This is a genomic window from Acidovorax sp. Root219 (assembly GCF_001428665.1).
In the GTDB taxonomy this organism is placed as follows: domain Bacteria; phylum Pseudomonadota; class Gammaproteobacteria; order Burkholderiales; family Burkholderiaceae_C; genus Acidovorax.
This window is the reverse complement of sequence record NZ_LMIJ01000011.1, coordinates 721,490-779,160: the sequence shown is the minus strand read 5'-3', so window position 1 is coordinate 779,160 and position 57,671 is coordinate 721,490. Positions and strand designations below refer to the sequence as shown.

Here is a 57,671-nt window from a genome sequence, read left to right as displayed (position 1 = left end):
AGGTATTCGACGAAGACCTTGCCCAGCAGGTGGTCCATCTCGTGCTGGATGCAGACCGCCAGCAGGCCCTCGGCCTCGATGGTGCGCGACTGGCCCTCGGCGTCCAGCGCCTTCACATGCACCGCATCGTGGCGCTCGACCCCGTCGTAGATGCCGGGCACCGAGAGGCAGCCCTCGTCATTGACGTGCTTTTCGGCACTGGCCCAGACGATTTCGGGGTTGATCAGCACCAGGGGCTCGTTGCGCCCTTCGGAGACGTCGATGACCACGAGGCGCTCGTGCACGTCCACCTGGGTGGCCGCCAGGCCGATGCCATTGGCGTCATACATGGTGGCCAGCATGTCGGCCACCAGGGTCTTCAGGCGCGCATCCACGGCCTCGATCGGCCGGGCGACCTTGTGAAGCCGGGGGTCTGGATAACAGAGAATGGGGAGAATTGCCATGGAATCGGGTAATAGATGTCGCTATTTTCGCCACTTTTGCCCCATGCTGCAGATACTCAACTCAATAATCGTTGCCGAATCAAGGGCTTGAGCAGAGAATCTCAGATGGTTTGTAACGTATTTGTCCGACTGCCTGCATGTGCTGTGCAGCGCGGACGCCAGTGAGGGGGCGTTTCACAATGCATCAGAAAAGGAACAACATGACGGCATTCACCAGCGCGCGGCTTACCGCCCTGGGCGCCCTGACCGTGGCCGCAGGCGCTTTGCTCGTCGCACCGGTCCAGGCGCAAAATCACCCCGTTTCCGGCCAGCAGCGTGCCAAGGCGCAGGAGGTGTCGCAGCGCGGCATTCCCGTGGCCGATCTGGCGCCCAATGCGCCCGACGTGTACGTGGTCAAGCGCGGTGACACCCTGTGGGGCATTTCCGGCCTGTACCTCAAGAGCGCCTGGCGCTGGCCCGAACTGTGGGGCATGAACATGCAGGCCCTGCCCAACCCGCACCTGATCTTCCCCGGCCAGACGCTGTACCTGGACAAGGACGGTGGCTTTGCCCGCCTGCGCACCACGGCACCGGGCGGCAGCGGATCCTCGGACACCGTGCGCGTATCCCCTAGCACCCGCAGCGACAGCCTGTCCAGCACGGCATTGCCGACGCTCAAGCCGCACCTGATCGAGCCTTTCCTCGTGGAGCCGATGGTGGTGGACGCGAGCGTACTGCAACGCGCCCCGCGCGTGATTGCGACCGTGGAAGAGCGCGTGCTGATGGCCAGCGGCGACCGCGCCTATGTGCGCGGAGACGCGGCCACGCCGCTGACGATGGAGCCGGGCGAGCCGCGCCAGTTCCGCGTGTTCCGTGATGCAGTCGCCCTCAAGGACCCCCAGACCGGCGAGGTCCTGGGGTATGAAGCGCAGTACCTGGGCAAGGCCGAACTGGTGCGCGGCGAGAGCTTCGAGAAGTCCTCCAACGGCAAGGGCGGCATCCAGACCGACTACGTCCCCGCCACCGTGGACCTGACGGGTGCCAAGGAAGAAATCCGTGCCGGTGACCGGCTGCTGCCCGCGCCCGCACGCGAATTCATCAGCTATGTGCCCCGTGCACCCCAGGACGGTGTCGAGGCCCGCGTGGTGTCCATCTACGGCAGCTCCGCCTCCGGGGCCTCGGCTGGCTCGGCGGGCCAGAACCAGGTGGTGGCCATCAACCTGGGCACGCGCAACGGCATGGAAGTCGGCCATGTGATGCGCCTGATGACCAAGGGCGACACCATCAAGGACAAGACCGATCCCAAGCTCCCCATGGTCAAGCTGCCCAGCGAGATCAATGGCCTGGCCATGGTGTTCCGCACCTTCGACCGGGTCTCGTACGCGCTGATCCTGGAGATCCGCACCGGCGTGCGCGTGGGCGACCGGCTGGTCAGCCCGCAGGAGTGAACTGCCATCCCTCCCCCACCTGGGTGCTATCGCCCAGGTGCACGGGAGGATGGCGCCAACCCCCTCCCTGAAGCCATCCAGGCAACGCCATGCCCATGGACCACGATGAGTTGCAGGCCTGGCTCAGGCTGACGCTGTCGCGCGGCGTAGGCAATGCCGCCGCGCGCCTTCTGCTGGCCCGGTTCGGTCTGCCGCAGGCCATCTTCGAGCAATCGGAAGCGGCCTTGCTGGAGTGCGTGACCCCCGCCCAGGCCAAGGCCTTGCGCGCCATTCCGCCCACCCTGGCCGACCTGGTGGAAACCACCTGGGAATGGCTGCAGGATGCGCCCGAGCCCGGGGCTGCCGCCCGGACCCTGCTCACGCTGGGTGATGTCGGCTATCCCCGCATCCTTCTGAACACCGATGATCCCCCGTTGCTGCTGTACCTGATGGGTCCTGCGGCACGCCTGTCATCCGAGCAGCCGCTGGGCGAACGCCCTTGCCTGGCCGTGGTGGGCAGCCGCAATCCGACGGCCCAGGGCGCGGAACATGCCCGGCAGTTCGCCAGGGCCTTGCGCGGTGCCGGCCTCACCATCGTCTCCGGCCTGGCGCTGGGGGTGGACGCTGCCGCCCATGAGGGCGCACTGGAGAGCGCAGGCCCGGAGGAAGACCACCCCGCGACCATCGCCGTGGTGGGAACGGGCCTGGACCGGGTCTACCCGGCAGCCAACCGGGCGCTGGCACACCGCATCGCCCGGCAGGGACTGCTGGTGAGCGAGTACCCACTGGGCACACCACCGCTGGCACCCAACTTCCCCAAGCGCAACCGCATCATTTCCGGGCTTTCGCAGGGCACGCTGGTGGTCGAGGCAGCCCTCGCCTCGGGCTCGCTGATCACGGCCCGGCTGGCGGCGGAGCAGGGCCGCGAGGTGTTCGCCATCCCGGGCTCCATCCACTCGCCCCAGTCCCGGGGATGCCACGCGCTCATCCGCCAGGGCGCCAAGCTGGTGGAGTCCGCCCAGGACGTGCTGGAGGAATTGAGCCTGCCCGCTGCGGCCACCTCCTCTGGCCCGCAAGGCCTTGGCCGCGAGCACCCGCGGCAGGACAGCCCCCTGCTGCAGGCCCTGGGCTATGACCCCATGGGCCTGGATGCCCTGCTGGCCCGCACCGGCATGGATGCGGCGGGTCTGCAGGTGCAACTGCTGGAATTGGAACTGTCGGGCGATGTGGCTCGCTTGCCGGGCGGCCTGTTTCAGCGCATGGGCACCGCCTGACCCCAGCGCCGAAGCGGCGGGGCAGACAGATCAGCCCAGCAGGCGTTCCGGATTGGCGTCGAGCTTGGCCAGCGCATCGCGCGTGGCACGGGTGGTGATGCCTTCCTCGTCCTGTGCCACGAGCAGGCCCGCCTGCAGGTAGGCGGCCAGGCGCCGCAACTGGATCAGGTAGCTGCTGCCATCGACCGCAGCGAACAGGTGCAGTTGCTTGCGCTGGCTCTGCCAGGCGTACTGCACCTGGGCCGAAGAGCCGTTGTGGTCGAGCGTGTACCAGGTGCCGGGCTTGAGTTCCTGGGCCCAGACGACCATGCCCTCGTCCACGGGGGCCCCGTTGTCGGCCACCACGTGGATGGACGAGGCATCGATGCCCAGCATCATCTCGATGTTGTCGGCATTGAGCGGCATGTCGCCCAGCGTGGCGTCGTTGATGAAATCCTCGAGATTGGCCAGGCGCTTGGCCATGGCGTCGATGTGCGCCTGCGGGATCGATGCGGTCTTGGACAGGAAGGCATCGGCCAGCGTGTCGGTCAGCGTCTTGATCAGCGCGTCCTGCGGCGCATCGTGGATGCCCATCAGCGCCAGACCCTGCCGCAGGCGCTGCAGCAAGCCGGGCAGGTTCTGGATGACCTGCGCCCGGTCGCTGCGGTTGGGCTTGGCACTGGCGGCCCAGACCAGGTCGGCGGCGGTGCGCTTCAGGGTGATGGTGTCGGCATGCTGGGCACCATCGCGCACGGCCGACAGGGCCAGCACCTCGGCCCAGGTCTTGAACAGGAATTCGCGGATCTCGTCGCGCACCGGCATGTCCTTGAGCATGGTGCGCAGCTCGATGGTGTACTGAATGGCCAGGGTTTCCTTCTGCTCGACCTGCTGGGCCACCGAGACCAGGCGCGAAGTGGCCTGCTTTTCGGTAAGGAACTTGGAGAGGAATTTCTCGAACTCGTCGTAGACCAGCTGGAACACGCGGCGGCCGGTTTCCGGGTACTGCTCGATCACCTGCACCACCCGGCGGATCTCGGCCTCCAGGGCGCTTCCGTTGATGCTGGTGGAGTCAAAGCCCATCACGCAGGCGCCCATGCGGTCGATCAGCTGGCGCGCGGGATGGTCCAGGTTGCTGAAGAACTCGGGCTCGGCCAGCGCCACGCGCAGCACCGGTACCTGCAGCCGCGCGAACCATACGCGCACAGCGGGCGGGATGCGGTCTTCTGCCAGGATGCTCTGGAACATCAGGGCCACCACCTCGATGATGGCTTTTTCACCGGCGGTGGAGGCCTTGTTCTTGAACTCGGTGGAGCGCTCGCGCACGGCCCCGGCCAGCTGCACCACGGCCGCCGGGCTGTAGTCCTCCATCAGCGTGGCGATGCCGCTGTAGTAGGTGTCTGCCTGCACGCGCTGCGCCGACAGGGCATGCGCCAGGGCGGCCGAAGCCGGCGGCGCCTTGATCATGTCGAAGCCCGTGGCCGGCTGCGTGAGCAGCCGGCGCAGCTGGCCCATGACGCCCTGTGCGCGCTGGCGCGCCCGGATCAGCGGCGTCATGCCGGTCGCAAAGCCCATGCCCATGCCACCAGGGGGCATGGGGTAACCCTGGCCTTGGTGCATGCGCGCCTGCATGTGCTGGGGGTGCATCTGTTGCGGGTACATGCCTGCCGCAGCCTGGCGGCCTGCAGCCATCGCCTCGCGCGACTGGGCCAGCGCCTGCGACGCCAGGCCACCGGCACCGGAATCGCCGCCCATGCCACCACCTCCGCCCGTAGCGCCACCTACCGTGCGCTTGACACGCGAGCGCAGGTCGGACGGCACGGCCACGCCCTGCTCCACATAGAAGGCATTCACGGCCTGGTACTGCTTTTGCAGCACATTCGCCAGTTCGCGCTGCAGGGGGTCGACCACGATGAGCAGGTCGGTGCGCGGCAGCCCCGCATCCACCCACTGCTGCACCAGCAGCAGGCAGATGGTTTCGGGGCGCAGAATGTCATTGCTGTCGATCTCCTGGCCTTCCAGCGACTGGGTGCGCTGGCGCAGCGCATCGAACTGCGCTCCCGCCTGTTCGGCCACGGTCAGCGCCATGCGCGAGGCGACGATCTTGTTTTCCACCACGTCGTCGCTGAGCAGCTCGAACGACAGGTTGTTGTTGCTGCCAGCCGAAGACGTCAGGCCAGGCCGCGCGCTGGCATGGGGCGCGAGCGCCTCCTGCCAGGCGTGGGTGGTGGCAGACACCCATTTGGCATGCAACTGCTGGTACAGCATCCAGGTGTCGCGCCGGGACTGCATCTCGCGCGCGGTACCGGTCTGCGCGATCAGGGTGCCCAGGAAATCAGCGACGGTCTTGTCCAGCTCCGCCATCCCTGCACCCATCCCCTCGACGAACCGCTGGCGTGCCAGGCGTGCCAGGCGGCGCTGCGGTGAGGGAGCAGGGGAGTTTTGCATGCGCCAATATTAGCGGTTCAGACGGTGGCCCCGGCGTTGGGATCGTTGGGATCGCCGTCCTTTTTGGTGGTGGTGGTCTTGATCAGGTCTTCGCGCTTGACGCCCAGCCACATGGCGATTGCCGCAGCCACGAACACCGACGAGTAGATGCCGAACAGGATACCAATGGTCAGCGCGAGTGCAAAGTAATGAAGGCTCGGGCCACCGAAGAAGAACATCGACAGCACCATCGCCTCGGTGGAGGCGTGGGTGATGATGGTCCGGCTCATGGTGCTGGTGATGGCGTGGTCGATCACCTCGTGCGTCGTCATCTTGCGGTATTTGCGGAAGGCCTCGCGGATCCGGTCGAAAATCACGACCGATTCGTTGACCGAATACCCCAGCACGGCCAGCACGGCGGCCAGCACCGACAGCGAGAACTCCCATTGGAAGAACGCGAAGAACCCGAGGATGATCACCACGTCGTGCAGGTTGGCGATGATGGCCGCCACCCCGAACTTCCACTCGAAGCGGAAGGCCAGGTAGATCATGATGCCCACCACCACCATCCCGAGCGCCATCAGGCCGCCGTGCACGAGCTCCTCGCCGACCTGCGGGCCGACGAATTCGGTGCGGCGCAGCGTCACCTCGGCATCGGCTGCCTTGAGGGCCGTCAGAACGCCCTCGCTCTGTTGCGCGGACGTCACGCCCTTTTGTACGGGCAGGCGGATCATCACGTCGCGTGCGGAGCCGAAGGTCTGCACCTGCACGTCCGGGTAGCCCAGCGCCGAGACCGTCTCGCGCACCTTGGACAGCTCGGCCGGCTGGCTGTAGGCCACTTCCATGACCGTGCCGCCGGTGAACTCCACCGACAGGTGCAGCCCGCGCGTGAGCAGGAAAAACACGGCCAGCGCGAAGGTGATGAAGGAGATCGCGTTGAAGATCAACGCGTGCTTCATGAAGGGGATGTCTTTTTTGATGCGGAAGAATTCCATGGCCGTTGCCCCTTAGTTCGTTTTGGCCACAGCGGTATCGGCGTCCGGCGTCCAGATCTGGCCGATCGATACGCTCTTGAGCTTCTTCTGGCGCCCGTACCACAGGTTCACCAGGCCGCGCGAGAAGAACACGGCCGAGAACATGCTGGTCAGGATGCCGATGCAGTGCACCACGGCAAAGCCGCGCACCGGGCCGGAGCCGAAGGCGAGCAGGGCCAGGCCGGCGATCAGTGTGGTCACGTTGGAGTCCAGGATGGTCGCCCAGGCGCGCTCGTAACCCGTGTTGATCGCCGCCTGCGGCGACATGCCCGCGCGCAGTTCCTCGCGGATGCGTTCGTTGATCAGCACGTTGGAGTCGATGGCCACGCCGATGGCGAGCGCCATGGCCGCAATGCCCGGCAGCGTGAGCGTGGCCTGCAACATGGACAGCACGGCCATCAGCAGCAGCACGTTGACCCCCAGCGCGATGCTGGAAAACACGCCGAACAGCATGTAGTAGAAGCACATGAAGGCCGCGATGGCCGCCAGGCCCCAGACCACGCTGTGGATGCCACGCTCGATGTTGTCGGCACCCAGGCTCGGGCCGATGGTGTATTCCTCGATGATCTCCATGGGCGCGGCCAGCGAACCGGCGCGCAGCAGCAGCGCCGTGTCGTTGGCTTCGGCCGTGGTCATGCGGCCCGAGATCTGCACCCGGCCACCACCGATTTCGCTGCGGATCACAGGGGCCGTGACCACTTCGCCCTTGCCCTTTTCGAAGAGCACGATGGCCATGCGCTTGCCGATGTTCTCGCGCGTGATGTCGCGGAAGATGCGCGAGCCCTTGGCGTCCAGCGTGAGGTTCACGGTGGGCTCCTGGGTCTGGCCATCAAAGCCGGGCTGGGCGTCGGTCAGGTTTTCGCCGGTCAGGATGACCTGCTTCTTGACCACCACGGGCTGGCCGTTGCGCTCGGGGTAGCGCTCGGAGCCGAACGGCACCGGGCCGCGGCCCGATTCGGCGGCGCGGGCTTCAGTGCCCTCATCGACCATGCGCACTTCGAGCGTGGCGGTGCGGCCCAGAATGTCTTTGGCCTTGGCCGTGTCCTGCACGCCGGGCAGTTGCACCACGATGCGGTCCAGCCCCTGCTGCTGGATCACGGGTTCGGCCACGCCCAGTTCGTTGATCCGGTTGTGCAGCGTGACCATGTTCTGCTTGAGCGCCTGCTCCTGCACGCGGCGCGTGGCCTCGGGCTTGATGCTGGCGCGCAGCTTGAATTCGCTGCCGTCCGGCACGCTGGTGCTCACCAGGTCGGGGAACTGGTCGCTGATGAGGTTGCGCGCCGCCGTGAGCGTGGCTTCGTCGCGCAGGCGCACTTCGACGGTCTGGCCATCGCGGCTGATGCCGCCATGGCGGATGCTCTTGTCGCGCAGCAGGGTGCGCAGATCGCCGGCATACGACTCGGCCTTCTTGGTCAGTGCGGCCTGCATGTCCACCTGGAGCATGAAGTGCACGCCACCGCGCAGGTCCAGGCCCAGGTACATGGGCATGGCGTGGATGGAGGTCAGCCACTTGGGGGACAGCGAGAACATGTTCAGCGCCACCACGTAGGAGACGTCGGACTCGTTGGGAACCAGGACCTTCTGGATTGCGTCCTTGGCCTTGCCCTGGGTCTCCACCGAATCGAGCTGCGCCCGCACGGAATTGCCTTCCAGGCTCACCGACACCGGCGTGATGTTGGCCGCCTTGAGCGCCTCTTCCACGCGCTGCAGTACGGAGGTGTCCACCTTCACGGCAGAGGGTTTGGCGGACGACACCTGCACGGCAGGCGCCTCGCCGAAGAAATTGGGCAGGGTGTACAGGGTCCCCACCAGCAGCACGATCACCAGGATCGCGTACTTCCACACCGGATATCGGTTCATGATCGCGCTCTTGCCTCTTGGAAAGCTTCAGGGGGCGCCGCCCTTGCAGGCCGGAACGCCCCGGATACAGGGGGCTGGAAGGCCTTACTTGACCGAGCCCTTGGGCAGGACCTGCACCACGGCGCTGCGCTGCAGCTGAACTTCAACGCCGCTGGCGATCTCGATGTGCAGGAAACCTTCGGACAGGCGCGTGACCTTGCCCACGATGCCGCCAGCCGTCGCCACTTCATCGCCCTTGGCAATGGCGTCGATCATGGCGCGGTGCTCCTTCTGTTTCTTCATCTGGGGGCGGATCATGACGAAGTACAGCACCACGAACATGAGCACCAGGGGCAGCATGCCGGTGAGCGAGGACATCATGTCACCACCGCCCGCAGCGGCGGCGGGAGCAGTCTGGGCAAAAGCAGAAGAAATAAACACGGACGAAACTCCACAACGGATGGTCAAAACACACTGAAAACCGCCTGCAGCGAGCGCCAAGGCGCGCGCTGGGCGCAACAGGACATTGTATGCGGGCCCTTGCCACGCCCCCAAGGGGTATGACCCAAGCCGGCGGCGGGTGTTTGTTGCCTGCCACCGGCCTGCCGGGCGCCACCGCCACGCCCCGCTACACAATGCCGCCCAGGGCAAACCAGCAAAGGAGGTGACGCTACACTCCTGATAGCAAAAAGCCCGCGCAAGCGCGGGCTCTGCGAGAAAGGTGCGGCCACGCCGCCCAACTTCAAGCGGCCTTGCGCTCGGCCCGCACGGCACCGCCCTGGCGCCATTGGGCCATCAGGCCGTCCCACTTGGGGCGGGCCGTGGCCAGGTGGCGCTCCTTCACATGGCCGTAGCCGCGAATGTCTTCGGGAATGCGCGCGATGTCGACGGCCAGCCCCAGGTTGTCGGCCGTCAGGCCCTGCAGCAACTCGTCGATCGAGGCGCGGTACTCCACGATCAGCGCGCGCTCCATGCGGCGCTCCTCGGTGCGGCCAAACACGTCGAACGCGGTGCCGCGCAGGCCCTTGAGCTTGGCCAGCACGCCGAAGGCGCTGCGCATCCACGGGCCGAATGGCTGCTTGACCAACTCGCCACGGTCGTTCTTCTTGGCCGTCATGGGCGGTGCCAGGTGGTGCACCAGCTTGTAATCGCCTTCGAACATGTTCGCGATTTTGTCCGTGAAGGCCTTGTCGGTGTGCAGGCGCGCCACCTCGTACTCGTCCTTGTAGGCCATGAGCTTGAACAGATAGCGGGCCACCGCCTCCGACAGGCGGGTGCCGGCGCCCAGCTTGCCCTCGGCGGCCCGCACCTTTTCCACGAAGGCCGTGTACTCGGAGGCGTAGGCGGCGTTCTGGTAACCCGTGAGGAAGTCCACACGCTTGGACAGCATCTCGGTCAGCGAAGGCTTCTTGACGAACTCGATCACTTGCGCGGCCTGGAACAGCGACTGCACGGCCTTGAGGTCATGGGCGCAGCGGCGGCCCCATTCGAACGCTGCCTTGTTGTTGTCCACCTGCACGCCATTGAGTTCCATGGCGCGCATCAGCGAAGCGAACGTCAGCGGCACGCGGCCTTTCTGCCATGCGTAGCCCAGCATCAGCGGGTTGGTGTAGATGCTGTCGCCCAGCAGTTGGGTGGCAACCTGCTCGGCATCGAAGCTGCCCACGCCACCGGCCCCCACGGCCGCCTCGATGGCGCTGTCGCAGTTGGCACCGGGGAACTGCCAGTTCGGGTTGGTCACGAAGGCCGCCGTGGGCGTGCCATGCGTGTTGAGGGCCACGAAGGTGCGGCCCGGCTGCATCACGGCCAGGGTGTACTTGTGCGCGGCGACGATGGAATCGCAGCCGATCACCAGGTCGGCCTTGGCGGTATCGACCTTGGTGGTGTAGATGGCCTCGGGGCGGTTGGCGATCTGGATGTGGCTCCAGGTGGCGCCGCCCTTCTGGGCCAGGCCACCGGCGTCCTGGGTGATGACGCCCTTGCCATCCAGGTGCGCGGCCATGCCCAGCAAAGAGCCGATGGTGATCACGCCCGTGCCGCCCACGCCGCCGACCACGATGCCCCAGGCCGTCTCGGCCACCGGCAGTACCGGGTCCGGGATGGCCGGCAGGCTGGCCAGGTCGCCCTTCTTTTCCTTCTTGGGCTTCTTGAGCTTGCCGCCTTCCACCGTGACGAAGCTCGGGCAGAAGCCGTTCACGCAGGAGTAGTCCTTGTTGCAGGTGCTCTGGTTGATGCGGCGCTTGCGGCCGAATTCCGTCTCCACCGGCTCCACGCTCAGGCAGTTCGACTTGGTGGAGCAATCGCCGCAGCCCTCGCACACCAGGTCGTTGATGACCACGGTCTTGTCCGGCGTCGCCAGGGTGCCGCGCTTCCTGCGGCGGCGCTTTTCGGTGGCGCAGGTCTGGTCGTAGATGATGACCGTGCAGCCCTTGATCTCGCGGAACTGGCGCTGCAGCGTGTCGAGTTCGTCGCGGTGGTGCACCGTCACGCCTTCGGCCAGCGCCACGCCGTCGTACTTCTGCGGTTCATCGGTCACGATGATGAGCTTGACCACGCCCTCGGACTTCAGGCTGTTCATGATCTGCAGCACCGAATGGCCCTCGGGCCGCTCGCCCACCTTCTGGCCGCCGGTCATGGCCACGGCGTCGTTGTAGAGCACCTTGTAGGTGATGGTGGTGCCTGCGGCGATGCTCTGGCGGATGGCCAGCAGCCCGCTGTGGAAGTAGGTGCCGTCGCCCAGGTTGGCAAACACATGCTGGTCGGTGGTGAACGGTGCCTGGCCCACCCAGGTGACGCCCTCGCCACCCATCTGCGTGAAGGTGGAGGTGTTGCGGTCGGGCATCCAGTTGGCCATGTAGTGGCAGCCAATGCCGGCCACGGCGCGCGAGCCCTCGGGGACGCGGGTGCTGGTGTTGTGCGGGCAGCCGCTGCAGAACCAGGGGGCGCGCTCGCCCGTGTCCACCTTGAGCTCGGCCATCGCGCGCTCGCTGGCCTCGATGACGGCGATGCGCGAATCCATGCGCGCGATGATGTCGCTCGACACACCGAGCTTCTTGAGGCGCTTGGCGATCGCCTTGGCGATGATGGCGGGCGTCAGGTCGGCCTTGGCGCGCAGCAGCCAGTTCTGGCTGGGGTTGGGCATGGACCATTCGCCGCCGGTGGCATCGCCCTCGGGCTCGTCGAACTTGCCCAGCACATGGGGGCGCACGTCCGAGCGCCAGTTGTACAGCTCTTCCTTGAGCTGGTATTCGATGACCTGGCGCTTTTCCTCGACCACCAGGATCTCCTGCAGGCCCTGGGCAAAATCGCGCGTGATGGTGGCCTCGAGCGGCCAGACCACGTTGACCTTGTGCACGCGGATGCCGAGCTGGCGGCAGGTGTCGTCATCGAGGCCCAGGTCCACCAGGGCCTGGCGCGTGTCGTTGTAGGCCTTGCCGCTGGCGATGATGCCGAAGCGGTCGTTGGGCCCCTGGATCACGTTGTAGTTGAGCTTGTTGGCGCGCACATAGGCCAGGGCTGCGTACCACTTGTAGTCCATGAGGCGCGCCTCCTGCTCCAGCGGCGCGTCGGGCCAGCGGATGTGCAGGCCGCCGGGCGGCATCACGAAGTCCTCGGGCATCACGATCTTCACGCGATCCGGGTCCACCGAGATGCTGCTCGACGATTCGACCACTTCCTGGATGGTCTTCATGCCCGACCACACGCCCGAAAAACGGCTCATGGCAAAGGCGTGCAGACCCATGTCCAGGATTTCCTGAACGCTGCTCGGAAAGAACACCGGCGTGCCGCAGGCCTTGAAGATGTGATCGCTCTGGTGCGCGGCCGTGCTGCTCTTGCTGATGTGGTCGTCGCCGGCAATGGCGATCACCCCGCCATGCTTGGCCGTGCCGGCCATGTTGGCGTGCTTGAACACGTCCGAGCATCGGTCCACGCCCGGGCCCTTGCCGTACCAGATGCCAAAGACGCCGTCGAACTTCTTGCTCTGCGGGTACAGGTCCAGCTGCTGCGTGCCCCACACGGCCGTCGCGCCGAGCTCCTCGTTTACCCCGGGCTGGAAGACGATGTTGTTCGCCGCCAGGTGCTTCTTGGCGGCCCACAGGGACTGGTCGTAGGTACCGAGCGGCGAGCCGCGGTAGCCGCTGATGAAGCCGGCCGTGTTGAGCCCCTGCATCGCATCGCGCTGGCGCTGCAGCATGGGCAGGCGAACCAGCGCCTGCACCCCGCTCATGAAAGCACGCCCGCTATCTAAGGCGTATTTGTCGTCGAGCGTGACGGTCTCGAGGGCCTTGCGAATGTGTTCAGGCAATGGAGCGTTCACAGTGCACCTCCTTCGCAGGCGCGCTCGACGCCAAATCCGCGGCGCTCGGCGTTGCCGATCGCGGCCTCTTTGTGCCTGCGGCTCAACCCGCCATGCGGGTTGTCGTCCAGCGTGACGGTCTCGAGGGACTTGCGGATGTGCTCGGGCAGTGGGGCGTTCATGGCTATGTCTCCAATGGCTTTTTTGTGGGGTACGCCTCTTGTGAAGGCGGTGTTCACGGCCGCGCCGCACGTTTAGTGCAGCGCCTCCAATGTGAGATAAGTGTATGCCTGCTCCGCTGATAAGTCTTTGCGTTGTGTGCCGCATTTTGGCTATTCTGAGAAAGGATCTTTCTTAAATTGGTCATTTTGTGAACACTCTCGACAAATTCGACATCGCCATCCTCAACGAGCTGCAGACCGATGCCCGGCTGACCAATGCCGAGCTGGCCCAGCGCGTGGGCCTGTCGGCCGCGCCATGCTGGCGCCGCGTGCGTGCGCTGGAGGAAGAAGGCTTCATCAAGGGCTACCGCGCCGAGATCGACCGCAACAAGATCGGCCTCGGGGTGCTGGCCTTCGTGCGCCTGGACGCCGACCGCAGCACGGGCAACCTCACGCGCGAGATGGAAGACGCGATCGCCAAGATCCCCGAGGTCGTGGCCTGCCACTACATCAGCGGCACCGGCACCTTCGAGCTGCAGGTCGTGGCGCGCGACCTGGAGAGTTTTTCGCAGTTCGCGCGCAACGTGCTGCTCAACCTGCCGAATGTGAAAGACATGCACACCAGCTTTTCGCTGGGCGAAGTCAAGGCCAGCGGGGCGCTGCCGCTCACGCACCTGGCTCGCCCTCGCAGCTGATCGCGCTATACATTCAATAGCAAAAGCTGCCCATGCCCGAGCACGGGCCTGGGTTGTCGGACGACCCGCTGGCACTTGGCAGCCGTCCCGCGCACAATAGGGGTGCATGCCACCATTGCCGTCCCACGAAAGCACGCGCAGCGTCGCACCCGAGTCCTCCCCCACCAGTGAGAGGGCCAGCGCCGCGCAGGGACCGGAGGAAAGCACAGCCGCCCAGCCCGGTCCGACCGCCGAGCAGCGGGCCTCGCTGTCCACCCTGGCGCCACTCTCGGTGCCGGTGTTCCGCATGCTCTGGCTGACCTGGGTGGCGGCCAATACCTGCATGTGGATGAACGACGTGGCGGCCGCCTGGCTCATGACCTCGCTCACCACCTCACCGATCCTGGTGGCGCTGGTGCAGTCGGCCTCCACCCTGCCGGTGTTCCTGCTGGGCCTGCCCAGCGGCGCGCTGGCCGACATCCTGGACCGGCGGCGCTACTTCATGGCCACGCAGTTCTGGGTGGCCGCCGTGGCGCTGGTGCTGTGCGCGGCCGTGCTGGTCGGCGGCATGACGGCGCCACTGCTGCTGGGGCTGACCTTTGCCAACGGCATCGGGCTGGCCATGCGCTGGCCGGTGTTCTCCGCCATCGTGCCCGAGCTGGTCAGCCGCGCCCACCTGCCTGCGGCCCTGGCCCTCAATGGCATCGCCATGAACGCCTCGCGCATCATCGGCCCGCTGGTGGCCGGCGCCATCATCGCCAGCGCCGGCAGCGCCTGGGTCTTCGTGCTCAACGCGGTGCTGTCGGTGGGCTCGGGCCTGGTGATCATGCGCTGGAAGCGCGACCACGTGCCAAGCCCCCTGGGACGCGAGCGGCTGCCCAGTGCCATGCGCGTGGGCCTGCAGTTTGTGCGCCAGTCGCCGCGCATGCGCGCCGTGCTCTGGCGCATCTCCATCTTCTTCCTGCACGCCACCGCCCTGCTGGCCATGCTGCCCCTGCTGGCCAAGGGACTGGAGGGCGGCGGCGCGGGCACCTTCACGCTGCTTCTGGCATCCATGGGGGCGGGGGCCATCGTGGCCGCCATGTTCCTGCCGCGCCTACGCCAGGCCATGCCGCGTGACGTGCTGGTGCTGCGCGGCACCCTGCTGCAGGCGGCGGCCACCGCCGTGATGGCCGTGGCCCCCAATGTCTACGTGGCAGTGCCCGCGATGCTCGTGGGCGGCATGGCCTGGATCACCACGGCCAACTCGCTCAGCGTGTCGGCCCAGCTGGCGCTGCCCAACTGGGTGCGGGCACGCGGCATGTCCATCTACCAGATGGCCATCATGGGATCGACCGCCCTGGGGGCTGCCGTGTGGGGCCAGGTGGCCACGGTCACCAGCGTACACGCCAGCCTCGGGCTGGCCGCCGTCACGGGCACCATTGCCATGGTGGTCGTGCAGCGCCTGGTGGCCGACCGCAGCATCGAGGAGGACCTGAGCCCCTCGCAGGCCTTCAAGGCCCCTGTGGCGCCCACCCCGCCCGAGCGCGGGCATGTGGTGGTGACCATCGAATACTTCATCGACCCGGCGCGCGCCACCGACTTCCGCGCGCTGATGCAGGAGAGCCGCCGCAGCCGCCTGCGCCAGGGCGCGCTCTCGTGGCAGCTGCAGCACGACATCGCCGACCCGGCGCGCTACGTGGAGCAGATCGAGGACGAATCATGGACCGAGCACCTGCGCCGCTTCGACCGCGTCACCGCCTCCGACGTGGCGCTGCGTGAACGCAAGCTGGCCTTCCACCTGGGCGACGCCCCACCTGTGGTCTCGCGCTTTGTGGTGGAGCGCTGATCTCTCGGTCTGCTTGCGGCGCTATGCCCCGCTCTGCGCAAAGCTGCGCCGCAGAACCCCCAGCAGCATGGAGCGCAGCAGCGGCAGCAAGGGGTCGGCCGGGGCAGGCCCGGCTTTGAGCGCCCCATCCAGGGCGGTGCCGTGCACGGCCACGGTCGCCGTCACCTCGGCACACCAGCGTTCTGCGAGCCGAGCAGACTCCTGCACCGGCACGCGGGCCTGGTGCGCGATGACCAGGTAGCGGGTGCAGGCCGCTTCGGCAATATGCCGCAACACCTCCTCGGCCGCGCCCTTCTTCTGGAAACTGCGCAACACCCAGGCGGTGGTGCCGCCGAGCAGCGCCCCCAGGGCCGTGCCGGCCCCCAGCGTCATGCCGCCAGAGCCTATGTCGATCAGCGCTCCAACCTTGGCACCCGCCGCAGCGCCTGCGGCGGCGCCGGCGGATGTGCCAAGGACCATCGCCGTTCCATCCGCCTTGCGCGCTGGCACCCCATGGGGGCCAGAAGGCGCCGGCCCTTGTGGCACGGCACCATGCCCATGGAGCGACCACAGCACGGCATCAAGCGCCTGCACCTGCTGCGCATAGCGCGCGGCATGGTCATTCGCGCCCCCACCCGCGCTGAGGCTGGCAACAGCGCGCAGGTGCTGCGCCAGGGCCTGCAGCGATGTTTCAAAGCGCTCTTCATTGCGCGCCACCCAGGCCTGGCGCAGCCTCCCCAGCGCCGGCTGGTGCCGGGGCAGCAAGGCGCCCAGGCGGTCGAACAGCGCCGGCTCCAGCACCCAGCTCTCGGCGAACTCCTGCCAGCGCAGTTCCAGCAAGGGCGCTGCCTGCCAGGCAGGGGGAACAGGTGCGCCACCCGGCACGCTGCCCCAGGCCAGTACCGCATCGACCGGCTGGCTGTCGGCGGTTCCGGCGGCGTCAACGAAGCGAAGGCGATCACCCTGCGCACTGTGCACCACCCCCTGCTGCGCGTGCCAGGCCACAATGCCGTGCAGGGCGGTGGCTTGCGCGGCGTCCGAGGACTGCAGCCCGACAAGGATGTCGCTCGGCATCCCCTGGCGCACCGTGTCGAAGGCACTGTCCTGCGGGTCGATGCGCAATGACCGGGTCAGCCGGGCCTGTTGCCAGCGCGCCCAGGCCACCAGGGCCAGCCGAGGCAGCACCACGACGAGGGCCAGCAAGCCCACGTACATCCACACCCAGCGGCTGCCTGCGACGCCTTCGCCCGCAAAGTCCTGGGTGGCGGCGATGTCCTGCAGCGAGAACGGGGCTAGGCCGACCAAGGCGGTGAGCGGCCAGAAAAGCACCGTGACGATGGCGTGCACATGCCCGGCATCGAGGAAGGTGCTTTCCCAGCCGAACTGGTAGCGAACGACCAGACCCCGCAGCAGCAGCGAGGACGCGATCCCCGCTGCCCAGGCCGCCGCACACAGGTGCAACACGCCTGAAGTGCGCTGCGCGAAGAGTCCTGCGGTGTGGGCGAACCATCGCTGATGGAATTGCGCCGCGATGCGGGCCGTCAGGCTCCGCCGCCCCGCGCGTGCGCTGGGCGCGCATACCCAGTGGCACAACGCCGGCATCGCCCGCATCACCCGCTCGCCACCGGTCGGTGGACGCGCGGCACGGTAGGCGAGCAAGCAATACAGGGCCAGGTTCCAGGCAAGCACCAGCAGCAGCGGGGCCGAGAGCAGGTCCACGCGGTGCGCGTTGGCGATGCGGTCGATGGCCAGCCCCAGCAGCAGGGCGGCCAGGGGCAGGGCGCGGGCCAACCACTGCAGGCGCACACTGGGCCGCTCCAGCGCCGCAATGGCGGCGTCCCTGCCACTGGCACGCGCGACGATGGCGGCAGTCCGGTCGAGCACAATGTCGCCCACGTCCACGCGCTGCACGCCGCGCTCGCGGGCCGCAGCGATGGCGCTGCGTGTGGCATCGTCGATCTCGGCCTGGCCGATGAGCATGCGCTCGGTATCGACATGTTCGATCGCCTGGGCCAGCACCACCGTGCGCAGTTGCTGCTCGGTCACGCGCATGCCGCTTTATCCCCCTTGGTTGGAGCGGGGCAAGGCATGGTGATGCCTATTTGGGCCAGAGCACCCACAGCCGCAGCCCCTGCTTGAGCCGGCCGGCGATGTCGCCGGCCTCCTGCCCCCAGCCCGTGAAGTAGTCGGCCCGCACGGCACCCAGGATGGCGCTGCCCGTGTCCTGCGCCAGCACCAGCCGGTTCAGTTGCACCTGCGGCCCCGTGGAGGCCAGCCACACGGGCGTGCCGTAGGGAATGCTCTGGCGGTCCACCGCGATGGAGCGGCCCGGCGTGAGCGCCACGCCCTGCGCGCCCTTGGGACCGAAGCCGGCCTCCATGCCGTCGAGCGTTTCTTCGCGGAAGAACACGTAGCGCGGGTTGGCCCAGAGCAGCTCGTTGGTGCGCTGCGGGTTCTGCGCCAGCCAGGCGCGGATGCCGGGCCAGGTGGCGTCGCGCGTGGCGCCCTGGTCCAGCAGCCAGCGGCCCACGCTCTGGTAGGGCTGGTCGTTGGTGCCGGCGTAGGCCACGCGCACCAGGGTCACCGAGCCATCGGGCTCGGCCACGCGCAGGCGGCCCGAGCCCTGGATGTGCAGCACCATCGATTCGACCGGGTCGCGCAGCCAGGCGATGGCACGGCCCTGCAGCGCGGCTTGCGCCTCGGGCAGCGTGTCGATCTGCTGGCGCGTGTACCAGGGCTTGCGCGCACCATGCCCCGCCGGCAGGCGGTACACCGGTACGGTGAAGCCGTTGCCGGGCTGGCGCGCGGCGTCGATCATGGGCTCGTAGTAGGCGGTGAGCAAGCCCTCGGGGTTGCCCTCGACCGACTCCACGCGGTAGGGCTGCAGCCGCGCCACCATCCAGGCGCGCTGCTCCTCGGGCGTGGCGATGCTCAGCTGGCGCACCTCGCCGCACAGCAGCGTGAACTGCGGCGCAGGGCGCTCGCAGCTCTTGATCCAGGCGTTCCAGGCCTCGTGCAGCGCATCGTTGGCAAAGCCCGGCAACTCGGCCCAGCGCACCGGGATCCAGCGGCTCTTGGGCTGTGCCATGGCGGGCGGCAGGGGACCGTTGTCTCCCGGAACGAACACGGCGCCGGGCACGGGTGCGGGAAAGATGGCCCCAGGCGAAGAGGGGCTTGTGGGGGCAGGCCGGGAGGCACAGGCGGCCAGCGTTCCTACAATCAGCGCCGTCATCACAAGGCGCAGGAGTGTCAATTTCATGGGTCTGATTTTGCTTGAAGCGCTGCTGGCGCTGGTGGTGCTGGTGGCCATTGTCTGGTGGACCATGTTTTCGGGGCGCCGCAGCGGCGAACTCAAGGCCCCGGAACCTGAGGAAGGCAAGGACGCCAGCGCGCCGACACCCAAGGACTGAACGCGGGTATCAATGCCCCAGGCGCAGCAGGTTGGCCAGCTCCACGGCTGATTTCACCTGCATCTTGTCGAACACGCGCGCGCGGTGCACTTCCACCGTGCGCACGCTGATGTCGAGCTGGTCCGCGATGAGCTTGTTGGGCAGGCCCGCCACCACCAGGTCCATCACGTCGCGTTCGCGCTCGGTCAGGTCCGCCAGACGCACCTGCAGGTCGCTGCGCTCGCGCAGCGCGGCCAGGTGGGCGGCTGATTGCGCCAGCGCCTGCTCGATGCGGTCCACCAGCGCGTTGTCGGAAAACGGCTTTTCGCAGAAGTCGAAGGCGCCGCGCTTGACCGCATCCACGGCGGTAGGCACATCGGCATGGCCGGTGAGAAAGATCACCGGCATGGTCGCCAGGTCGCCGCGCACGATCAGCAGGTCGAACAGCGCCAGGCCGCTCATGCCCGGCATGCGCACGTCCAGCAGCAGGCAGCAGGGCTGGCGCTGCGCCGGGCGCGACTGCAGCGCGGCATCGAAGGCTTCGGCGCTGTCGAAGGACTCGCTGGGCAGGCGGCGCGAGCGCAGCAGCCAGGCCAGCGCTTCGCGCACGCCCGCATCGTCGTCGACGATGTACACGGTGGCATTGGAGACGGGTTCCATCAGGAGGGTGCAGGTTGGTAGACGGGCAGCGTGAAGGTGAATACCGTACCACGCGGTTCGTTGGCGGCAAAACCGAGAAAACCGCCATGCTGCTCGATGACGGTGCGGCACAGGCTCAGGCCCAGCCCCATGCCCTCGGCGCGCGTGGTGAAGAAGGGGGTGAACAGGCGTTCGGCCACGTCGGGTTCGATGCCGGCACCCAGGTCGGCCACGGAGAACTCGATCCAGGCCTGGTGCGCGTTCGATGCGGCGCGGCGCGCCCGGATCTCCAGCACCCGCTTGGAGATGCCCGGCACGTCCATGGCCTGCATGGCGTTGCGCGCCAGGTTGAGCAGCACCTGCTCGACCATGGTGCGGTCGCACAGCGCAGCGGGCAGCTCCGGCTCCATCACGGTGTGGACCCGCACGCCGATCTTGCGCGCCTGCAGGCTCACCAGCGGCATGATGGCGTCGAGCAATTGCTGCGCCGTGACGGCCTCGCGCGCCTGGTCGCGGCGGCGCACGAAGTCGTGCACGCTCTTGATCACCTTGCCCGCACGCTCGGCCTGGCGCGCAATCTGCTGCATGGCCATGCGCACGTCCTGCAGGCTTTCGGGTGGCGGCACCTCACCCGCGCCAGCGGGTGCCTGCAGCAGGTTCATGGAGCCCGTGGCGTAGCTCGATATGGCCGCCAGCGGCTGGTTCAGCTCGTGGCTGAGCAGCGAAGCCATCTCGCCCACGGTGGCCAGGCGCGCCGTGGCCTGCAGGCGCTCCTGCGAGGCGCGCGAGAGTTCCTCGATGCGGCGCTGCTCGCTGATGTCGAGAAAGGCGCTCATCCAGCCGGTGTGCAGCCCCTGGGCATTGATCAGCGGCGCCTCGATGATGAGCACCGGAAAGCGCGTGCCATCCTTGCGCATGAACTCCGACTCGAAGCCTTCGCGCGGCGGCATGTAGCCGGCAAAGCGGATGGCCTGGCGCTGCTGGTATTCCTCCACGCGCTCGGGCGGCCAGTAGGGGGCCGATACGCTCAGGCCCAGCAGCTCCTGCGGCGCAAAGCCCACCATGTCGCAGAACGCCGGGTTGACGTAGGTGATGCGGCCCTCCAGGTCGCGCGCACGCAGGCCCGTGACCAGCGAATCCTCCATGGCCTTGCGAAACGCCAGCGCGTCCCCCAGGTCGCGCTCGGCGCGCAGGCGCCGGCGGTTGTCGCGCACCAGCACCACCATCACCGTGACCAGCGCGATGGACATGGCCGTGACCAGCGCCGTGAGCACGTTGGGGAACAGGCTCGGGGCGCTGTGCCAGGTGTCCATGCGCAGCACCAGGGTGGCGCCGGGCAGGTCCAGCAGGTGCGTGGCCGTGAACATGCGCGAGCCGCGCCGCGCCGCGCCCAGCACCGCCAGGCGCGTGCCGTCGGCCTCGGTGAAGGAAGCCTCCTGGCTGCGCGTGAGGCTGTGCCCCACCAGGTCTTCGAGCATGGCGTTGAGCGCATAGGTGGCCACCAGGAAGCCGGTGCTGCGCCCGCCCGACGTGATGGGCAGGCACAGCTCCATCATCTCCGAGCCCAGGCCGTCGCCATGCGGCTGGAAGTAGCTGCTGGAATACGCCGGCCCGCTCAGCCGGCGCGCATTGGCACAAGCCAGCGAGGCATCGGAGTGGGCGCTCTCGCGCGTGCCCCGGTCCCAGTACACGGGGCGGTACGGTGTCTGCACCTGCGAGCGCAGCCGCATGCCGGTGTCGCGCCACTCCAGGCGCACCAGTTCGCGGTGGCCGCGCAGCAGCTCGGAGGCATTCACCTCCCAGGCCAGGATGCCCGGGTCATCGGCATGCAGGGCCTGCAGGCTCTGCAGGTTGCGCGTGAGGGCCACGCGCACGTCCGAGACGGCGTCTGACGTGTCGCGTTCGAGCCGGCTTTGCACCTGGCTGGCTTCGTAGCGCCCGGCCAGCCAGACCACGGTGACCAGCATGGCCACCACCAGGGCCACCAGCAGCGTCCACAGCGACCAGCGCCGCCAGGCACCACGCCAGCGCTGCCACAGGGTTCGGCGCGGCTTGCTCACAGCACGCGATGGCCCAGGGCAGGCAGCTGGCTGCGCACCTCGCGCAGGCGCGCCCTGGCCAGCGTGCCCAGGGCGATGCCGGCGCCTTCTGCGTGCAGCGCTGCGACCTCACCCCAGGGGTCGACCAGCATGCTGTGGCCCCAGGTGCGCCGGCCGTTTTCGTGCACGCCGCCCTGGGCCGGTGCCAGCACGTAGGCCAGGTTCTCGATGGCGCGGGCACGCAGCAGCACCTCCCAGTGCGCCTTGCCCGTGGTGTGGGTGAAGGCGCTGGGCACCAGCAGCAGGTCGGCCCCGGCACGGGCATGGGCGCGGTAGAGCTCGGGAAAACGCAGGTCGTAGCAGACGCTCAGGCCCACGTGCCAGAGCTCGCCCTCGCGCGAGCGCAGCTCGAACTGCACCACCTCGTCCCCAGGCTCGATCACCCGGCTCTCAAAGAACTGATCGTGGCCATTGTCGAAGTGGAACAGGTGGATCTTGTCGTAGCGCGCAACGCAGGCACCCTCGGGGTTGAAGGCCAGCGTGGTGTTGCGCACGCGCACGGGGTCGTTGCCGCGCAGCGGCAGGGTTCCACCCACCACCCACAGGCCGAGCTCGCGCGCAGCCCGTGCGAGAAAGTCCTGGATCGGTCCTTCGCCAGGCGACTCCTGCAGCGCCAGCTTGTCCGTGTCCTTCCGGCCCATGATGCAGAAGTATTCGGGCAGCACGGCCAGCTCGGCGCCGCCCCGCGCCGCCTGCTCCAGCAGGGCCCGCGCCGCAGCCAGGTTGTCGTCGAGGTGGGTGCCGGAAACCATCTGCAGGGCGGCGACTTTCATGAGGGTTCTCCGGTTCGGGGGGCAGGGGGTGGCGGTCCGGTGTCCGCCGCAGCGCCCGAAACGCGGGTGCGCCGGGGCACGCGCACCACGCGCGGGTCGGACCAGGAGCCATCGATGCGGAACTCCTGGGTCGCCGCCTCGATGAGCGGGCCGCGCAGGAACACCTGGGCCAGGAAGCTGCCCAGGCCGATCACCGGGTTGATGGCGGTCGCCACCAGCGAGGCCGTCATGGCATTGATCTCGGGCACCACCACCACGCGCAGGTCCTGCGTTTCGCGGTCGATGTCGGCACTGCCCTCCATCAGCACGGCGGCGTTCACGCCCTTCATCTGCAGGTTGTTGGTGGTGGCCACGCCCTGCTCGATGCGCAGGTCGCCGCGCACGAAGTCGAAGGCAAAGCCTTCGCTGAAGACATCGCGGAAGTCGAGCGTCAGGCGCCGCGGCAGCGACTGCAGGCTGAGCACGCTGAGCAGCTTGGCCAGGCCCGGATCGGCCTTGAGGAACTGGCCGGCCTCGATGTTCACGTTGACCAGACCCGTCATCGAGCGGTAGTCGGGGCTGAAGGGTGCGCCTACCCAAGCCACCTGGCCTTCCATGCGGCCCTTGCCGCGCCGCAGCACGCCCGGCATGGCAAAACGCGCCAGCAGGTCGCCCGAATCGCGGATGTCGAGCCGGAAATTGAGCACCGTGCGCCGCTCGCCGGCCCCGCTCCCCGCCATCCGCGCCTGGTTGAGCAGGGCCCAGTTGCCGCTGGCCGTCAGGCTGCCTTCGGGCGAGGTGATGTTGAACTTGGACAGGCGCCACTCGCGCGGCGTGGTGTCGCTGCCCCGGTTCTGCGCCTCGATCTCCACCCGGCCCAGCCGGCGGCCACGCAGCTCGAAATCGTCGACCACGATGTCCAGGGCGGGCAGCGACCCGGGCTGTTCTTCCAGCAGTGCCTCGACCTGTTTGGCGTCGCTCTGCGGCATGTTCAGCCGCGACAGGCGCGCAAACAGCCGCCCGTTGCCCGAGTCGCCGCCCCCGCCCTCGCGGAACTCCACGAAGCCGCTGAGTTCGCTGGCGTCGATGTTGCCCTTCCAGACCGGGCCATCGCGCTGCCCGCCTGCCACCACGTTGTGCAAGGTGCGCCCTTGCGCCGACAGCTCCTTGGCGCGCAGCGCCACGGTGGTGGGCAGGTAGTCCAGAGTGGTGCTGGTCAAGGTGGAGGGCGTGCCTGGGGTGCGCGCTGCACTGCCTGCCGGGCGCGGCGGGCTGAGCAGGTCCTCCCAGGCGTCGATGTCCAGTTTGGCCAGCTGGATATTGGCCGCCACCCCTTCTGGGGGCATGGGCGCCGACTCTCCGGGCGCCAGCCCCACGCCGATGGCCCCGCGCAGCACGCGCGGCTGGGCGCCGCTGACGTCTCGGTGGTAGGTGGCCGAGCCCAGGGCCCCCAGGTCCAGCGTGATCTGGTCGCGCAGGGGGGGTGGCGTGCCCGCGGCGGTCACCGTGCCGGTCAGCGATTCGCGCGCCAGCGAGTTGTCGTAGCGCAGCGGCAGGGTGGTCTCGGCCGTCTTGCCCAGCGGCGCCGGCAACGCCAGCGCCATCCCCTGCAGGCTGGTCGTCACCTGCACCTCAGGCACCCCACGGCGAAAGGCCAGTGCCAGTGTGTAGGGCGCGCTGCCCGTGGCCTGGCTGGCCAGTTGCGACAGCAGCCCCATCTGCGGCGCCTGCTGCAGCCCCTCGGCCGTGGCCGTGCCTTGCGCACGCAGCTGGATGGCGGCCTCCGTGGCCGGGGCATTGGCGGCCAGGGCGCGCATGCCCCCTTCCAGCCGCACATCGCCGCCCAGCGCCCGGGCCTGCACGCCGACCAGCGAAAAACCCGTCTCGCTGAACTGCACCGCGCCCCGCGCACGGCCGAGCATCGGCGTGTCGGGGGTGATGCGCACGTCGTTGCCGGCCAGGGTAATACCGCCCTGCACCCGGGATTTGTCGATGTTGCTGATGGGCAGGGTCAGCTTGAGCTGGAGGTCGGCCTGGCCGGTGCCGCTGGCCTGTGCCAGGGCATTGCCCGTCAGGCGCGAAAGCGGCGAGGTGTTCACCACGCTGAGCAGTTCGGACAGCGGTCCGCGCGCGTCGGCATTGACGCCGACCACGGTGTGCGAAAGATCGGGGATGGAGGCCTCCACCCGCGACACGCGCACGCCGGACGTGCCCGCAAAGCTGCCACTGGCGCCACGCACCTGCATGGACGAGCGCTCGAAGATCAGCTCGCCCTGCAGTTGCGTGAGCGCCGGCCAGCGCAGCGGATCGTTCGGGTGCAATTGGGGTGGCACGAAGGCATAGGTCACGTCCTTGACGCGCGCGGCAATGCGGAATTCGCCCAGGCGCGGGTCGTTGAAGGGCAGGTCGTGCAGGTCGCCCTTGACCTTGAAGTCGACCCCGCTGGCCGTACCGGCCACCACGCCGTCGCGCACGTAGTGGCGGGCATCCTCGGGGATGGACAGCGGCAGGTAACGGTGCACGCGCGTGCCGTCGGCGCGCGTGAGCTTGCCCGACAGGTCCAGCACGCCCGGAAATCGCGAGCGGTGCGGTGGCTTCGTCGCATCGGCGGTATGCCAGGTGGCCCGCGCCTCGCCCTGGGCATCGGCATTGGCGAACTTCACGTCATTGACCTGCACCGCGATGCGCTCGCCCTCCAGCTGCCAGCGCACCTCGGCGCTCAGGCGGTCCAGCGGCAGCAGGGGGTCTTCGAACACACCGGGCAGCAATAGGGCACCGGATTCGATGGCGAGCTGGGCCTTGCCGCCGCCCTGCGTCATGTCCAGGTCTACCGTGGCACCGCGCAGCCCCAGGCTCTGGGCGGCCCCGTTGCTCAGTTCCCCCGCCAGCGCCAGGCCCTGGATGCGGCCGCGCAGCTGGTACTGCTGCAGCGCATCGAGCGGCCCCTTCCAGTTCGCCTGGATCTCGTGCACCAGGCCCTTGGGTGCGTACTGGCGCACGGCATCGTGCGCCGTGCTGCCCAGGGGCAGGCGGCTGGCGATCTGCGCCAGGGCCGCCAGCTCCAGCCGGTCGGCACGAAAATCGCCCTGCGCGGGTACTTTGGCTGTGGCATCGGTGTACACCAGCTTCACGTTGCCCCCGGGCCAGCGCAGGCCGTCGTCGGTGGTGAACTGCAGGCCCTGCGTGGAAAACTCGAAGCCGCCCTTGAGCTGGCGCCCGCCCAGGCGCCCGGCGACGGAGGGCAGCACCAGGGGCTCCAGCCCCGGGCCCAGGGTGGCGTTCACGTCCGCCAGTGCCAGGTCGGCCGTGCCGCCCACGATCTGGCCGCTCCTCACGTCCGCCCAGGCCCGGAGGGCACCACGGCCCTGGGCCACATCCACCCCCAGGTCCGCATGGTGGCGCAGCCGGGATACGTCCACCCGCGCGAAGTCGGCGTAGACCTGGCCGTTCCAGTGCTGCCAGTTGCCGTCGCGCGCGCGCAGCAGCGGCGCGCGGAACAGGCCGACCAGGGTGAAGCGGTCGCCCCAGTCGGGCGGCGGCGTGGCGTCCACGCGCATGCGGTGGCTCCAGTTGCCGTTGCGCACCAGCAGATCCACATCGGTGAGCGCCAGCTGCGGTGCGTTGCGCATCTCGTCGGTCCAGCGCAGGGTGCCGCCCTTGATGAGCACCTCGCCCTGCGAGAAGAACCAGTCGGCCGCGCTGCTGCTGTCGCTGCCGCTGTCCTTCATGGCCAGGCCCGCCACGGTGATGCGGCCGTCGCTGGCGCGGCGGATGTCCAGGTCCGGCTTCTCTATATAGAGCTGCTCGAAGCCGAAGTTCAGCAGCGAGCGCGGCGACAGGGCCACGACCACGCGCGGCAGGCGCAGTGCCTCGCGGCCGGCGCTGTCCAGCAGCGCCACATTCACCAGCTCCACGGAAGGGATCAGCCCCTCCGAGCGGGCGCTGATGGCCCCGATGCGCACGGGAACCCCTAGCGCCCGTGCGGCATGCGCTTCCAGCTGCGGGCGGAACTCGCCGATTCGCGGCACAATCCAGCCATGAAGGGCCCCCCAGGCGATGGTCAGCAGCAGCCAGAAGGCCAGCAGCAACCCCAGTGACCACCGCGCAAAGCCTGCCACTGTCTTGAGCAGGCGTGAGGGGTGCGGGGTGGGATCGATCATGGTGGGATTGAATGTGGCAGGAATTATGACCCGCGGTTTCCTTGTGGGTTCAATGAGAACCAGTGTCCTTGTGTGTGCAGCAGCCCTTGGCCCCGTGCCCGAGGCCCTCTGCGGCACCCGCCACACCCATGTCCGTCACCATGCCCCTGCCCTGTAACGACCCCTTCCAGGACGGCGAACCGCTGGCCGGGCATTCCCGCTTCCTGCAGCGCCTGCACCGGCGCTACGGCAGTGATTTGACCCTGCTCCCCGCCGGGGCACCCCGGCGCGCGGCGATGGATGCGGTCTGCGATGCCTTGCTGGCACGCGGCAACGACACTGGCACCGCCCTGCGCGTGCTGCGCCAGCTGGTCATGGAACGCCTGATCCAGCTCGACTGCGATGGCCAGGCGCCGCTGTCCGACATCACCTGCGCCGTTACCGAGCTGGCCGAACTGGCGCTGGACCGCGCCTGCCGGCATGCCCGCCAGGAACTCGACACGCGCCACGGTGCGCCCCAGGGCCCCGAGGGCCAGGCCGTGCAGCTGTGGATCATCGGCATGGGCAAGCTCGGCGCGCGCGAGCTCAATGTATCGAGCGACATCGACCTGATCTACGTCTACGAGCATGACGGCGACACCGCCGGCACGCCCGACGGCCGGGGCAAGATCTCCAACCACGAATACTTTGCCCGCGCGGTCAAGGCCATCTACAGCCTGGTGGGCGACACCACCGAGCACGGTTTCGTGTTCCGTGTCGACCTGGCCCTCAGGCCCAACGGCAACTCCGGCCCTGCAGCGGTCTCGCTGGCAGCGTTGGAGGAATACCTGCAGGTGCAGGGCCGTGAATGGGAACGCTTTGCCTGGCTCAAGAGCCGGGTGGTGGCGCCGCGCGACTGCATTGCCAGCACCGAGGTGCAGGCACTGCGCGGCGTGGTGCTGCCCTTCGTGTTCCGCCGCTACCTGGACTACAGCGTGTTCGATGCGCTGCGCCTGCTGCACAGCCAGATCCGCGACCACGCCGCCAAGCGCAGCGCAGGCCATCCCGAACGCGCCAACGACGTCAAGCTCTCGCGCGGTGGCATCCGCGAGATTGAATTCACCGTGCAGCTGTTGCAGGTGGTGCGCGGCGGCCAGTTCCCCGAGCTGCGCCGGCGCCCCACGCTCGACGCCCTGCAGCGCCTGGCCCAGGCCGGCCTGATGCCACAGCCGACGGCCGATGCCCTGGCGCGGGCCTATGTCTTCCTGCGCCGCGTGGAGCACCGCATCCAGTACCTGGATGATCAGCAGACCCATGTGCTGCCCACGCGCGACGACGACCTGGCCTGGATCGCCCGCACCATGGGCTACCCCGACTGCTGCGCCTTCCTGCACGAGCTCGACGCGCACCGCGAGCTGGTGGCGCAGGAGTTCGACACCCTGCTGGGCGGCAACGGCAAGAAGCAGTGCAGCAAGGGCGGCTGCGGCGGCCCGCGCGCGGCCGCGCCCCCGCCACCCGAACTGGAAGCCTTGCTGGAGCAGTTGCCCCCCGGTTTCCGCGAGCGCGTGGCCGAGTGGCGCAACCACCCGCGCGTACAGGGGCTGCGCGACGAGACGCGTGCGCGCCTGTTCCGCCTGGTACAGCGCACCGCCCAGTGGCTCACCGAAGGCCGGGTGACCGAAGAGGCCGCCGTGCGCATGGCCAACTGGCTCGAACCCCTGCTGCGCCGCGAAAGCTACCTGGCCCTGCTGCTGGAACGCCCCTCCGTGCACGAGCAGATGCTGCACCTGCTGGGCGCCGCGCGCTGGCCCGCGCGTTACTTGCTGCAGCACCCCGGCGTGATCGACGAGCTGGTGGGCGACGCGCTGTTGGCCGAGCGCTTTTCGGTGGCCGATTTCGAGCGCGAGCTGGCCATGCGCCTGGCCTCGATCACCTCCACTGGCGAGGACGACGACGAGACCCTCTTGAACCTGCTGCGCCGGGCGCAGCACGCAGAGACCTTTCGCACGCTGGCACGCGACGTGGAGCACCGCATCACGGTCGAGCAGGTGGCCGACGACCTGAGCGCCCTGGCCGACAGCGTGCTGCGCGTGACCGCCCAGTGGTGCTGGAGCCGTCTCAAGACACGCCACCGCGAGGTGCCGCAGTTCGCGGTGATCGGCTATGGCAAGCTCGGCGGCAAGGAGCTGGGCTACGGCAGCGACCTCGATATCGTGTTCGTCTTCGACGACGACGACGAGCGCGCCCCCGAGGTGTATGCCGCCTTCGTGCGCAAGCTGATCAACTGGCTCACGGTGAAGACCGGCGAGGGCGACCTCTACGAGATCGACACCGCGCTGCGCCCCAATGGCAGCTCGGGTCTGCTGGTGACGCGCTTCGAGGCCTACGCCAATTACCAGGAACGGCGCGGCAGCAACACCGCCTGGACCTGGGAGCACCAGGCCATGACGCGCGCGCGCTTCGTGATGGGCACGCCCGAGCTGGAAGCGCGCTTCGACGCGGTGCGCACCGCCGTGATCACCTCGGCGCGCGACCCGGCGCTGCTGCGGGGCGAGATCGTCGCCATGCGCGAGAAGGTGCGCCAGGCCCACCCCACGCGCGACGGGCAGTTCGACGTCAAGCACAGCCGGGGCGGCATGGTCGATGCGGAATTCGCCGTGCAGTGCCTGGTGCTTTCGCAATCGGCGGCGCACCCCGAGCTGGTGGCCAACGTGGGCAACATTGCCTTGCTGCAGCGCGCAGAGCAGGTCGGCCTGCTGCCGGCCGGCGTGGGCCACGCGGCGGCCGACGCCTACCGCGAGCTGCGCCGTGTGCAGCACCGCGCACGCCTGGACGAAGCCCCGACCCAGGTCACGCCCCCGGCCCTGCAGGCCGAGCGCGACGCGGTGCTGGCGCTGTGGACGGCAGTGTTCGGCAACGGCCATTGAGCCCCCGTTCCTGGCGGGCGGTAGCCTGTTGCCGATTGTCACGCTAATTTAAACACTTGTTTGAATTATGGTGGTTTAATCCACCGCCATGCGCTCCACCCCGCCCGTTTCCCAGCCTGCCGCCAAGCGCGCAGCGCGCCCCGCCCGTGCCGCGCGCAGCGATGGCGACGACACGCGCGCACGCCTGCTGCAGGCCGCACTGCGCTTGTTTTCCGAGAACGGCTTCGCCCGCACCTCGGTGCGTGCCATCGCCGTCGCGGCTGGCACCAACGTGGCCGCCATTGGCTACCATTTCGGCGACAAGGCACAGCTGTACACGGCCACGTTCTACGAGCCCTTTGGCAGCGGCAGCGACCTCATCGAGGTGTTTGCTGCGCCCGGGCTCAGCCTGCAGCAGGCCCTGCAGCACTACTTCACTGGGCTGCTGGAGCCACTCAAGCACGACGACCTGGTGCGGCAAGCCACGCGCCTGCATGTGCGTGAGCTGCTCGAACCCACCCACGTCTGGCCCGAGCTGATCGAGCGCGAATGCAAGGCCCCGCACATGGCGCTGGCACGCCTGCTGTGCGGGCACATGGATGTGCCCGAGATCGACGATGACATGCACCGCCTGGCGTTCTCGATCGGCGGGCTGGTCATGCTGCTGTGGACCCAGCGCGACGCCATTGAGGCCATCGCCCCCCAACTCGCAGGCCCCGCCACCGCGGACGCCTGGGCCGAGCGCCTGACCGGCTATGCCATGTCCATGATCCAGGGCGAAGTGGCACGCCGCCAGGCACTGCGCGAACAGCGCGGACACAACAACAAGGAGGAAGAGGAATGACATGGTTTGTTCGAACCCTGGGCGTGTGCAGCGTGCTGCTGCTGGGCGCCTGCAGCACCGCGCGGCCGCCCCAGGCGGTCCCGGTGCAGGCGCCTGCGGGCTGGGCAGCGCCCCTGCCGCATGGCGGACAGATGGCCGACCTGGCCCAGTGGTGGCGCCAATGGAATGACCCGGCCCTGGTGCCGCTGATCGAGGCCGCGCAGGGCATCAGCCCCAGCGTGGCCCAGGCCCGTTCGCGCCTGCTGCAGGCCCGCGCCACGCAGACCACAGCCCGGGCAGCCCTGCTGCCCACGCTCGATGCCCAGGCGACAAGCAGCCGTGGCGCCAACGCGCAGATCGGTGGCCTGGCCACCACCAGCCAGGCCGGCCTGCAGGCCGCCTGGGAAGTGGACCTGTTCGGCGGCGCCGCCGCTACGCGCGATGCGGCCAGCGAGCGGCTGGCCGGTGCCCAGGCCCTGTGGCACGAGGCGCGCGTGAGCGTGGCCGCCGAGGTGGCACTGCAGACCAGCAGCCTGCGCACCTGCCTGCAGCAGCTGGACGTGGCCGAGCGCGATGCGCGCTCGCGCTCCGAGACCTCGCGCCTGTCGGGCCTGAGCGAGCGCGCCGGCTTCACCGCCCCGGCCACCGCCGCCCTGGCACGCGCCAGCGCTGCCGAGGCCACGGCCCGCGCCTCGCAGCAGCGCATGCAGTGCGACGTGGAGTTCAAGACCCTGGTGGCCTTGACCGGACAGGACGAGGCCGCGCTGCGCCAGCTGATCACGGCCACGCCCGTGGTCCCGGCGCCCGACAGCCTGTTCGCCATTGCCGCCCTGCCAGCGCAGGTGATCTCCCAGCGCCCCGACGTCTACAACGCCGAGCGCGAAGTCGCCGCCGCCAGTGCCGAAGTGGGCAACGCCCAGGCCCAGCGCTACCCGCGCCTGTCGCTCAGCGGCAATATCGGCAGGGCCTGGGTCCGCACGGGTGGCACCACGACCGATGTGGACGCCTGGACCCTGGGCCCTCTGGCCTTGAGCCTGCCGCTGTTCGATGGTGGTCGCCGCGCCGCGCAGGTCGATGCATCCCGGGCGCGCTACGAGGAGTCGGTGGCGCTCTACCGCGCCCGCATCCGCCAGGCCGTGAGCGAGGTGGAGCAGGCCCTGGTGCGGCTGCAGAGCACGACCGAGCGCAATGCCAGCGCCCGCGCCGCGGCCGAGGGCTACCGCATCTCGTTCGACGCCACCGACGCGCGCTGGCGCGGCGGCCTGGCCAGCTTGGTCGAGCTGGAGGATGCGCGCCGCACGGCGCTGGCCGCGCAGAACGCGCTGCTGGCCCTGCAGCACGAACGCCAGTCCGCCTGGATCGCGCTGTACCGCGCCGCCGGCGGCGGCTGGGACAGCACGGCCCCCGACATGGCAGAAACCGCCCAGGCCGGCACCCGCTGACCCCGGCCCCTTATTTTCCTGACACCTTCCGCATGAACGGACCGCTTTCATGAACCAGTTCAAACTCTCCGCTTCCACGCTGGCCGTCGTTGCTGCCTGCGTCCTGGCTGCCACCGGCGCCCTGGTGTTCTCGGGCGCTTCGCGCGCGGCCGACGAGCCCAAGGCCAACCAGCCCCGTCCGGCATTGACGGTGACCACGGCCCAGCCCCAGCGCATCGCCGTGCCCCTGCGCCTGGCCGCCAACGGCAATGTCGCGGCTTGGCAGGAGGCCATCATCGGTGCCGAAAGCAATGGCCTGCGCCTGACCGACGTGCGCGTGAATGTGGGCGACGTGGTCAAGCGCGGCCAGGTGCTGGCCACCTTCTCGGCCGAGACCACACAGGCCGAAGTGGCCCAGGGCCGCGCCAGCGTGCTCGAAGCCCAGGCCACGGCCGCCGAGGCCGCCGCCAATGCCGAACGCGCGCGCTCGCTGCAGGCCTCGGGCGCATTGAGCCAGCAGCAGATCCAGCAGTACACCACCGCCGAGAAGACCGCCCAGGCGCGCGTGGAAGCGGCCCAGGCCCAGCTCAACGCGCAGCAGCTGCGGCTCAAATACACCCAGGTGGTGGCGCCCGACAGCGGCATCATCTCGGCCCGCAACGCCACGGTGGGCGCTGTGGTGGGCGCCGGCACCGAGCTGTTCCGCATGGTGCGCAAGGGCCGCCTGGAGTGGCGCGCCGAAGTCACATCGACCGAGATCGCGCGCATCCAGCCCGGCTCCAAGGTCAGCGTGACGGCGGCCAGCGGCACCACCGTGCAGGGCACCGTGCGCATGGTCGGCCCGACGGTGGACCCCCAGACCCGCAACGCCCTGGTCTACGTGGACCTGCCCGCCACGGCGATGGACACGCCCACGGATGCCAAGACCTCGCTCTCGGCCATCCTGCCCGGCATGTTTGCGCGCGGCGAGTTCGCACTGGGCAGCAGCGATGCCCTGACCATTGCGCAGGAAGCGGTGGTAGTGCGCGACGGCTTTTCGTACGTGTTCGCGCTGGGCAGCGACCAGCGCGTGCAGCAGCGCAAGATCCAGACCGGTCGGCGCGTGGCCGACCGGGTGGAAGTGCTGTCGGGCCTGGAGGCATCGACCGCTATTGCCGTGCGCGGTGCCGGTTTCCTGAACGATGGCGATCTGGTGCGCGTGTCCAACGCTGCGCCCGCCGCTGCCGGCGCCCCGGCCGCACCGGCCTCGGCCACCAAGTAAGAAGGAGCATTCACCATGAATGTGTCTACCTGGTCGATCAAGAACCCCATACCGGCACTGATGCTGTTCGTGCTGCTGACCTTCGGCGGCCTGCTGTCGTTCAATGGCATGAAGGTACAGAATTTTCCAGACATCGACCTGCCCACCATTTCGGTGACCGTGTCGCTGCCCGGAGCCTCGCCCGCACAGCTCGAAAACGACGTGGCGCGCAAGGTCGAAAGCGCGATCGCCACGCTGCAGGGCCTGAAGCACATCTACACCAAGGTGCAGGACGGCGGCGCCACCATCACCGCCGAATTCCGGCTGGAAAAGCCCACGCAGGAAGCGCTCGATGACGTGCGCTCGGCCGTGGCGCGCGTGCGCGGCGACCTGCCCGGCGACGTGCGCGACCCCATCGTGACCAAGATGGACCTGGCGGCCCAGCCGGTGCTGGCCTTCACCATCGCCTCGCGCCGCATGGACGACGAGGCCCTGTCCTGGTTCGTCGACAACGACATCGCCAAGAAGCTGCTTGCCGTGCGCGGAGTGGGTGCCGTGAACCGCGTGGGCGGCGTCGACCGCCAGGTGCACGTGGCGCTCGATCCCATCAAGTTGCAGGCGCTGGGCGCCACGGCGGCCGACGTCTCGCGCCAGCTGCGCCTGGTGCAGACCGAGAGTGCGGGCGGCCGCACCGACCTGGGCGGCAGCGAGCAGCCCGTGCGCACCCTGGCCACCGTGCAGTCGGCCCAGGAACTCGCGGGCCTCACGCTGTCCCTGTCCGACGGCCGCCATGTGCGGCTGGACCAAGTGGCCACCGTCTCCGACACCTTTGCCGATCCGCGCGCCATGGCCCTGCTCAATGGCAAGCCCGTGGTGGGCTTCGAGGTGGCCCGCAGCAAGGGCGCGAGCGAGGTCGAAGTGGGCGGCGCGGTGCAGGCGGCCTTGGCCGAGATGCGCGCCCAGCACCCGGACTTGGAGATCACCGAGGCCTTCAACTTCGTGACCCCCGTGCAGGAGGAATACGACGGCTCCATGCACCTCTTGTACGAAGGCGCGCTGCTGGCGGTGCTGGTGGTGTGGCTGTTCCTGCGCGACTGGCGCGCGACCTTTGTCTCGGCCGTGGCGCTGCCGCTGTCGGTGATCCCGGCCTTCATCGGCATGTACCTGCTGGGCTTCTCGATCAACGTGATCACGCTGCTGGCGCTGTCGCTGGTGGTCGGCATCCTGGTGGACGATGCCATCGTGGAGGTGGAGAACATCGTGCGCCACCTGCGCATGGGCAAGACGCCCTACCAGGCGGCCATGGAAGCGGCCGACGAGATCGGGCTGGCCGTGGTGGCCACCACGTTCACGCTGATCGCCGTGTTCCTGCCCACCGCCTTCATGAGCGGCATCGCCGGCAAGTTCTTCAAGCAGTTCGGCTGGACGGCGGCGCTGGCGGTGTTCGCCAGCCTGGTGGTGGCGCGGGTGCTCACGCCCATGATGGCGGCCTATATCCTGAAGCCCATCGTGGGCGAGCACAAGGACCCGCGCTGGATGGGCGTGTACCTGCGCTGGGCGGCATGGTGCATCAAGCACCGATGGATCACCTTTATTGCCACGGGTGCCTTCTTCATCGGCTCGCTGGCGCTGATCCCGCTGCTGCCCACGGGCTTCATCCCGCCGGACGACAACTCGCAGACCCAGGTCTACCTGGAGCTGCCGCCCGGCGCCACGCTGGCGCAGACCCGCACGGTGGCCGAGGATGCGCGCCAGCGCGTGGCGGCGGTGAACCACGTCAAGAGCGTGTACACCACCATCGGTGGCGGCTCGGCGGGCTCCGACCCCTTCATGGGCAGCGCCAACGCCGAGACGCGCAAGGCCACGCTCACCATCCTGCTGGCCGACAGGGGGGACCGGCCGCGCAAGCAGGGCATCGAGAACCAGATCCGCGCCGCGCTGGAGAGCCTGCCCGGCGTGCGCAGCAAGGTGGGCCTGGGGGGTTCGGGTGAGAAGTACGTGCTGGTGCTCACGGGCGACGACCCGCAGGCGCTGCAGACGGCGGCCCTGGCCGTCGAGAAGGACCTGCGCACCATCCCCGGCCTGGGCAGCGTGTCATCCACCGCCAGCCTGATCCGCTCGGAGATCGCCGTGCGCCCCGACTTTGCGCGCGCCGCCGACCTGGGCGTGACCAGCAGCGCCATCGCCGAGACCCTGCGCATCGCCACCGTGGGCGACTACGACGTGTCGCTGCCCAAGCTGAACCTGGCCTCGCGCCAGGTGCCCATCGTCGTCAAGCTGCAGGACGATGCACGCAAGGACCTGTCGCTGCTCGAACGCCTGGCCGTGCCCGGCGCCAAAGGCCCGGTGATGCTCGGCCAGGTGGCCACGCTGGAGTTCAGCGGCGGCCCGGCCGTGGTGGACCGCTACGACCGCGCGCGCAACGTGAACTTCGAGATCGAACTCTCGGGCCTGCCCCTGGGCGACGTGACCAAGGCCGTGGACCTGCTGCCGTCCATCAAGAACCTGCCGCCCGGCGTGCGCCAGATCACCATCGGCGACGCCGAGGTCATGGGCGAGCTGTTCGCCAGCTTCGGGCTGGCCATGCTCACCGGCGTGCTGTGCATATACATCGTGCTGGTGCTGCTGTTCAAGGACTTCCTGCACCCGGTGACCATCCTGGCAGCGCTGCCGCTATCGCTGGGCGGGGCCTTCGTGGGCCTGCTGATCGCACAGAAGAGCTTCTCGATGCCCTCGCTGATCGGGCTCATCATGCTCATGGGCATTGCCACCAAGAACTCCATCCTGCTGGTGGAGTACGCCATCCTGGCGCGGCGCGAGCATGGCATGACGCGCTTCGAGGCGCTGATCGACGCCTGCCACAAGCGCGCGCGCCCGATCATCATGACCACCCTGGCCATGGGCGCGGGCATGCTGCCCATTGCCGTGGGCTTCGGCGCGGCGGATGCCAGCTTCCGCTCACCGATGGCGGTGGCAGTGATCGGCGGGCTGATCACCTCGACCTTCCTGAGCCTGCTGGTGATCCCGGCCGTGTTCACGGGCGTGGACGACGTGGGCCAGTGGTTCGGCCGCATGTTGCGGCGCCTGCGCGGCCTGCCGCCCAAGGCCCCCGCATCCAGGCCGCAGGAGGCGCCGGCGATTCCCTGACGACGGGGGCCCGTACGCGGGCCCCGAATCCGTGCAAAAAGGGCGCCAACCACCCGGGTTTGCGCCCTTTAACAGTGCCGGCACGGCGGGATAATGGCGTACCGCTATGAACCTCGTCACCATCAACGTCGATTCCATCCAGCTCGGCCACCCCCTGCCATTCGCGTTGCGGGGTTCCGACGGCGCGCTGCTGGCCCAGAAGGGCTTCGTGGTGCAGTCGCAGGATGAACTGGGCACCATGCTGGCCCGGGGCCGGCAGCTGTGCGTGGACGTGGAAGAGTCCGGCGAGAGCTACCGCGCCTACGTCGCCCAGCTGCAGCGCATGCTGCGGCAGGACACCAACCTCGGGCAACTGGCGTCCATCAAGATGACTGCCGGTGCCCAGGCCGCCCCGCGCGAGCGCGATGCCCCGCCCTATGTGGTGGACTGGCCCGCCCTGCAGGACCGCGCGACCCGGCTGCTGCGCAGCCCGCATGCCGCCGATTTTCCGGACCGCTTCCAGCCCCTGCATGCCGAACTGGCGCGCAACTGCGAACAGTCGCCCGATGCCACGCTGCTGGCGCTGATCTACCTGTCGGCGCAGGAGACGCGCATGTACAGCGGCACCCACGCCATGCTGGTGGCCTGCGTCTGCATGGTGGTAGCCAAGGAAATGCTGCGCTGGCCCCCGGCCCAGGTGCAGGTGGTGGGGCAGGCAGCCCTCTCCATGAACATCGCCATGACCGAGCTGCAGGACCAATTGGCCCAGCAGACCCAGCCCCTGACCTCGGCCCAGATCACCGCCGTGGAGGACCACGCGGCCCGCTCCGAAGCACTGCTGCGCGACCTGGGCGTGCACAGCGAGTTGTGGCTGGAGGCCGTGCGCCACCACCACCACCGCACCCCGGGTGCGTTCGGCCAAAAGAGCCCCGGCCTGCAGATGGCCCGGCTGATCCAGCGGGCCGACGTCTTCGGTGCCCGGCTGGCGCCGCGCGCTGCGCGCTCGCCCATGCCGGTGACCGCCGCCATGCAGGCCAGCTACTACGACGAGGAACAAAAGGTCGACGAGGCCGGCGCCGCCCTGGTCAAGGCCCTGGGCATCTACCCGCCGGGGGCCTTCGTGAAGCTCGCCAGCCAGGAAGTCGCCGTGGTGCTGCGCCGTGGCGCCAGCGGCACCACGCCGCGCGTGGCCGTGGTCACCAACCGGCTGGGCATGCCCACCGGTGAGCTGATACCCCGTGACACCTCCCAGCCCCAGTGGAAGATCGTTGGCGTGGTCGCGCACAAGGACGTGCGCGTCCAGCTGTCGCTCAACCGGCTGCTCCCCCTCGTCTGAGCCTGCGGCGCAGGCCGGCACCCGCAGGGCCTGCACGGCCACTGCGCCACACCATCCATTGCTGGACGGCACCTCTGCCCAGGTCCACCATGGCGGTCACCTTCCACCCCTTTGCGCGGCTGCCTGCCTGGCCGCTGGGGAGGCGCGCGCATCCGAAAGGTCCCGGGGCGCGTACTACTGTGCAGGCAGGCGGCAATCGCAGCGCTGTGGGTTGGGTCCCCCGCGCCGGTCGGGCCGAGGCATCGACCGGCAATTCCACGCAAATACCAATCAGTACAAATAAAAACTTATGTGGACAAAATATGATTCATTGGTTAAATTGGCCCTATCCAACTAGGCAGGTGTCCCCATGACCCAATTCCCGCGCTTTCTGGCCCTGGCCCATGCCACGGGTGCCCTGCTGTTTTTCGGCTTCGCTCCCTCCGCCTTCGCGGCCCCGCCCGAATCCTGCCCAGCCACGCTGCAGCACACCTTCCCCCGGTTGCAGGATGAAAAGCCGCAGTCGCTGTGCCAGTACAGCGGCAAGGTTGTCTTGGTGGTCAACACGGCCAGCTTCTGTGGTTTCACGGGGCAGTACAAGGGCCTCGAAGACCTCTATGCCCGCTACAAGGACAAGGGCCTGGTGGTGCTGGGCTTTCCCAGCAACGACTTCTCGCAGGAAAGCGGCAACAACCAGCAGATTGCGGATTTCTGTGAAAACACCTTCGGCGTGAAGTTTCCGATGTTCGCCAAGAGCGTGGTGACCGGTGCCGACGCCTCGCCGCTGTTTCGCCAGTTGGCCCAGATGTCCGGCCCGCCGCGCTGGAACTTCCACAAGTACCTGCTGGGCCGCGACGGCAAGCTGGTGGACAGCTACACCAGCCTCACCGCGCCGGACAGCAAGGGACTGGTCCGCGCCATCGAACAACAGCTGGCCACTGCACCAACTCGGTGAACGTAATGTTTTCTTTACATTTCTTCAAAAAAATGCAGGAGAAGCTCTGGAACTTCTGCAGAACGCCCTTACTCTATCCACAGCAAGGACGTGTTGAGCGTCCCCCCGTTTTAACGTTGCGAAGCCTTTCGGTCCCACGGGTTCCGACTGTTCTCCTGGAGCGCTTCTCCTCCCTCCCTCTCTTATTCGTTTCGGGACGCTTCGCAACTTTTTTATTCAGCCTGCCGGCCAGAGGGAGCCGGCCATGAAGATCGCCATCGTCGGCTCCGGCATTTCCGGGTTGGCCGTGGCCCACCGGCTGCGCGGCCAGGCCGACATCACCCTCTACGAAGCGGGCAGCTATTTCGGCGGCCACACCCACACAGTGGACGTGACCCTGCCGGGCCCCGAGGGCGACGCCGTGCACTGCGGCGTCGACACGGGTTTCCTGGTCTTCAACGAGCGCACCTACCCGAACCTGATCCGCCTGCTGGCCGACCTGGGCGTGGAAACCGCCAAATCCGACATGTCGTTCTCGGTGCAAGTACCGCAGGCCCTGGGCGGCGGGCGCACGCTGGAGTGGAGCGGCACGAACCTGTCCACCGTATTCGCCCAGCGCGGCAACCTCGTGAACCCGCGTTTCCTGGGCATGCTGCGCGATCTGCTGCGCTTCAACCGGCTGTGCACGCGCCTGGCCGAAGCCCAGGCCGACGCCGCGTTGATGCAGCCCCTGGCCGACTTCCTCAAGGAGCACCGCTTTGGCGACGCGTTCCGCGACTGGTACTTCCTGCCCATGCTGGGCTGCATCTGGAGCTGCCCCACAGACCAGATGCTGCAGTTCCCGGTGGCCACGATGATCCGCTTCTGCCACAACCACGGCCTGATCCAGGTGAGCGACCGGCCCCAGTGGTGGACGGTGGCCGGTGGCGCGCGCCACTATGTGGACAAGATCGTGGCGGGCATCGACGACAAGCGCCTGGACACCCCCGTGCGCCGCATCGAGCGCGACGCTGCAGGCGTGCGCGTGGTGACTACCGGCAACACCGAGCGCTTCGACCAGGTGGTGCTGGCCACCCACTCGGACCAGGCGCTGGCGCTGCTGGCCCAGCCCACGCTGCAGGAGCGCGCGGTGCTAGGTGCCATCCGCTACCAGGCCAACCGCGCCGTGCTGCACACCGACACCTCGGTGCTGCCCGAACGCCGTGCCGCCTGGGCCGCGTGGAACTACGAACGCGCACCCGAGCGCAGCCGTGAGTCGGCGCGCGTGTGCCTGCACTACCTCATCAACCAGCTGCAGCCCGTGCCCTTCGCGCAGCCGGTCGTTGTCTCGCTCAACCCGGTGGGCGAGATCGCCCCCGACCAGGTGATCGGCAGCTACGACTATGCCCACCCGGTCTTCGACCTGGCGGCCATCCGTGCGCAAAAGGGCGTCGCGCAGCTCCAGGGCCGTGAACGCACCTGGTTCTGTGGCGCCTGGACGGGCTATGGCTTCCATGAAGACGGGCTGAAGTCGGGCCTGGCCGTGGCCGAGCACTTGCTGGCCCGCATGCCGGCACCGCTGGCGGAGGCCGCCTGATGGACACCCGCACCGCCGAGCCGCTGCTGGGCTTTGGCCAGGTGCGCCATACGCGCCTGCGCCCCCAGCGGCATGCATTTGCCTACCCCACCTTCTTCCTGATGCTGCCCATGCGCTCACTGCGCGCACAGGCAGCCGGGCTGCTGGCCGTGAACCGCAGGGGCGCCATCAGCTTTCACGATGCCGACCATGGCGACGGCCGCAGCGACGCCCAGGGCGGTGCACTCGCCTGGATCGACGAATTGCTGCGCGCCGAAGGCATCGCGGACGCCACGGGCGAGGTCTGGCTGCACTGCTACCCGCGCGTGCTGGGCTACACCTTCAAGCCCGTGAGCTTCTGGTACTGCCACCGCCCGGACGGCAGCCTGCGCGCCATCGTGGTCGAGGTCAACAACACCTTTGGCGAGCGCCACTGCTATCTGCTGGACCAGCCGCGCTACGGCGCCGAGCAGCATGCGCGCAAGGTGTTCCACGTCTCGCCGTTCTGCGACATCAGCGGCGGCTACCGTTTCCGCTTCCTGCGCACGGTGCAGGGCGGGCAGGAGCGCACCGTGGTGCGCATCGACCACGACGACGCCAGCGGCCCGCTGCTGCAGACCAGCGTGAGCGGCACGCTCTCGCCCATCACCCGCGAGACCCTGCGCCAGGCGCTGTGGGGCTACCCGGCGATGACGCTGGCGGTGATCGCCCGCATCCACTGGCAGGCCCTCCGTCTGTGGGCCAAGCGGGTGCGCTTTCACCGCAAGCCCGCGGCCCCCGCCTCCGCCGTGACCCGCTGAGCCCGGCACGCACCGTCCCGAAACCCCTCTTCCATCCGGCCCGCCATGAACAGCACCACCCTCGCACCCGCCCTGCCAAGGGGCACCCCTGCCGCCGCCCGCACGGCCCTGCGCCTGATGCAGCGCCTGCAACACGGCAGCCTCACGGTGCAACTGCCCGACGGCACGCTGCAGCATTTCGGCAACCACCATGGCGACGGGCCGGCAGCGGCCATCACGCTCAGGAACTGGAACGTCTGCAAGGCAGCCCTCAAGTCCGGCGACATCGGGGTTGCCGAGAGCTACATCGCTGGCGACTGGACCACGCCGAACCTCACGGACCTCCTGCGCGTGTTCATCGCCAACCGCCAGCAGGTGGAGGGTGTGATCTATGGCAGCTGGGCCGGGCGGCTGCTGTACCGCATCAAGCACCTGCTCAACCGCAACACGCGCGCCAACAGCCAGAAGAACATCCACGCCCACTACGACCTGGGCAATGCCTTCTACACGTTGTGGCTGGACGACACGATGAACTACTCGTCGGCCTGGTTCGAGGGCGATGCCGGTGGCGACATGCGCACCGCCCAGCATGCCAAGGTGCGCCGCGCCCTGCGCATGGCGGGCGTGCAAGCGGGCGACCGGGTGCTGGAGATCGGCTGCGGCTGGGGGGCGCTGGCCGAGATGGCCACCACCGAGTTCGGTGCCTCGCTGACCGGCGTGACGCTGTCCACCGAGCAGCTGGAGTTCGCGCGCCAGCGCATAGACGCGAGCGGCGTGGGTGCCCAGGCCGATCTGCGCCTGCAGGACTACCGCGACATCACCGACGGGCCCTACGACGCGGTCTGCTCCATCGAGATGATCGAGGCCGTGGGCCGCGAGTACTGGCCGACCTATTTCCAGGCCGTGCGGCGCCTGCTCAAGCCCGGCGGCAAGGCCTGCATCCAGAGCATCGTGATCGACGACGGCCTGTTCGAGCGCTACATCAGCTCCACCGATTTCATCCAGCAGTACATCTTTCCGGGCGGCTGCCTGCCCTGCCCGCGCGAGTTCCGCCGCGAGGCCGAGGCCGCCGGCCTGCGCGTGGTGGATGAGTTCGCCTTCGGCCAGGACTATGCCGAGACCCTCAGGCGCTGGCGCGAGCGCTTTCTGGCCCAGCGTGCGCAGATCCTGCAGCTCGGCTTCGACCAGCGCTTCCTGCACATCTGGGAGTTCTACCTGGCCTATTGCGAAGCGGCCTTTGCCATGGCCAACATCAACCTCGTCCAGTACACCCTGGTGCGTGACTGAGCCATGGCCATGACGCAAGCCGCCATGCTCATCCTGGCCCTGGCATTGCTCTGCCCGGGCGTGGCCCTGGCGCAGGCGCCGGCTGCAGCGCCGCTGGCCGGCCTGCGCCAGGCCGGCCAGGGCACGCTGCGCTTCCTGGGCTTTGAAATCTACAGCGCCCAGCTGTGGGTGAGCCCCGGCTTTGACGCCAGCGACTACACCGCCCAACCCCTGGTGCTCCAGCTGGCGTACCAGCGGGATTTCACGGCCGAAGCGATCGCCGGGCGCTCCATCCAGGAAATGCGCCGCGTGGGCCGCTTCACCCCCGCCCAGGCCACGCGCTGGCAACAGGCCCTGCAGGCCGCACTGCCCGACGTGAAGGCGGGCGACCAGCTCACCGGCATCTACCAGCCCGGGGCGGGCGCCGTGTTCCAGATGGGCGGGCAGGTCGTGGGCGAGGTCAAGGACCCCGAGTTCTCGCGCCTGTTCTTCGGCATCTGGCTGTCGCCGCGCACCTCCGAGCCAGCGCTGCGCCAGGCGCTGATCGCTGCACCCTCTGCTGCGGGGACGCCGTGACCGCCGGCGCGCTGCTGCCCTGGCGCCAGGGGCTGGCCTATGGCCTGCTCGGGCTGCCGCTGGCCTTCGTGGCGCTGCCGCTGTACGTGCTGCTGCCCAACCACTACGCCCGTGAGTTCGGCATGCCCCTGGCCACGCTGGGCGGCGTGCTGCTGGCCGCGCGCCTGTTCGATGCGGTCTCGGACCCGCTGCTCGGCCGCTGGGCCGACCGGCTGTTCGAACGCTCGCCGCTGGCGGTTCTCTCCACGGGGGCGGTATCGGCCGTGGTGCTGGCCGTCGGGCTCACCGCGCTGTTCTTTCCCAAGGTGCAGGGCCAGGGCGCGCTCGCGGCCTGGGCGCTGGTCTGCCTGCTGGTCACCTACCTGGCCTACAGCCAGCTCGGCATTGCGCACCAGTCCTGGGGTGCGCGCCTGGGCGGTGACGAGCTGCAGCGCAGCCGCATCGTCGCCTGGCGCGAGGGCGCGGCCCTGGTGGGCGTGGTGCTCGCCTCGGTACTGCCCGCGCTGCTGGGCCTGCCGGTGATGCTGGGCGTGTTTGCGGCCGCCCTGGTGCTGGGCTGGCTGGCGTGGCTGCGCGCACCCCGGCCCGCGCCAGTTGCGCCACACGCCACAGACCGTGCAGACCTTTGGCGGCCCTGGACGCGGCCCGCCTTTCGCCGCCTGCTGGCGGTGTTCGTGCTCAACGGCATTGCCAGCGCCGTACCGGCCACACTGGTGCTGTTCTTCATCCAGGACCGGCTGCAGGCCCCGCCGGGCCAGGAGCCGATGTTCCTGGCCGCGTACTTCCTCTGCGCAGCGCTCTCGATCCCGCTGTGGCTGCGCGCCGTGGCGCGCTGGGGCTTGGCCCGCACCTGGCTGGCGGGCATGCTGCTGGCCGTGGCCGTGTTTGGCTGGACGGCTGGGCTCGGAATGGGCGACAACATGCCCTTCCTTGCCGTGTGCGCACTCTCGGGCATGGCCCTGGGCACCGACCTCGCCTTGCCCGGTGCCCTGCTGGCCGGGGTGGTGACGGCCGAAGGCGACAGCGGCCGGCACGAGGGCGCCTACTTCGGCTGGTGGAACTTTGCCACCAAGCTCAACCTGGCACTGGCCGCAGGCCTGGCCCTGCCCTTGCTCGACGCACTGGGCTACACGCCTGGCACGCGCAGCGCAGAGGGCCTGCAGACGCTGGGCCTGGCCTATGCCGTGCTGCCCTGCGCCTTGAAGCTGGTGGCCGCGGCAGCGCTGTACTTCCTGATCCTGCGGCAACCACCCCTTGTCGCAGCCATTCCATCCCTCCAAGGCAAACCATGATGCAGCGACGCTTGTTACTCCTTTCGGCGGCCGCCGTGGCCGCCCCCGTGGCGCTGTCGGGCTGCGCGGGCCAGAACCTGGCCGACTACGCGGCCGAAAAGCCCGTGCTCGACCTGGCGCAGTATTTCAATGGCGTGATCGACGCGCACGGCATGTTCCAGGACCGCAGCGGCAAGATCGTCAAACGCTTCACCGTGGTCATGAACTGCCAGTGGACCGGCAACCAGGGCGTGCTGGACGAGGCCTTCACCTATTCGGACGGCAGCACGGAGCGGCGCATCTGGCGCCTCACCCGTGAGGCCGATGGCCGCTACACAGGCACGGCCGGCGACGTGATCGGCCAGGCCGTAGGCCAGGTGCGCGGCAACGCCTTCCGCTGGAACTACACGCTGGCCCTGCCCGTGGATGGCACGGTCTACCACGTGGACCTGGACGACTGGATGTACCTCATGGACGAGCGCGTGATGCTCAACCGCGCCACCATGAGCAAGTTCGGCGTGCGTCTGGGCGAGATCACGCTGTCGTTCACCCGGCGGGCGCCATGAGCCTGAACCCCCGCCTGCGCGACTGGCAGGGCCGCCGGGCCTGGCTGGTGGGCGCCTCCAGCGGCATCGGCCGGGCCACGGCATCGGCCCTGCATGCGCGCGGGGCCGAGGTCATCGTCTCGGCCCGCAGCGAAGCGGCGCTCAATGCGTTCGCCGTGCAGCACCCTGGCAGCATCGCCCTGCCGCTGGACACCGCCGTACCGGAGGCTGTGAAGGCGGCCGCAGCCCAGGTGCTGGCGGGTGGACCGCTGGACCTGGTGTGCTACTGCGCAGGCACCTACCACCACATGCGCGCCACGGAGTTCGACCTGCCCGTGATGCTGCGCCACGAACAGGTGAACTACACAGGCGTGCTGCACCTGCTGGCCGCCGTGCTGCCAGACATGCTGGCCGCCGCACAGTCGGGCCGCCCCGGGCATGTGAGCCTGGTCAGCAGCGTGGCGGGCTTTCGCGGGCTGCCCAAGAGCCTGGCCTACGGCCCGACCAAGGCGGCGCTGATCAACCTGGCCGAGGCACTGTACCTGGACCTGCACGGCCTGGGCATGGGCGTGAGCGTGGTCAACCCCGGCTTCGTGGCCACGCCGCTCACCGAGGGCAATGACTTTCGCATGCCCGCGCTGATCACGCCCGAAGAGGCGGCCACGGCCATCCTCAAGGGCTGGGGGCAAGGCGCGTTCGACATCCACTTCCCCAAGCGCTTCACGCGCGTGATGAAGATGCTGCGCGTGCTGCCGTATGGGTGGTACTTTCCGGCCATTCGCAAGTTCACCGGACTGTGAGCCCCATGCCGCCGCCAGACACCACCCCATCCACCGAAGAAGCCGTCACCCGCGTGATCGCCTTTTTCGAGACCCTGGCCCCGGCCGACGTGGCGGCACTGGGCCGCCTGTATGCGGCCGATGCGCGCTTCAAGGACCCGTTCAACGAGGTGCAGGGCCTGCCCGCCATCCGGCACATCTTCGAGCACATGTTCGTGGCGCTGGAGCAGCCGCGCTTCGTGGTGACGGGCCGCGTGGTGCAGGGGCAGCAGTGCTTCCTGACCTGGGAGTTCCTGTTCGCCTTCCGCAATTTCCACAAGGGCGTGGCACAGACGGTGCGCGGCGCCTCGCACCTGGTGTTCGACGACCAGGGCCTGGTCACGCTGCACCGCGACTACTGGGATGCAGCCGAGGAGCTGTACGAAAAGCTGCCCGTGGTGGGTGGGTTGATGCGCTGGCTCAAGAAGCGCGCCAACAGTTGAGGTCGATCACGCGCGATCCCGCAGGCGCAAGTGTCCAGGCAAGGGCACGGCACGCTGCAGCACCCCTTCGGCCAGCCACACCGCGCTGTTCCAGGCCCGGCCGGCCACGTAGGGCAGGGGCAGTTGCTGGTAGTCGTCGTTGAAGACCTCGAAGCTGTAGTCGCCCCGGTAGCCCATGCCGTCGAGCTTGCGCACCAAATCGACCAGCGCCTGGCTGTGCACGCCCTCGCCCGGGAACACGCGGAAGTGCCGCGCCGTGTCGATGCGCTCCTGCACCGTGCGCGTCTCCTGCCACATGAAGTCCGACAGCTGCACCAGGTAAATGCGCTCCGGGTCCACGCCCTCCAGGGCTTCGAGCGGCGTGCTGGTGGCGAACTGGTGGTAGGAGTCGATGGCCAGGCCCAGGTTGGGGCAATCGGCCCGTTGCACCGCGGCCCAGGCCTGGTGCACCTCGTTGATGTGCCGGCCCCAGGACAGGCCCTCGAACGCAATGCGGATACCGTGGGGCAGCGCCAGCATGGCCAGCTTGCGCAGGTCGCGCGCAATCGCTTCGGGATCGTCCGTGGCATGCAGCGAAGTGGAACTGCAGGCCAGCAGCACCCGGGTGCCCAGCGCGCGCGCCATGAGGATCATCTGCTGGGCGATGCCCAGCTTGTAGCTGTGCAGGTGGCCCGAGAGCCCCTCGAAATCGCGCAGCACCTGAAAGCCCGTGACGCGCAGGCCGCTGCTGCGCACCGCCTGCACGGCAGCGTCGATACCCTCGGGGTGGCCGACGAGGTCGCGCGCGGCCAGCATGATCTGGCCGAAGCCGGCGGCCTTCACGGCGGCCAGCTTGGCCTCCAGCGGACCGGCGAGGCTGATGGTGTCCATGCCGAAATCGGCGACGTTGCGTTGCATGGCCTGGGCGCGCATGGGGAGTGCCGTTTTCATCGCGGGTCGAGCACCAGCTCGAAGCTGGCGCCACCCGCATCGGCACGCGTAAGCGCTCCTCGGACTTCGCTGTGCACGCCCGTGGGCGATTCGACGAAATCCACACCTTGTGCGCGCAGGGCTGCCACCGTGGCCAGCACGTCGCCCGTGCCGAAGGCCACGCGCTGCAGCAGTTCGCCGGGGTCGGCATCGAGCGCGTCGATCAGCGGCTCGATGAGCTGCCAGTACAGCGTGCCGCAGGGACTGGCGAGGATGCGCCCCTGCGTGAGCACGCCAAAGCTCTGCTCGGGCGGCAGCTCGGCAAAGCCGAACAGCTCACCATAGAAGGCGGTCCAGTCGGCCAGCCGATCGAGGCCGATGTACTGCACCAGGCCGAACAGGTGCAGGCCGTGCTGGGCTGGCGGGCGTGGGTCCGCCCCCGGTATCGGTACGAAGTCCACGTCGTAGATCGAGAACTCACGGTGCCGGTCGACGAAGTAGATGCGGCTGGTGCCCACGCCGTGGATGGCCGGGATGTTGAGCTCCATGACCTCGACCTCGGTATGCACGGCCCAGGCGCCGAGCTCCAGCACGCGCCGGTAAGCGGCGGCAGCATTGCCGACGCGAAAGGCAATGGCGGCCAGCACCGGGGCATCACCGGGGGCCTGCGCGCCATGGGCCGGCTCGTCGCCCTGGTGGGCGTTGACGATGATGTTCATGCCGCCCTGGCGGTACAGCAGCACCTCGCGCGAGCGGTGGCGCGCCACGGGCTTGAAGCCCATGCGCTCCAGCGCCTGGCCCAGTGCCTGGGGGCGGGCCGTGGCGTATTCGATGAACTCCACGCCCTGCAGGCCCAGGGGGTTGGGCAGGGTGCCCAGGGATTCACGGTCGGCCGTCATCGGGGGGCTCATGGGCGGGGCTCCTTGTGAAATGGTGAGCGCACCAGGTCAGCGCCTGGTGACCAATTGGCGAAAGTGCGCATCCATGCGCGCAGGATCGGGGGCGACGCCGGTGAACAATTCGAACGCCCCGACGGCCTGGCCCACGGCCATGCCGCCGCCGTCCGAGACTCGGCAACCCAGGGCGCGTGCGGCCTGCACCAGGGCCGTTTCGAGCGGGAAGTACACCACCTCGGACACCCACATGGCGGGGCGCAGCAGGCCCACATCCAGAGGCACGCCGGGCAGTTTGTCCATACCGGTGGGCGTGGCGTGGATCAGCCCCGTGGCCTGCGCCATGGCAGTGGCGATGTCGCTGGCATGGGCCCTCGCACCGTAGAGCGCATTGACGTCCGCCGCCAGTTGCGCGGCGCGCTCGGGCTGCGCATCCACGATGACCAGGCGCTGCGCGCCCAGCCGCAGCACGGCATGGGCAATGGCCGCGCCGGCACCGCCTGCGCCCAGCAGCACCACATGGGCCAGATCGGCCTCTGGCAAGGCACGTTGGAAACCCCAGGCCCAGCCCGAGCCATCGGTGTTGTGCCCCACCAGCCGGCCATCCTGCACCACCACGGTGTTCACGGCACCCATGGCCCGCGCCTCCTCGGACAAGTCGTCGAGATGCGCGATTACGGCCTGCTTGCAGGGATAGGTCACGTTGCAGCCGGCATAGCCCATGATGCGTGCCGCCGACAGCAGGGTGGGCAGCTGCGCGGGCGAAGATGCGGATCGGTCCAGGTCGATCAGCTGGTAGTGCAGGCGCATGCCGTGGTGCCGCGCTTCTTCTTCGTGCAGCGCGGGCGACAGCGATTGTTGGATGCCTGCACCGATCAGCCCGATCAGTACCTTGCGGGGGCTTGTGGAAGACATGGTGGGAGGGGAGTCGAGAAGCAGGGTGTCCATGGGATACAGGCCTTGCCGCATGGCCTTGGCCGAAGCCGAGACCATGCGGGTTACCGGATTACTTGCCGCCGCGCAGCTTGGCCAGCGTGGCGTAGACCTCCTGCACCGTCTCGGCGCCGACCTTGTCGCTGTGCTTTTCGACCACGGGCTTGACCTTGGCGCGCAGCTTGTCGACCTCGGCCGGCGAGAACTCGGTCACTTGCATGCCCGCCTTCTTGAGCTCCTCCAGCGCCACGTCGGCCTGCGAGCGCGAGACGCTGCGCTGGAAGGTGGTGGCCTCGGCCATGGCTTCGGTAACAGCCTTCTGGTCCGCCGGGTTCAGGCTGTCCCAGAACTTCTTGCTGACGATGACGGCCTGCGGGTTGTACATGTGGCGCGTGATCGTGAGGTGCTTTTGCACCTCGGCGAACTTGGACGAGAGGATGGTCGAGAACGGATTCTCCTGGCCGTCCACCGCCTTTTGCTCCATGGCGGTATAGAGCTCGGGGAAGGGCATGGGCACGGCGTTGGCGCCCAGTGCGTTGAACATGTCGATGTAGATCGGCGACTGGATCACGCGGATCTTGAGGCCCGCGATGTCCTCTGCCTTGGTGATGGGCTTCTTGCTGTTGGTCAGGTTGCGAAAGCCGAGCTCCCAGTAGCCCAGGCCCACCAGGTTCTTGGCCTGCAGCTTGTCGAGCAGCTTCTTGCCGAAGGGGCCGTCGGTGACAGCATCGGCTTCCTGCGGCGAGGCGAACAGGAAGGGGAAGTCGTAGATGCCGAATTCCTTGGTCTGGGCGGAGAGGATGCCCGCGTTGAGCACGGTCATCTCCACCGTGCCGCCCTGCAGCGCCGAGACGGTCTGCAGGTCACCGCCCAGCGTGCCGCCGGGGAAGAGCTTGACCGCGATGCGGCCATTGGTCTTGGCGGCCACGAGGTCGGCGAACTTCTGCGCGCCCTGGGCCTGGGGGTGCTCTTTCTGGTTCTGGAAGGCGAACTTGATGGTGCGCTCCTGCGCGTGGGCACCGGACAACAGCGATGCGGCAACCAGGGCCGTGGCCAGCAGGGTCTTCAAGAGGGTCATGATGAAAGTCTCCTTGATGTAGTGGGTAGCGGAACGGAACGACGACGGTGAAATTTTCAGCCGGTGAGCCAGCGCAGCGGCACCATGACGATGGAGGGGAACACCACCAGCAGGAACATCACGAAGAACTGGGCCAGCATGAAAGGCAGCACGCCACGCGTGACCTGGTCCATGGAGATGCGCCCCACCCCGGCCACGACGTTGAGCACTGTGCCCACCGGCGGCGTGATCAGCCCGATGGCGTTGTTGATGATGAACAGCACGCCGAAGTACACGGGGTCGATGCCGGCAGCCTTGACCACCGGCATCAGCACTGGGGTCAGGATCAGGATGGTGGGCGTCATGTCCATAGCCGTGCCCACCACCATCACCAGCACCATGATGGCCACCAGCAGCAGCGTCTGGTTGCCCATGAAGGGCTCCAGCATGCCGATGACCTTGGTGGGCAGGTCGGCCACGGTGATCAGCCAGGCCGAGACCATGGCAGCAGCCACCAGGAACATCACGATGGCGCTGGTGCGGGCCGAGGCCTGGAAGATGCCTGCCAGCTGGCGCACGCCGATCTCGCGGTAGACGAACATCGCCACCAGCAGGGCATACACGGCCGCGACCACGGCCGCCTCGGTCGGGGTGAACACGCCCATGCGCAGGCCCACCAGGATGATGAGGGGCAGGCCCAGGGCCCAGACGGCTTCGCGCAGCGCCTTGAGCAGTTCGGCGCGCGAGGCCTTGGGCGGGGGCTGCACTTTCTCGTTGCGCACCAGCCACCACCAGGTGACCGCGAGCGACAGACCCAGCAGCACGCCGGGCACGATGCCCGCGAGGAACAGCTTGCTGATGGACACATTGGCGGCCACGCCGAAGATCACGAAGCCGATGGAAGGCGGGATGACCGGGGCGATGATGCCGGCCGATGCGATCAGGCCGGCCGAGCGGGCCTTGTCGTGCCCGGCAGCGACCATCATCGGCAGCAGCAGCGAGGCGAGGGCTGCGGCATCGGCCACGGCCGAGCCCGAGACGGCGGCCAGGAGCACGGCGTCCATGATGGTCACGTAGCCCAGGCCGCCGGGCATGTGGCCCACCAGCGCCAGCGCCAGCTTGACGATGCGCCGCGACAGGCCGCCGACATTCATGATTTCGCCGGCCAGCATGAAGAAGGGCACCGCCAGCAGGGGAAAGCTGTCGGCACCATTGATGACGTTCTGCGCCAGGATCTGCGCGTCGAACAGGTCCAGGTGCCACATCAGCGCAGCGCCGCTGAGCAGCAGGGCATAGGCGATGGGGATGCCGATCGCCATGGCGAGAAGCAGGGATCCGAGGAAGATGGCGACGGTCATGGGCGGGTGTCCTGTGGGCGTGCGGTGCGGCGGATCAGGGGCGCTTGGCAGGCAGATCGGAATCGACCCCATTGCGTTGTGCCAGCGCGGACAACTCCTCACTCTCCTGCACCATGACCAGCTCCTGTTCGGACAGTGGGGTGAACAGCGTGCGCAGCAGATCGCGCAGCAGGATGGCGATGCCCGAGGCGCCCATGAGCACGCCGCTGGCGTAGAAGATCGCCACCGATGCGCCGGTGACGGGGGCCTCGGTCTCCCAGTTGATCAGCATCTGCGCCCAGCTGCCCGACAGCAGCAGCCAGGAAACGAAAATCATCGCCACCTGCGCCAGTGCCAGGCAGGCGCGCTTGCCGGCGGGCGGCAGGCGCGAGACCAGCATGTCGGTGCCCAGGTGGCCGTGCTCGCGCAGTGCCACGATGGAACCCATGAAGGTGAGCCACACGAACAGCCAGCGCGAAAGCTCTTCGGAGATGGTGATGCCCGAGTTGAGCGCATAGCGCGCCACCACGTTGCCGAAGACCAGCACCACCATCAGGGCCAGGCAAAGGCCTCCGAGCATGTCGAGCAGGCGGGTGTATCGCCCCAGCAGGCGGTCGGTCCATTCCAGCATTGCCAGTCTCCGGTCGTTGTGATCGAGATTTTGTACGAACTGGTTAGTATTTAATCCAGGTACAAACCCTGATCCCCCGCAGCCGGGGCGTGGTTGCCGCGAAAGCTCAGGGGCGCAGGAAGCGCACGATCATCTCGACGATGGATTCGCGGCGCTCGGCCATGGCGGCCGGCGAGTCGAGCGTGCGCTTGAAGATGGCGCCGAAGGTGTGCCGGTTGGAGACGTTGAAGAAGCACAGCGCCGAGATCGACATGTGCAGATCAACCGGGTCCACGTCGGGCCGGAAGACGCCTGCGCCCACGCCGCGCTGGTAGACCTTGTGCACCGCATGAATGACCGGGATGTTGAGCTCCTGGATGGTCGTGGAGCGGCTGATGTACTCGCCGCGGTGCATGTTCTCGTTCATCACCAGGCGGATGAAGTCGGGGTTGGCCAACTGGTAGTCGAAGGTGAAGCCGACCAGGGTGCGCAGGGCCTGCTCGGGCGCCAGGTCTTCCAGGTGCAGCTCCGACTCGATCTGCCGGATGCGGCGATAGGCTTCCTCCAACACCTTGACGTACAAGCCTTCCTTGCTACCGAAATAGTAGTAGATCATGCGCTTGCTGGTGCTGGTGAGCGCCGCGATCTCATCGATGCGGGCACCGGCCAGGCCTTTGTCCGCGAACTCCGCCGTGGCCACCTGCAGGATGTTGGCCATCGTGCGGTCGGGGTCGTTCACGCGTACACGCTCGGCACCGGGGGTGGCCGCAGCCTCGCGCGCAGCGCGTTGCCGCGCCGGGCGGCTGGCACTGGCGGATGGCTGGGGATTTTGAACCGTTTCGTCCATATGCGCCAAGCATACGGCAAGGGCCAGCCCCTCTGGCCCCTCCGGTGCGATCAAGAGGGCTTGGTGTCTGCGAAGCTCGGGCGCTGCATGAGCTTGTCCAGCAGCTTGCCCAGGTTGGGGTACTCGCTGCGCCAGGCTACGTCCGGGAAGCGGAATTCGAGCCAGCCCAGGGCGCAGCCCACGGCGATGTCCGACAGGCTCAGGTGGATACCACTGCAGTAGGGTTTGTCGCCCAGGCCCTGGCTCATGGACTTGAGGCTGTCGTTGACCTTGCGCATCTGGCGGTCGATCCAGGCCTGGCTGCGCTCGCTGTCCTTGCGGTGGGCCCAGGTGGCTTCCAGGCGGGCGAGGATGGCCGCGTCCACCACACCGTCGGCCAGGGCTTCCCAGGTCTTGACCTCGGCACGCTCACGGCCCTGGCTGGGGATGAGCTTGCCCACAGGAGAGAGGGTGTCCAGGTACTCGACGATCACGCGCGAGTCGAAGACGGCCTCGCCGCCTTCCATCACCAGGCAGGGCACCTTGCCCAGCGGGTTGGAGGTGGCGATGCTCGTGTCGTCGGCCCAGACGTTTTCCTGCACGAACTGGTAGTCGAGCTTCTTTTCGGCCATGACGACGCGCACCTTGCGTACATAAGGGCTGGCGGAGGCTCCGATCAATTTCATGGGGTGGTTTCCAGTGCGCGGGATAAGCTGACGTTACACGACCGATTCTATCGGCTGCGCCCCCTGGCGCCTGTCCCGCAAGCCCCCCGCATGGGGGATACCAGAACGCGCAGGAGCGCCTGTAGCGGCCTGCCACGAGAGCTGCAGCGCACTGGTGCAGATTTGCAACAGCTTGTCTGCGGCGCACCAGGCCACCGGGTGCACTGGGCGGATTGGGGTTTCCCCGTGCGTGCAGCCTACAATCTGGCCCCATGAGCCTGTCCACCATCACTGCCCTGTCGCCGCTCGACGGCCGCTATTCCAACAAACTCGCCGCCCTGCGCCCCATCATGAGCGAGCACGGCTACATGCACCGGCGCGTGCAGGTGGAAGTGGCCTGGTTCATCGCGCTGTCGGACGCAGGCTTTGCCGAGTTCAAGCCGCTGACTACCGGCGCGCGTGCCTACCTTTTGGGCCTGGTGAAGAATTTCTCGGAAGCCGATTCGGCCGCCATCAAGGACATCGAGAAGACCACCAACCACGACGTGAAGGCCGTGGAATACTGGATCAAGAGCAAGTTCGAGGCGCGCCCCGAGCTGGAAAAGGCCGCCGAGTTCGTGCACTTTGCCTGCACCAGCGAAGACATCAACAACACCAGCCATGCGCTGCAGTTGCGCTCGGGCCGAGACCAGGTCGTGCTGCCAGGACTGGACCGCGTGGTGCTCAAGCTGCGCGAGATGGCCCATGCCTACGCCGACGTGCCCATGCTCAGCCGCACCCACGGCCAGACGGCCAGCCCCACCACCGTGGGCAAGGAGATGGCCAACGTGGTGGTGCGCCTGCAGGCCGCCTGCGAGCGCATTGCCGGCGTGAAGATTCTGGGCAAGATGAATGGCGCCGTGGGCAACTACAACGCCCACATGTCGGCCTGGCCCGATTTCGACTGGGAGGCGTTCAGCAAGAAGGTCATCGAAACCCCCGAGCCCCTGGGCCTGGGCCTGACCTTCCAGCCCTACAGCATCCAGATCGAGCCGCACGACTATATGGCCGAACTGTTCGATGCCGTGGCACGTGCCAACACCATCCTGGTCGACCTGTCGCGCGACATCTGGGGCTATGTGAGCCTGGGCTACTTCAAGCAGCGCCTGAAGGCCGGCGAGATCGGCTCCAGCACCATGCCGCACAAGGTCAACCCCATCGACTTCGAGAACGCCGAAGGCAACCTGGGCCTGGCCAATGCGCTGCTGCGCCACCTGTCGGAAAAGCTGCCCGTCAGCCGCTGGCAGCGCGACCTGACCGACAGCACGGTGCTGCGCAACATGGGCGTGGCCCTGGGCTATGCCGCGCTGGCGTATGCCTCGCTGCTGACCGGCCTGAACAAGCTGGAGCTCAACGAGGAAGCCCTGGCCGAGGATCTGGACTCATCCTGGGAAGTGCTGGCCGAGCCGATCCAGACGGTGATGCGCCGCTTTGGCGTGCAGGGCGCGTACGAGAAGCTCAAGGAAGTCACGCGCGGCAAAACCGTGACGGCCGAGGCGCTGCACGGGCTGATCCAGTCGCTGGAAATCCCGCAGGCCGAGAAGGACCGGTTGCTGGCGATGACGCCGGGCAGCTACACCGGCAAGGCAGCAGCGCTGGCCCGTCGGGCCTGAGCAGTTTCTGCCGCAAGCCCGGAGCCCAGCGGCCCAGGCGCGGCATGCCCGCGACGAAAATCGCCTGTGCCCTGTGGCGCATGGTGATTTCCTATTTTCACGGCCTCTGTTGCCTGCACACGGGCATGGGCAGCGGTCAATTGTTGTTCAGTGAGACCGCATGGCCATCAAATCCACCATCTTCAAGGCGAATCTGCAGATCGCCGACATCGACCACGGCTACTACGCGGACCATGCGCTGACGCTGGCGCGGCACCCGAGCGAGACCGACGAGCGCATGATGGTGCGCCTGGCGGCGCTGGCCATCCACGCGCACGACCTCAACGACATCTGCAATGGCGATGGCACGTTGGCCTTTGGCGCCGGGCTGTCGGACCCGGACGATCCGGACGCATCGCTGACCGATTTCACCGGCCGCAAGCGCGTCTGGATCGAGGTCGGCCAGCCCGAAGACAAACCGCTGACCAAGGCCTGCAGCAAGTCCGACAGCGTGGTGGTGTACTGCTTCAACCACGCGGCCGAGATCTGGTGGAAGGGTATCGAGACCAAACTCTCGCGCCTGGAAAAACTGCAGGTCTGGCGCATTCCCACCGAAGCTTCGCAGGCCCTGGCGGCCCTGGCCGAGCGCAGCATGCAACTGCAGGCCACGGTGCAGGAAAGCGCCCTGACGCTGAGCAGCAATCTGGGCAGTGTGGTCGTGGAGCCGGTGCGCTGGAAGTAACCGCCGCATCCTGGCCGCGCAGCAGCGGCAGGCACAGGGGCTGAAGCTCAGTCGCGCGGCATCAACACGCCGCAGTGCCAGCACTGCTCGAAGCCACCCTCCACCGTCTCACCGCAACGGCACACCCAGTGGCGCTGTGGCAGGTTTTGCAGGTCATGGAGCAGGGTGCGTGCGCGGCTGGCGTGCTCGTCGTATTCGAGCCAGATCTCGGGCAGGCACTGGTCGGGCGGCAGGTGGCCGGCGGCGGCACCCAGGTACTGGCGCTGCACCGAGGCGGTCATGCCGGCCTCGCACAGGATGTCGGCCCAGAGCGTGGCAATCGCGATGTTGGGGGCCTGGGTCAGTCGCAGCATGGCCCCACCATACCGGTTTGGGGGCGCGGCGTACAGGGGCCGCTATGCCTGGCGGAGCCGGCTCCGTGCCGGGGGCACCGGTAAGCCTACAGCGGCCTCTGGCACCGGGGCCTTCGCCGATGGCCCTTCTGCCGCGCGCTCCGAGTACCGGTTGAAACGCCAGGCCGAGTGCTCCAGCGTGATGCGGCGCCACACACTGCGCTTTTCAGCTGCGGTGTAGGCGAGCCAGTGCTGCACCTCGTCGAAGCTGCGGCCGCAGCCCTTGCATTGGTCATCGCCCTGGCTGGTGGAGCAGATGGCGATGCACGGGGTGTCGGGCGTGGTGTCGTACCAGGCCTTCCATGCCGCCATGGCCTCTGGCGGAAAGCTGGCCTCGTCCGCCTCGTCCTCGTGCCAGTAGACCATCAGCGCATACACCTCGGCCAGGGCCCGGATCTGCGGCGCCAGGGTCATGCCATCGGGCGAGGGGGAGCGCTCGCGCCAGTGGTTGATGGCGGCTTCGATGTCGGTGATGTGGATGGACGAGGGGGGCATAAAAAAAGAGCCCCCGCCAGGTTCTAACCAGCAGGGGCCCGGAGCATAACCGGCCTTGCCCGGCATGCGGGCAAGGAGGTTAATCGGCTCAGTTGTTGCCCAGCGCAATGCCCTCACGCCGCGGATCAGCGCCGCCGGCGTAAGTACCCGCTGCGGGGTTGCGCGAGAGCAGGCCGGCATTGCCGTTGGCGCGCACGCCGTTGAACACCACGCCGTGCAGGCCGCTGGCAAAGGTGTCGGTCTGCGCCACGGTGTGGCCACGGGCCCTGAGGCCGTCGCGGATGGCGGCCGTGTCGATGACCGAGCCCTTCTCGATGGAGGTGGTGGCGTTGGTCTGCGCGCCGAAGTTGGGCAGGTTGATGGCCTGCTGCACGTTCAGCCCCCAGTCGGTCATGCCCAGAATGCTCTTGGCGGTGTACTGGATGATGGCGCTGCCGCCGGGCGAGCCGATGGCCCCTTCGAAGTCGCCGGTGGCGGCGTTGAAGATGATGGTCGGCGCCATGGAGCTGCGTGGCCGCTTGCCGGGCTGCACGCTGTTGGCGATGGCCTTGCCGGCGGAGTCGGTGGCGGTGAACGAGAAGTCGGTGAGCTGGTTGTTCAACAGGAAACCGCGCACCATCTGCAGGCTGCCGAAGCCGTTCTCGATGGTGGTGGTCATCGATACGGCATTGCCCGAGGCATCGACGATGGACAGGTGGGTGGTGGAAGGCAGGTTCAGCGAGCTGTCGGCACCGCGGGATGCCACCACGCCGGGAGGCGTGCCGGCCACGGGCGTGCCGATGCTGCGCTGCATGTCGATCAGGCGCGCACGGCCCTTGAGGTAGTCGGCATTGATCATGCCGGCCTGGGGCACGGCCACGAAGTCGGGGTCGGCCACGTACAGGGCGCGGTCGGCATAGGCCAGGCGGTAAGCCTCGGAGACCACATGCACCGAGTCAAGCGTGTTGGGCTTCATCGCCGCCAGGTCGAAGCTTTCGAGCATGCCCAGGGTCTGCAGCACGGCGATGCCGCCCGAACTGGGCGCGGGCATGCCGCAGACGCGGTACTTGGTGCGGTACACGCCGCACACGGGTTCACGCACCTTGGGCGTGTAGTTGTTCAGGTCGGACAGCGCGAGCTTGCCCGGGTTGGTGGGGTGGCCCGAGACCTTGGCCACGATGTCGGCGGCGATGGCACCCTTGTAGAAGGCATCGGCACCGCCAGCGGCAATGGTGCGCAGCGTCGCAGCCAGCTCGGGGTTCTTGAGCAGGGTGCCGGTAGGTTTGGCCGTGCCGTCGGCACGGAGGAAGTAGCTGGCGCCGGGCTCGCCCTGGGCCTTGATGCGCGCGGCCGAGCCGGCGATGGAGACGCTCATGCGCTCGGAGATCGCAAAGCCATCTTCGCTGAGCTTGATGGCGGGATCGAACAGGTCCTTCCACGGCAGCTTGCCGTGCGCCTTGTGCGCGGCTTCGAGCATGCGCAGCACGCCTGGGGTGCCCACGGAGAGGCCACCGTCCACCGCGGTCAGGAAGGCCAGCGGGTTGCCATCGGCACCGATGAACAGGTTGGGCGTGGCAGCCATGGGCGCGGTCTCGCGGCCGTCATAGGCCAGCAGCCGGTTGGCGCCCTTGTCGAAGTGCAGCATGAAGGCGCCGCCGCCGATGCCCGACGATTGCGGCTCCACCAGGTTGAGCACCATCTGCACGGCGATGGCCGCATCGATGGCGCTGCCGCCCTTGGCCAAGATGGCGGTGCCGGTCTGCACGGCCAGCGGGTTGGCCGCAGCGACCATGTCCTTGTTGGCATAGGCGATGGTCTTGGGCGTGTAGCCCGAGGGCGGCTCGGGCGG

46 protein-coding genes (2 of these 46 running past the window's edge) are annotated in these 57,671 nt (G+C 68.2%); 22 read left to right on the top strand and 24 right to left on the bottom strand.

What is annotated here, in order from left to right:
- Positions 1-443: the 5' portion of a peptide deformylase gene (def, locus tag ASE28_RS14250; RefSeq protein ID WP_057200660.1), read on the bottom strand. 64 nt of this gene lie to the left of the window's left edge; only the first 443 of its 507 coding nucleotides appear in the window; the start codon lies at positions 441-443; its stop codon lies beyond the left edge, outside the window.
- Positions 444-643: 200 nt separating this feature from the next.
- Here def and ASE28_RS14245 point away from each other — a divergent pair, with 200 nt between their 5' ends.
- Positions 644-1,870, top strand: a complete 1,227-nt coding sequence (locus ASE28_RS14245; RefSeq protein ID WP_057200659.1) for a LysM peptidoglycan-binding domain-containing protein — start codon at positions 644-646, stop codon at positions 1,868-1,870.
- Between the two features lie 95 nt (positions 1,871-1,965).
- Positions 1,966-3,123: a DNA-processing protein DprA gene (gene dprA / locus ASE28_RS14240; protein ID WP_057267310.1), complete on the top strand. Its 1,158-nt coding sequence runs from the start codon at positions 1,966-1,968 to the stop codon at positions 3,121-3,123.
- A gap of 30 nt (positions 3,124-3,153) precedes the next feature.
- On the opposite strand, the gene ASE28_RS14235 is transcribed toward dprA, so the two are convergent.
- The 6 genes from ASE28_RS14235 to ASE28_RS32040 all read right to left on the bottom strand — a co-directional run bounded on the left by ASE28_RS14235 (position 3,154) and on the right by ASE28_RS32040 (position 12,878).
- Entirely contained in the window at positions 3,154-5,547 is a 2,394-nt protein-coding gene (locus tag ASE28_RS14235) for a DUF1631 family protein (RefSeq protein ID WP_057267101.1), read from the bottom strand.
- Positions 5,548-5,564: 17 nt separating this feature from the next.
- Positions 5,565-6,521 carry a protein translocase subunit SecF gene (secF, locus tag ASE28_RS14230; protein ID WP_057267099.1) on the bottom strand — a complete coding sequence of 319 codons (957 nt, stop codon included), beginning with the start codon at positions 6,519-6,521 and terminating at the stop codon, positions 5,565-5,567.
- Positions 6,522-6,533: 12 nt separating this feature from the next.
- Complete coding sequence (gene secD / locus ASE28_RS14225) at positions 6,534-8,420, bottom strand: protein translocase subunit SecD (protein WP_057267097.1); 1,887 nt, start codon at positions 8,418-8,420, stop codon at positions 6,534-6,536.
- 84 nt (positions 8,421-8,504) lie between these two features.
- Positions 8,505-8,840 (bottom strand): preprotein translocase subunit YajC, encoded by a 336-nt coding sequence (yajC, locus tag ASE28_RS14220; protein ID WP_057200655.1) that lies wholly within the window; start codon positions 8,838-8,840, stop codon positions 8,505-8,507.
- Positions 8,841-9,141: 301 nt separating this feature from the next.
- Positions 9,142-12,717: an indolepyruvate ferredoxin oxidoreductase family protein gene (locus ASE28_RS14215; protein WP_057267095.1), complete on the bottom strand. Its 3,576-nt coding sequence runs from the start codon at positions 12,715-12,717 to the stop codon at positions 9,142-9,144.
- Positions 12,714-12,878 carry a hypothetical protein gene (locus ASE28_RS32040; protein WP_157421970.1) on the bottom strand — a complete coding sequence of 55 codons (165 nt, stop codon included), beginning with the start codon at positions 12,876-12,878 and terminating at the stop codon, positions 12,714-12,716. The genes ASE28_RS14215 and ASE28_RS32040 overlap by 4 nt, the downstream gene beginning before the upstream one ends.
- A gap of 188 nt (positions 12,879-13,066) precedes the next feature.
- Here ASE28_RS32040 and ASE28_RS14210 point away from each other — a divergent pair, with 188 nt between their 5' ends.
- Together ASE28_RS14210 and ASE28_RS14205 are read left to right on the top strand one after the other, a co-directional pair.
- Positions 13,067-13,552, top strand: a complete 486-nt coding sequence (locus ASE28_RS14210; RefSeq protein WP_057267094.1) for an Lrp/AsnC family transcriptional regulator — start codon at positions 13,067-13,069, stop codon at positions 13,550-13,552.
- Between the two features lie 106 nt (positions 13,553-13,658).
- Positions 13,659-15,359 carry an MFS transporter gene (locus ASE28_RS14205; protein WP_057267092.1) on the top strand — a complete coding sequence of 567 codons (1,701 nt, stop codon included), beginning with the start codon at positions 13,659-13,661 and terminating at the stop codon, positions 15,357-15,359.
- 21 nt (positions 15,360-15,380) lie between these two features.
- On the opposite strand, the gene ASE28_RS14200 is transcribed toward ASE28_RS14205, so the two are convergent.
- Both ASE28_RS14200 and ASE28_RS14195 read right to left on the bottom strand, forming a co-directional pair.
- Positions 15,381-17,390: a DUF2868 domain-containing protein gene (locus tag ASE28_RS14200; RefSeq protein WP_057267090.1), complete on the bottom strand. Its 2,010-nt coding sequence runs from the start codon at positions 17,388-17,390 to the stop codon at positions 15,381-15,383.
- A gap of 46 nt (positions 17,391-17,436) precedes the next feature.
- On the bottom strand, positions 17,437-18,663 hold the full coding sequence (locus tag ASE28_RS14195; RefSeq protein ID WP_164470714.1) for a murein transglycosylase A: 1,227 nt from the start codon (positions 18,661-18,663) through the stop codon (positions 17,437-17,439).
- Between ASE28_RS14195 and ASE28_RS32605 the strand changes: the two genes are divergently transcribed.
- Positions 18,596-18,748 carry a hypothetical protein gene (locus tag ASE28_RS32605; protein WP_164470713.1) on the top strand — a complete coding sequence of 51 codons (153 nt, stop codon included), beginning with the start codon at positions 18,596-18,598 and terminating at the stop codon, positions 18,746-18,748. The two genes, ASE28_RS14195 and ASE28_RS32605, sit on opposite strands and share 68 nt — an antisense overlap.
- A 9-nt stretch (positions 18,749-18,757) precedes the next feature.
- Here the strand turns inward: ASE28_RS32605 and ASE28_RS14190 are convergent, their stop codons facing one another.
- Genes ASE28_RS14190 through ASE28_RS14175 form a run of 4 tightly spaced genes read right to left on the bottom strand, consistent with a single transcriptional unit; the run spans position 18,758 to position 26,377 of the window.
- A complete protein-coding gene (locus ASE28_RS14190) occupies positions 18,758-19,387 on the bottom strand; it encodes a response regulator transcription factor (protein WP_057200647.1) in 630 nt (209 codons plus the stop codon).
- The gene (locus tag ASE28_RS14185; RefSeq protein ID WP_057200646.1) at positions 19,387-21,426 is read right to left on the bottom strand and encodes a nitrogen regulation protein NR(II); all 2,040 of its coding nucleotides are present in this window, start codon (positions 21,424-21,426) and stop codon (positions 19,387-19,389) included. Before ASE28_RS14185 ends, ASE28_RS14190 begins: the two co-directional genes overlap by 1 nt.
- Complete coding sequence (locus ASE28_RS14180) at positions 21,423-22,238, bottom strand: carbon-nitrogen hydrolase family protein (RefSeq protein WP_057267086.1); 816 nt, start codon at positions 22,236-22,238, stop codon at positions 21,423-21,425. Before ASE28_RS14180 ends, ASE28_RS14185 begins: the two co-directional genes overlap by 4 nt.
- The gene (locus tag ASE28_RS14175; protein ID WP_057267085.1) at positions 22,235-26,377 is read right to left on the bottom strand and encodes a YhdP family protein; all 4,143 of its coding nucleotides are present in this window, start codon (positions 26,375-26,377) and stop codon (positions 22,235-22,237) included. The genes ASE28_RS14180 and ASE28_RS14175 overlap by 4 nt, the downstream gene beginning before the upstream one ends.
- Before the next feature lie 140 nt (positions 26,378-26,517).
- On the opposite strand from ASE28_RS14175, the gene glnE reads away from it, so the two are divergent.
- The 15 genes from glnE (at position 26,518) to ASE28_RS14100 (ending at position 45,353) form a co-directional block, all read left to right on the top strand.
- Positions 26,518-29,262 (top strand): bifunctional [glutamate--ammonia ligase]-adenylyl-L-tyrosine phosphorylase/[glutamate--ammonia-ligase] adenylyltransferase, encoded by a 2,745-nt coding sequence (gene glnE / locus ASE28_RS14170; protein WP_057267309.1) that lies wholly within the window; start codon positions 26,518-26,520, stop codon positions 29,260-29,262.
- 88 nt (positions 29,263-29,350) lie between these two features.
- A complete protein-coding gene (locus tag ASE28_RS14165) occupies positions 29,351-30,085 on the top strand; it encodes a TetR/AcrR family transcriptional regulator (protein ID WP_057200643.1) in 735 nt (244 codons plus the stop codon).
- Positions 30,082-31,506 (top strand): efflux transporter outer membrane subunit, encoded by a 1,425-nt coding sequence (locus ASE28_RS14160; protein WP_057200642.1) that lies wholly within the window; start codon positions 30,082-30,084, stop codon positions 31,504-31,506. The genes ASE28_RS14165 and ASE28_RS14160 overlap by 4 nt, the downstream gene beginning before the upstream one ends.
- A gap of 49 nt (positions 31,507-31,555) precedes the next feature.
- On the top strand, positions 31,556-32,746 hold the full coding sequence (locus tag ASE28_RS14155; protein WP_057200641.1) for an efflux RND transporter periplasmic adaptor subunit: 1,191 nt from the start codon (positions 31,556-31,558) through the stop codon (positions 32,744-32,746).
- Positions 32,747-32,761: 15 nt separating this feature from the next.
- Complete coding sequence (locus tag ASE28_RS14150; protein ID WP_057200640.1) at positions 32,762-35,872, top strand: efflux RND transporter permease subunit; 3,111 nt, start codon at positions 32,762-32,764, stop codon at positions 35,870-35,872.
- 106 nt (positions 35,873-35,978) lie between these two features.
- The gene (locus ASE28_RS14145; protein WP_057200639.1) at positions 35,979-37,187 is read left to right on the top strand and encodes an HD-GYP domain-containing protein; all 1,209 of its coding nucleotides are present in this window, start codon (positions 35,979-35,981) and stop codon (positions 37,185-37,187) included.
- A gap of 349 nt (positions 37,188-37,536) precedes the next feature.
- A complete protein-coding gene (locus ASE28_RS14140; protein ID WP_082604041.1) occupies positions 37,537-38,121 on the top strand; it encodes a glutathione peroxidase in 585 nt (194 codons plus the stop codon).
- A 244-nt stretch (positions 38,122-38,365) separates the two neighbouring features.
- Entirely contained in the window at positions 38,366-39,676 is a 1,311-nt protein-coding gene (locus ASE28_RS14135; protein ID WP_057267083.1) for an NAD(P)/FAD-dependent oxidoreductase, read from the top strand.
- Positions 39,676-40,455, top strand: a complete 780-nt coding sequence (locus tag ASE28_RS14130) for a DUF1365 domain-containing protein (protein WP_057267081.1) — start codon at positions 39,676-39,678, stop codon at positions 40,453-40,455. The genes ASE28_RS14135 and ASE28_RS14130 overlap by 1 nt, the downstream gene beginning before the upstream one ends.
- Before the next feature lie 45 nt (positions 40,456-40,500).
- On the top strand, positions 40,501-41,721 hold the full coding sequence (locus tag ASE28_RS14125; RefSeq protein ID WP_057267079.1) for a cyclopropane-fatty-acyl-phospholipid synthase family protein: 1,221 nt from the start codon (positions 40,501-40,503) through the stop codon (positions 41,719-41,721).
- A 9-nt stretch (positions 41,722-41,730) separates the two neighbouring features.
- Positions 41,731-42,276, top strand: a complete 546-nt coding sequence (locus ASE28_RS14120; protein ID WP_057267308.1) for a chalcone isomerase family protein — start codon at positions 41,731-41,733, stop codon at positions 42,274-42,276.
- Positions 42,273-43,568 carry an MFS transporter gene (locus ASE28_RS14115; RefSeq protein WP_057267077.1) on the top strand — a complete coding sequence of 432 codons (1,296 nt, stop codon included), beginning with the start codon at positions 42,273-42,275 and terminating at the stop codon, positions 43,566-43,568. The genes ASE28_RS14120 and ASE28_RS14115 overlap by 4 nt, the downstream gene beginning before the upstream one ends.
- The gene (locus ASE28_RS14110; RefSeq protein WP_057200634.1) at positions 43,568-44,113 is read left to right on the top strand and encodes a DUF3833 domain-containing protein; all 546 of its coding nucleotides are present in this window, start codon (positions 43,568-43,570) and stop codon (positions 44,111-44,113) included. Before ASE28_RS14115 ends, ASE28_RS14110 begins: the two co-directional genes overlap by 1 nt.
- Entirely contained in the window at positions 44,110-44,892 is a 783-nt protein-coding gene (locus tag ASE28_RS14105) for an SDR family oxidoreductase (RefSeq protein ID WP_057267075.1), read from the top strand. Before ASE28_RS14110 ends, ASE28_RS14105 begins: the two co-directional genes overlap by 4 nt.
- Before the next feature lie 5 nt (positions 44,893-44,897).
- Positions 44,898-45,353 carry a nuclear transport factor 2 family protein gene (locus tag ASE28_RS14100; protein ID WP_057200632.1) on the top strand — a complete coding sequence of 152 codons (456 nt, stop codon included), beginning with the start codon at positions 44,898-44,900 and terminating at the stop codon, positions 45,351-45,353.
- Between the two features lie 6 nt (positions 45,354-45,359).
- Here the strand turns inward: ASE28_RS14100 and ASE28_RS14095 are convergent, their stop codons facing one another.
- The 8 genes from ASE28_RS14095 to ASE28_RS14060 form a co-directional block, all read right to left on the bottom strand.
- Entirely contained in the window at positions 45,360-46,265 is a 906-nt protein-coding gene (locus ASE28_RS14095) for a sugar phosphate isomerase/epimerase (RefSeq protein WP_057267073.1), read from the bottom strand.
- Between the two features lie 14 nt (positions 46,266-46,279).
- Positions 46,280-47,173, bottom strand: coding sequence for a 4-hydroxyphenylpyruvate dioxygenase (locus ASE28_RS14090; RefSeq protein ID WP_057267071.1), 894 nt, complete (start codon positions 47,171-47,173; stop codon positions 46,280-46,282).
- Positions 47,174-47,209: 36 nt separating this feature from the next.
- Positions 47,210-48,103: a shikimate dehydrogenase gene (locus ASE28_RS14085; protein WP_057267307.1), complete on the bottom strand. Its 894-nt coding sequence runs from the start codon at positions 48,101-48,103 to the stop codon at positions 47,210-47,212.
- A 58-nt stretch (positions 48,104-48,161) separates the two neighbouring features.
- Complete coding sequence (locus tag ASE28_RS14080; protein WP_057267069.1) at positions 48,162-49,166, bottom strand: TRAP transporter substrate-binding protein; 1,005 nt, start codon at positions 49,164-49,166, stop codon at positions 48,162-48,164.
- A gap of 56 nt (positions 49,167-49,222) precedes the next feature.
- The gene (locus ASE28_RS14075; protein WP_057267068.1) at positions 49,223-50,503 is read right to left on the bottom strand and encodes a TRAP transporter large permease; all 1,281 of its coding nucleotides are present in this window, start codon (positions 50,501-50,503) and stop codon (positions 49,223-49,225) included.
- Between the two features lie 34 nt (positions 50,504-50,537).
- A complete protein-coding gene (locus ASE28_RS14070; RefSeq protein WP_057200627.1) occupies positions 50,538-51,113 on the bottom strand; it encodes a TRAP transporter small permease in 576 nt (191 codons plus the stop codon).
- Positions 51,114-51,219: 106 nt separating this feature from the next.
- Positions 51,220-51,939, bottom strand: a complete 720-nt coding sequence (locus tag ASE28_RS14065) for a TetR/AcrR family transcriptional regulator (RefSeq protein ID WP_057200626.1) — start codon at positions 51,937-51,939, stop codon at positions 51,220-51,222.
- Between the two features lie 50 nt (positions 51,940-51,989).
- Entirely contained in the window at positions 51,990-52,604 is a 615-nt protein-coding gene (locus tag ASE28_RS14060) for a glutathione S-transferase N-terminal domain-containing protein (protein WP_057200625.1), read from the bottom strand.
- A 251-nt stretch (positions 52,605-52,855) separates the two neighbouring features.
- On the opposite strand from ASE28_RS14060, the gene purB reads away from it, so the two are divergent.
- Together purB and ASE28_RS14050 are read left to right on the top strand one after the other, a co-directional pair.
- Positions 52,856-54,235 carry an adenylosuccinate lyase gene (gene purB, locus ASE28_RS14055; protein ID WP_057200624.1) on the top strand — a complete coding sequence of 460 codons (1,380 nt, stop codon included), beginning with the start codon at positions 52,856-52,858 and terminating at the stop codon, positions 54,233-54,235.
- Positions 54,236-54,395: 160 nt separating this feature from the next.
- Positions 54,396-54,956 carry a YaeQ family protein gene (locus ASE28_RS14050; protein ID WP_057200623.1) on the top strand — a complete coding sequence of 187 codons (561 nt, stop codon included), beginning with the start codon at positions 54,396-54,398 and terminating at the stop codon, positions 54,954-54,956.
- A gap of 47 nt (positions 54,957-55,003) precedes the next feature.
- Here the strand turns inward: ASE28_RS14050 and ASE28_RS14045 are convergent, their stop codons facing one another.
- The 3 genes from ASE28_RS14045 to ggt all read right to left on the bottom strand — a co-directional run.
- Entirely contained in the window at positions 55,004-55,309 is a 306-nt protein-coding gene (locus ASE28_RS14045; protein WP_057267066.1) for a hypothetical protein, read from the bottom strand.
- 42 nt (positions 55,310-55,351) lie between these two features.
- A complete protein-coding gene (locus ASE28_RS14040; RefSeq protein WP_057267064.1) occupies positions 55,352-55,843 on the bottom strand; it encodes a DUF3717 domain-containing protein in 492 nt (163 codons plus the stop codon).
- An 88-nt stretch (positions 55,844-55,931) separates the two neighbouring features.
- Positions 55,932-57,671: the 3' portion of a gamma-glutamyltransferase gene (gene ggt, locus ASE28_RS14035; protein WP_057267062.1), read on the bottom strand. 126 nt of this gene lie beyond the right edge of the window; 1,740 of the gene's 1,866 nt are visible here — the last part of the coding sequence; the start codon falls outside the window, past its right edge — the gene reads right to left on this strand; it ends in the stop codon at positions 55,932-55,934.

Excerpts from the sequence above, each read along its gene's own strand:
- ASE28_RS14245 (WP_057200659.1), top strand. The coding sequence starts at position 644 with ATGACGGCATTCACCAGCGCGCGGCTTACCGCCCTGGGCGCCCTGACC.
- dprA (WP_057267310.1), top strand. The coding sequence starts at position 1,966 with ATGGACCACGATGAGTTGCAGGCCTGGCTCAGGCTGACGCTGTCGCGC.
- ASE28_RS14235 (WP_057267101.1), bottom strand. The coding sequence starts at position 5,547 with ATGCAAAACTCCCCTGCTCCCTCACCGCAGCGCCGCCTGGCACGCCTG.
- secF (WP_057267099.1), bottom strand. The coding sequence starts at position 6,521 with ATGGAATTCTTCCGCATCAAAAAAGACATCCCCTTCATGAAGCACGCG.
- secD (WP_057267097.1), bottom strand. The coding sequence starts at position 8,420 with ATGAACCGATATCCGGTGTGGAAGTACGCGATCCTGGTGATCGTGCTG.
- ASE28_RS32040 (WP_157421970.1), bottom strand. The coding sequence starts at position 12,878 with ATGAACGCCCCACTGCCCGAGCACATCCGCAAGTCCCTCGAGACCGTC.
- ASE28_RS14205 (WP_057267092.1), top strand. The coding sequence starts at position 13,659 with ATGCCACCATTGCCGTCCCACGAAAGCACGCGCAGCGTCGCACCCGAG.
- ASE28_RS14200 (WP_057267090.1), bottom strand. The coding sequence starts at position 17,390 with ATGCGCGTGACCGAGCAGCAACTGCGCACGGTGGTGCTGGCCCAGGCG.
- ASE28_RS32605 (WP_164470713.1), top strand. The coding sequence starts at position 18,596 with ATGGGTCTGATTTTGCTTGAAGCGCTGCTGGCGCTGGTGGTGCTGGTG.
- ASE28_RS14195 (WP_164470714.1), bottom strand. The coding sequence starts at position 18,663 with ATGGTCCACCAGACAATGGCCACCAGCACCACCAGCGCCAGCAGCGCT.
- ASE28_RS14190 (WP_057200647.1), bottom strand. The coding sequence starts at position 19,387 with ATGGAACCCGTCTCCAATGCCACCGTGTACATCGTCGACGACGATGCG.
- ASE28_RS14180 (WP_057267086.1), bottom strand. The coding sequence starts at position 22,238 with ATGAAAGTCGCCGCCCTGCAGATGGTTTCCGGCACCCACCTCGACGAC.
- ASE28_RS14175 (WP_057267085.1), bottom strand. The coding sequence starts at position 26,377 with ATGATCGATCCCACCCCGCACCCCTCACGCCTGCTCAAGACAGTGGCA.
- glnE (WP_057267309.1), top strand. The coding sequence starts at position 26,518 with ATGCCCCTGCCCTGTAACGACCCCTTCCAGGACGGCGAACCGCTGGCC.
- ASE28_RS14165 (WP_057200643.1), top strand. The coding sequence starts at position 29,351 with ATGCGCTCCACCCCGCCCGTTTCCCAGCCTGCCGCCAAGCGCGCAGCG.
- ASE28_RS14160 (WP_057200642.1), top strand. The coding sequence starts at position 30,082 with ATGACATGGTTTGTTCGAACCCTGGGCGTGTGCAGCGTGCTGCTGCTG.
- ASE28_RS14155 (WP_057200641.1), top strand. The coding sequence starts at position 31,556 with ATGAACCAGTTCAAACTCTCCGCTTCCACGCTGGCCGTCGTTGCTGCC.
- ASE28_RS14150 (WP_057200640.1), top strand. The coding sequence starts at position 32,762 with ATGAATGTGTCTACCTGGTCGATCAAGAACCCCATACCGGCACTGATG.
- ASE28_RS14145 (WP_057200639.1), top strand. The coding sequence starts at position 35,979 with ATGAACCTCGTCACCATCAACGTCGATTCCATCCAGCTCGGCCACCCC.
- ASE28_RS14140 (WP_082604041.1), top strand. The coding sequence starts at position 37,537 with ATGACCCAATTCCCGCGCTTTCTGGCCCTGGCCCATGCCACGGGTGCC.
- ASE28_RS14135 (WP_057267083.1), top strand. The coding sequence starts at position 38,366 with ATGAAGATCGCCATCGTCGGCTCCGGCATTTCCGGGTTGGCCGTGGCC.
- ASE28_RS14130 (WP_057267081.1), top strand. The coding sequence starts at position 39,676 with ATGGACACCCGCACCGCCGAGCCGCTGCTGGGCTTTGGCCAGGTGCGC.
- ASE28_RS14125 (WP_057267079.1), top strand. The coding sequence starts at position 40,501 with ATGAACAGCACCACCCTCGCACCCGCCCTGCCAAGGGGCACCCCTGCC.
- ASE28_RS14120 (WP_057267308.1), top strand. The coding sequence starts at position 41,731 with ATGACGCAAGCCGCCATGCTCATCCTGGCCCTGGCATTGCTCTGCCCG.
- ASE28_RS14110 (WP_057200634.1), top strand. The coding sequence starts at position 43,568 with ATGCAGCGACGCTTGTTACTCCTTTCGGCGGCCGCCGTGGCCGCCCCC.
- ASE28_RS14105 (WP_057267075.1), top strand. The coding sequence starts at position 44,110 with ATGAGCCTGAACCCCCGCCTGCGCGACTGGCAGGGCCGCCGGGCCTGG.
- ASE28_RS14100 (WP_057200632.1), top strand. The coding sequence starts at position 44,898 with ATGCCGCCGCCAGACACCACCCCATCCACCGAAGAAGCCGTCACCCGC.
- ASE28_RS14095 (WP_057267073.1), bottom strand. The coding sequence starts at position 46,265 with ATGCGCGCCCAGGCCATGCAACGCAACGTCGCCGATTTCGGCATGGAC.
- ASE28_RS14090 (WP_057267071.1), bottom strand. The coding sequence starts at position 47,173 with ATGAGCCCCCCGATGACGGCCGACCGTGAATCCCTGGGCACCCTGCCC.
- ASE28_RS14085 (WP_057267307.1), bottom strand. The coding sequence starts at position 48,103 with ATGGACACCCTGCTTCTCGACTCCCCTCCCACCATGTCTTCCACAAGC.
- ASE28_RS14080 (WP_057267069.1), bottom strand. The coding sequence starts at position 49,166 with ATGACCCTCTTGAAGACCCTGCTGGCCACGGCCCTGGTTGCCGCATCG.
- ASE28_RS14075 (WP_057267068.1), bottom strand. The coding sequence starts at position 50,503 with ATGACCGTCGCCATCTTCCTCGGATCCCTGCTTCTCGCCATGGCGATC.
- ASE28_RS14070 (WP_057200627.1), bottom strand. The coding sequence starts at position 51,113 with ATGCTGGAATGGACCGACCGCCTGCTGGGGCGATACACCCGCCTGCTC.
- ASE28_RS14065 (WP_057200626.1), bottom strand. The coding sequence starts at position 51,939 with ATGGACGAAACGGTTCAAAATCCCCAGCCATCCGCCAGTGCCAGCCGC.
- ASE28_RS14060 (WP_057200625.1), bottom strand. The coding sequence starts at position 52,604 with ATGAAATTGATCGGAGCCTCCGCCAGCCCTTATGTACGCAAGGTGCGC.
- purB (WP_057200624.1), top strand. The coding sequence starts at position 52,856 with ATGAGCCTGTCCACCATCACTGCCCTGTCGCCGCTCGACGGCCGCTAT.
- ASE28_RS14050 (WP_057200623.1), top strand. The coding sequence starts at position 54,396 with ATGGCCATCAAATCCACCATCTTCAAGGCGAATCTGCAGATCGCCGAC.
- ASE28_RS14045 (WP_057267066.1), bottom strand. The coding sequence starts at position 55,309 with ATGCTGCGACTGACCCAGGCCCCCAACATCGCGATTGCCACGCTCTGG.
- ASE28_RS14040 (WP_057267064.1), bottom strand. The coding sequence starts at position 55,843 with ATGCCCCCCTCGTCCATCCACATCACCGACATCGAAGCCGCCATCAAC.